Here is a 57,671-nt window from a genome sequence, read left to right on the forward strand (position 1 = left end):
CTAGCTTGTGGGGTTGGTTGCCTTGTGTTGATTGGGTTGTGGGGGTGTTGGGGACACACTTTTCTGCCTATAACCCGTTACTTCTTAGGCTCTACCGTGGGGATAGATGAAGTAGCAACCTTCTCCATGAGGTCAGCATCGGCGTCACGAACCCGCTGATAGTTTTTCTGGGTGGTAAACGCCGCGGCAAGGAACGAGAGAACCGCGCACCCGATGAAAAAGTACATGGGCGAGGTTATATCGCCGGTGGCATTCACTAGGTAAGTTGCGATAAAGGGCGCGGAGCCACCGAAGACTGCAACGGGAATGTTGTAGCCCATGGAAATACCGGTGGCGCGAATGGACGTGGGAATCAGGTCGCTCATCACCGCGTAGGGGGTTGAAGAGTAGAGACCAAAGAGCACGCAAATCACCATAAAGGGCAGGAAGATTTCGGACGGCGTTGAGCCGGGGGCCGTGGTGAAGTACCAGTAGAGCGCGGGTATGGTGAGCGCAGAGGTTGCCATGAGGAACCAGCGCCGGCCGAAAACGTCGGTAATCAGGCCACCCAGGGGCATGAGGGAAGCTGCCGTTAGACCGCCGATGGTGATGAACCAGAAACGGGTGTTAGCTGAGAATCCTAGGTCCTTGACGAAGTAGGTGGAGGAGTAGGTCAAAATAAGGTAGAACATGCTTGCCAGCAGGGCAATGGAGCCTGCGACCAGGGTGATGTTGAGTTTCCACTGGAAGGTGGCGCGGATGGGGCGCTTCTCTTGATGGCCTGATTCTGAAATTGCCTCAAACTGGGCGGTGTCTTCCAGGCGGGAGCGGATGAAAGCTGCGATGAGGCCGAGCGGGCCGGCAATGATAAAGGGAATACGCCAGCCGTATTCCTGCATGGCAGCGTCGCCCAGGATTGAGGCAAGGCCGTTGGCTACGATGGAGCCCAAGATAAGGCCTGAGACTGCGATGGTCATGAGTAGCGATGTGGCTAGGCCACGACGTTCGGGGCCGCCGTATTCGGCAACGTAGGAGGTGACGGTACCGATTTCACCGCCCGCGGAGAGCCCCTGAAGGCAGCGAGCCAGAATAAGTAGAGCGGGGGCTACAAAACCGATGGCTTCGTAGGTGGGGAGCAGGCCAATCACGAAGGTGGAGCCCGACATAAGGAACATGACCAGGGCCATGGTATTTTTGCGTCCGATGCGGTCACCGAGCGGGCCGAAGACGAAGCCACCGAGGGGCCTCATAAAGAAAGAAAGTGCAAAGGTGGCGAAGGATGCGAGCAGGGCTACTGCCGGTGTGTTAGCTGAGAAGAAGGCAGCACCTACATAAATGGCAACGAAGCCGTAGACACCGTAGTCATACCATTCGATGAGGTGCCCAGCGACGGCTCCGATGAAGGCTTTGCGCTTTTGCTTAGTGGTGCGTACCGGCTGCATCACCTTTTCTGCTTTGAAGATAGCTTCTGTCATTTTGGTTCCCTTGGTGGTATTTGTGCGGACGCCCCCGGCAGGTAGGCGTTGCACTAACAGTAATAATGTGATTTACATCATGGCAATGTAGGTTTTTTCATTACATGTTGCTCTGGTGTGTAATTTTCTACAATGGTGATATGCGTGAGATACCTTACATTAGCTTGGATGTTTTACTGCGAACTCTGGTTGTGGAAAAGGATGCCCTGGTGGTGAGTGCTGTAAGAGCTGTTGTTGATGAGCTCTCGGAGTACCGGTCAGTACCACGTGAAGAGCTGGTTGATAGCGTGGCAGGGGTTTTTGATGCGGCGATAACGTGCCTAGAAAGTTCTGCTCCTGTAGATGAAGTCTTGGGTGGTGGGCATGAAGGGGTCTATGAAGTGGCTCCTCGCCGAAAGGTGCAGGGGGTTTCTCTGGCCTCTGTGTTGAGGGCGCACCGCCTTGCTCTATCTGCTACCCAGCGAAGATTTGTGCAGATGGCTGAGCGTTCTGGCTTGCCTTTTGAAAAACGCCTGGAGGCCATGGGGATTATGTGGGAGGTGGGTGAGTGGTTCATGGTTCAGGCGGCGCGCGACTATGAACCTGCCCTGTTGAGCGACACCGAGCGGAGAAAGGTTGAAAAACGCGACTTTCTAACTCGTCTTGTGCAGGGGGTTTTGGAGGCGGCGGACGAAGAGCGCCTGGCTAGTCGCCTGGGGCTGCCCGGGGAGCTGGAATATCAGGTAGTTCTGGGTTGGGAGGTCTCCCCGATTACATGGGCTGCTGAGGTTGAGAGTGCTTTTTCGGGTGCACTTGCCCCGGCTTTAGCCGATGCGGTTGAGGGGTGCCTGGTGGGGGTGCTTCCAGCCCTTGAGGGGGCGGACGCTGCTGCCTCCCGAGTGAGTAGCTGGCAGGAGCTTCGCGGTGGAGTTTTAGCTCTTGGACGTCCTGTTCATATGGGTAATCTGGCGGCATCGCTGGAAGAAGCGCGAATCGTCTTAGCTTCGTTAGAACCGGGCAGCGTAGGGTGCTTTGATGTGCGCAGTCGGGGCTGGCGCCTAGCGGTTGCCTGTACCCCCTGGCTGGGGGGTGTTGTAGAACAGGGGTTATTGGCGCCTCTGCGGGAGAATCGCGGCGGCGGTGAAGCCCTGCTGATGTATGTGTGGGCGTTTTTGGAGCATGGCCGTAGTTATCGTGATGCTGCCCAGGCTCTCTATATCCACGAGAATACTTTGCGGAATAAGGTCGCGAAATTTGAGCAGATCACCGGCCGTAGTCTGAACGAAATTGATACCTGTATCGAACTAATGTGGCTGCGGCACGATATGGCCCTAAAGGGCACTCTCAGTGTAGGTGATTCAGTCTAAATCACCTTATCAATAAGGTTATGTGGACTATTTTAAGTGAATATTAAGAGGTTTTATGTGAAGTGGAATAAGGGGGTGGTGGACGATAAAATAATACATAGTTATAAAACATTGCTGAAGATTCAGCAGTGGACAATATTCACCCACTACCTCTTGAGAGGCCTATCATGTCACGCCTTGCCGGGCTTGTATCGATTCTTGCCGCCATCGTCATGCTGATTGGAGGTGCCACCGTGTGGGTTACAGTTAGCAGCCAGCTCGCAGAAGAGCGCATTAGCGTACCTGCCGATTCTGAATTTATGGGCGGCGCCTTTGCCGGTAAGGATGTTAAAGGCCCCCTGACTGCTTACGCTCAGGCAGAAACCATTCGCCAGCATGCCACCGCAGGTGCTGAAGGTACCGTTTACGAAGGGAAAACCTATGCCGAGCTGGGTGCCATGGTGCGCGAAGCTCAAGAGACTGGCGATGAAGCACTGGCAGAAGAACTTCAGACCCGCCGCAACCTGGTGATGGACGCTTCTTTCTTGCGCGCTTCTCTCTTCACCTCGGTTGTTTCCTTTGGTGTATCAGCCCTGGTCATGGGACTGGGAGTTGTGCTTGGTTTTATCGGTGCCGCTCTGCTCAAAATTGCTCCGAAAAAGGTAGCTGTTACCGCCTAGTTCTCTGAGTAGCAGCAAGTCCCAGCCCCGTTTCTTCGCCTCTATGCGGTGAGTAGAAGCGGGGCTGTTGCCTAGATTACGAGGTGACGGTACTGGTAAGCTGACCATAGGATAAGGCCCGGTAGCGGGCCAATGGTTTTAGGAAGAAAGAGGACGCCGTGAGCACCCAGCCCCCGCTTACCCCCCAGTCGCAAGCACCCGCGGGCACGGACGTCCTTCTACCTCCTGTTCTGGACTACGAAACCCCGGGGGAGCCTGCCCAGTACCGGGTGCCAGGCACCCACCGCCGCCCCTACGGAGAAATAGCGCGGGATAAGCGAGGCCGTGGCTACTACCAGGCGGTCATGGCTCTATCGGTGGGCGTGGCGAGCTGGCTTGTAGTGCTCATGGCGGGCGTTTTTGCCCTGCTAGCTCTCATTCCTGCGGTGGCAGCTATCGTGCTGGGTATCAAAGCCTTACACGCTCGCAAGCGTAACCCGCGCACCCGCTTTCATGGGCAGACAGCCGGTATGGCCTGGGGCGGTATTGCCCTGGGCATTCTCTGCATCCCGGTGGCGGTCTTCTTCTACTTCATGGCGAGCTGGTTCCTGAACGGGGCCGAAACCGCAAACTGCGAAATCACCCACGCCGGGGACGAAGAGGCTATCACCCGCTGTATCGAGAGCAACACCAGCTACTAAAAATGAGTGGGAGCCTGCAGCGACTCTTATTCTTCCACTAAACATCGAGAGGGCCCATCGTAACCATAGGGCTGTGAGCTCCACCTCAATCACGTTATGATGGGGGAAAGCGCCCCCAGCATGCCCAGGAGCACCCCGTGACTGAATCAGAAGCACCCGCAGGCCGCTACGAGCAGGACGGCCAGGCCCCGCGTTTCACCCCGGCTGACCCAGCCCACCCCACAACCGACGAAATCCCCTTCATCTACCCGGCCCACTGGGAGGCGGACGTCGTTTTGCGCGACGGAGCCACCGCCAACCTGCGCCCCGTCGTCCCCACCGACCGGGCAGCCCTCGAAAAAATGTACGCGGGCCAGTCTGAACGCACTATCTACCTGCGTTTCTTCACCCACAAACCCACCCTGAGCGACAAAGAACTAACCCGGTTCACCACGGTGGATCACAATAACCGGGTCGCCTTCGTCATCATGCTGGGTGATGAAATGATCGGCATCGGCCGCTACGACCGCACCCACAACCCCACCGAGGCCGAAGTGGCCTTTATGATTTCCGATGCCCACCAGGGGCGCGGCATCGGGTCAATCCTGCTAGAACACCTCGCAGCAGCAGCTAACGAACGCGGTATCGACAGGTTCAGCGCCGAAGTCCTGCCCCAGAACCGCAAAATGCTCAACGTCTTTACCGACGCGGGCTACGAGATTTCCCGCGAATTTGAAGACGGTATGGTGATGGTCTACTTCAACATCGACCCCACCGACCGCTCCCGCGGCGTGATGGAAGCCCGCGAGCACCGTGCTGAAGCCAAATCTATCGCCGAGCTCCTTGCCCCCGACACCGTTGCCGTGATCGGTACAGCACCCCGCTGGGAAGCCAACGGTCACAAGGTTATTAAAACCCTGGTGGAAGGCGGATTCACCGGCACCCTCTACGGCGTTAACGAGGACCAGCTACCTGCCGGTGAGGTGCCCGTTTACCCCAGCATCGGTGAAGTGCCGGCCCGTGTAGATTTAGCTATTATCGCCGTCCCCATCGCCGAGGTAGCCGCAGCCGTAGAAGCCTGCGGCGAGGCGGGCGTCCGTGGCGTCCTCATCTATACCTCCGGCTACGCGGACGACGGGGCCCGCGGCCGCGCCCGCCAAAAAGCCCTGGTGAAATCAGCACGTAGTCACGGTATGCGCGTGATCGGCCCTGCCTCCTTTGGCCTGCTGAACAATAACCCGGGCGTCCGCCTTGACGCCACCATCAGCGCCCAGGATCCCAAGCCCGGCGCCCTGGGTCTTTTTAGCCAGTCCTCAGCTATTGGCGCCATGTTCTCTAACACCGCCGTCAAGCGCAATATCGGTGTATCGTCCCTGGTTTCAGCGGGCAACCGCGCCGATGTGTCGGGTAACGACATCATGCAGTACTGGGAAGACGACGAAGCAACCCGCGTCTGCGCCCTCTACCTTGAATCTATCGGCAACCCCCGAAAGTTCTCCCGTATCGCCCGCAGGCTTTCCCGCGTCAAGCCCGTGCTCGTGGCCAAGAACGCTGTGACCGGCCAGCAGCTCCCTCCCGGGCATTCGGGGCGAACCTCCATCGCCCCCACCGAAGCCCTGGACGCCATGTTCAAGCAGGCCGGAGTTATCAGCGCCGAAACCTTCGACCAGGTGCTCGACGTTGCCCAGGTGCTGGTCTCCCAGCCCCTTCCCGCTGGGCGGCGTGTGGCTATCCTCTCCAACGCCTCAGCCCTGGGGCAGATTATCGCCGACAAGTCCGAGGCCCTGAACATCGATGTGCGGGTGACCGAGTCCATGCTGAGGCTCACCGATGACGGTATCGACGGGCTAGAGGTGCTTGAAGACGTGGCAACCAGCGCCCTCGAAGCATCAGACATTGATGCGGCCATTGGCGTCTTCCTTACCGGCGACTCTATCGACCCCAAGGACGTTGCCCGCGTCCTTTACCGCGCAGGCAAGCGCACCGGAAAACCCGTGGTTGCTGCCTTCCCCGGCACGCTCAGCTTTGATGCCGCCCTTCGCGGAATCTGGGAAGACCCGGATGAGCGGACGCCCGCCCCGGCAGAGAACGACACGGAGGGGGAGAGCGCCCCCGTCCTGCAAGAAGGGCTGCCCTGCTTTGAGTCCCCGGGGGCTTCTATACTGGCTTTGGCAAGCGTCATGGACTATGTGGAGTGGCGGGAGAAAGAAACCGGGGTACTGGCTACTCCCGAGAATGTCAGCCCCAAGGCTGCGGCCGCTGATATCGCCCAGCACCTGACCCAGGTGAGCGGTGAGAACCTGCTCGATGTATCGGCCTCTGCCACCGAAGAACTTCTTGCCCACTACGGCATTAGCCTGCTACCCGAATATGGCTTTGACACCGCAGAAGAAGCCGTTGAGGCCGCTGCCCGGGCGGGCGGCTACCCGGTTGTTTTGAAAACCACAGACGACTTCCTGCGCCACCGCATAGACCTGGGCGGTGTGCGCCTGGGCATCGAAAGCGATGCCGAACTCATCAGCGAAATAGCCCAAATGCACCGCGTGCTCGAACCCTACGGCAGGTTCGACCTCACCGTGCAGAAACAGGCCCCGGCCGGTCAAACAGCGGTACTCACCGGTATCGAAGACCCCCTGATCGGTCCCGTGGTCTCTTTCGGTATGGCCGGGGATGCCACCAGTCTGCTGGAAGACTGGGCCCACCGCATCCCGCCGCTAACCGAACGGGATGTCTACAAGATGGTGCGCTCGCCCAAGGCAGCAGCCAAGCTCTTTGCCGACGGCGACCTGCCCCAGGTGCGGGTTGACCTGCTCGAAGATCTCTGCGCCCGGGTAGCCCTGATGAAAGACAACCACCCCGAGATCGCCTACCTTGAACTCAACCCCGTTCTGCTCTCACAAGAGACCCTCACCGTGGTGGGTGCCAAGATACGCCTGGGCAACCCCCAGCAGCGCACCGATTCTGCCCGCCGAACCATGAGCAGCTAAGTGTAACCTAGTCATGACCTAAGATGGAGGGTAGACCTACCGACCATATCTACCCTAGAAAGAGACGAGACGATGAACCTCAGCGCAGCCGAAGCCCTTACAAGGGATATTCAGCAGGCAGGCTTTTACCCCGAGCTCGTCCTCGATACGGTCGATGAAGCCCTGGCGGGGCTGGTACCTACCTCGCACCTGGTTCAGGTAGAGACCCACTTTGACCAGAACGAGGTGCACCGCCACATTACGGTGCTGGTGCTGGCCGGTCAGATGCTCCTGGTCGCCCACCTGGATGACCAGAACCTCGACGAAAGCGGCCAGCAGGTGCTCGCCCACGTGTCGGTTGAGACCCTGCACGTGAGCCGTATTCGAACCCTGACTATCAGTTACACCTACCCGCAGCCCCAACACTACCGGGCCGGTAGCCCCGTTTCAGAGGTCTCGATGCTGATTGCCTGGACGGGCTCCCAGCGCCTTGACGTACAACCGGCAGACTGCCCCGACCCCGCTTGCGACGCCGACCACGGCTACACCGGTATGGGCCCGAGGGAAGACATGCTCCTGCGCGTGAGCGCCCCTGCCGACGGGGAAGAGGCTACCACCCAGGCTAGGAGCTTCGCCCGCGCACTGCGCTCTGCCCACATGGCAGCAATGAACCAGGTAGCCACCCCGGCAGGCGGCTTAGCTCAGGCAGGGGCCTAACATGAGCGTCCTGACCGACTACTGCGGTAACGCCCTACCCACCGAACCCGGCTATGGCGGCAACAATCTAGCCGATCTCTTCGAATCCTGCGGCACCCTGGTCGCCCAGGGGTCTATCACCCCCGACCCGCACCCCCTGCACGGGGCAGGGCGTCACGACCTGCTCGGCCTGGCAGACCGCCTGCGCGCCGCCGGGGTTGACCCTACCCGCTACCGTAGCGTTTGTCTGGTCATGGTCGATGGTCTGGGGCAGAGCCTACTGAGTACCTATGGCTCCTACGCCCCCTTCCTGAAGAAGGCCACCCAGCTTGGCCCGATTCACTCGGCCGTCCCCTCAACCACGGTAGCTTCACTCAGCAGCCTGGGAACAGCGACCCCGCCGGGCTACCACGGCATGGCGGGGTACGAGGTGAAAAATCCGGCTACCGGGGCCGTCATGAACCAGCTCTCGGGCTGGGACAAAGCCGTCGACCCCCACCAGTGGCAGCCCCACCCCACGGTCTTTGAGCGCTACCAGAACCACCTGGATGTAGCGACAGTATCGCTGAGCAAGTATGCGGGCACCGGCCTGAGCGAGGCTGGCCTGCGGGGCGGACGCTTCGTGCACGCAGCCGGGTATGCTGCCCGCACCACCCTGGCCGCTAGCCTGCTAAATTCCCGTAAGCCGTCCCTGGTCTACCTCTACTGGGGGGAAATCGATCAGGCCGGGCATAAGTTTGGTACCCGGTCCGACCAGTGGCTAGAGCAGCTTGAAGAGCTCAACCTCGCGCTGAAATCGCTGGCCCGCAGGCTGCCCCCGCACGTGCTACTGCTGGTGACGGCAGACCACGGCATGGTCGATATCGCCCCTGAGAACCGCATCGACTACTCGGGCGATACGGCTCTGCTGGATAACATTGAGCTGACGGCGGGCGAACCCCGCATGGTGCAGCTCTACTTGAAAGACCCCAGCGCTTCTGCCCGCCAGGATGCCCTGGGCCGGTGGGCTGAGGCTTGGGGAGAACAGGCCTGGGTCTTTGACTCAGAAGAACTCTTTGAAGCCGGCTATTTTGGCCAGCCGATAACCGACGAGGCCCGCAGCCGTATCGGCGATATGATCGTGGCTGCCCGCGAACCTATCGCCCTCTACGACATGCGGCACTACAAGCCCCACGCCCTGCAGATGGTGGGCCAGCACGGGTCTCTCACACTTGAGGAAACTCAGGTGCCCCTGCTGATGCTACCCACCGGCTAGAACCGGTGCGGACGTTTTCCCCACCGCGTGGGGCTAGGAGCCAGTGGCTGCCGCTGCGGTAGGAGCCACGGCGTTTCCCTCATCTGCGGGAGTTAAGGGGACACTCGCTGCGCTACCTTCGTCCGTAGCTGAAGTTTCGACGGAGCGATCAGGTTCGTCAGCAGGAGTAGCGTCACCGGGAGCTACAACTTCACCCGGGTCATTAGCTATCTGGGTTGGCTCAAGAACTAGGGTTTCCTCTGCCACCGGAGTCTCATCTTCGGTACTGTCGAGAGTTGGTTCCAGCGCTGAAGGCTCGGGGATCTGCTCAACTGCAGGAACTTCTTCAGTCGGCGCATATAGAACGCTACCGGGAGCTACCGGCTCTTCGGTGCCGCCGTCTTGTTCTGTGACAGTCGGTGCCTTGGTGTTAAAACTAGGAACGGGTGCCGCCGTTGAACTTTCTGCAGCCGCTGAGCTGGTCTCTGCTACCGTGGGTGCCGGGGTCGCCTCTACCGTGGTTTGTTGAGAGCTTTCGTCGTTGAGGGGTAGTAAGAAAGCGGCGACTAGGGCGATAGCGGCTGCCGTGAGCACCGCGGAACCTACAAAAAAGACCTTTGACCCGGTCTTGCGTTCTTCCTGCTCATCTTCCGCATGACGGGGGTTCAGCTGATCACGTTCAGCTGCTGCGGCCGCCGCTGCGGCAAGAGCCGCCTGCCTGCGGGCCTCTTCTGCCCGTTCAGCTTCTTTAGCTGCGGCCTTTTCGGCAGCCCTGTCTGCCCGTCGTTCTTCTCGGGTGAGTTTCTCAACGACGTCGCCGTTGCGCATGAGGCCAAAGGCCAGAGAGTCGTCGTCCGTATCCACAACAGTACGGGTGCTCCCGCTATCTTCAGTCACGTACTCGTAACCGTTAGCTAGCGGCATAGCTTCGGTTGCATCATCGGTAGCGCCCTCGGCAGCGGGGGAAGGGAAAGCTTCTGTGGCGTCGTCGGCGGTGGTGGGCTTCTGGTCTTTAGAATGTGGTGACTGGTGGGAACGGGGCGTGGTCACGGTTTCCTTATCAAGTATTTATAAGCCCTTTACCCGTCTGCGAAAGGGGCGCGACATGGGCTGGTGCGGTGAAAATAAGAGAGATTACTGTATCTAGTGTACGCGCTGAAAGCTTGCCGGTGCTGTGGTGCCTCTAACGAAAATGCTGGCGGTGCGGGGCAACCCCCTTCCGCTTCTCGTCAGACGGTAAGGCCCCGCGTTCTGCCTAGACAGGCGGACGCGGGGCCATAACCTACACCGGATAACGGTGGCTCTATCGGCGCTGGTTGCCGAAGATGATGTCATCCCAGCTCGGTACGCTCGTGCGCTTGGCCCGGCTCGACTTGGGCTGCTGGGTCTTAGGCTCTTCGACCTGCTCGGCCTGAGCCTCAGGGGCATCTTCTGCAGTCTCGGCGAGGGGGGCCTCAGCCTCCTGAGTGTCGTCTTCACTCTTAGACTCCACAGCGACGGGCGAGCCATCGGTGCCCTGGCTCTGCTCATCAGGCAGGGCGCCCTGAGCACTTGAAGTCTCGGCGGGCAGGGGAGCTTCCTCAAGAGCTGCCGGAGACTCAGCGCTATTCTCGGTAGCCTCATCAGGCGCCTGCTGCCCTACGGTATTTTCACTAGCGGTATTTTCGCTAGCGGCAGTCTGATGCTGGGCTGTTTCGTCGACTACCGACGCAGCAGGTTCTTCGGCTTCAGGGGCAGGTTCGGCCTGCACCTCGGCCGCAGGGGCAGGGCGGGAGCTGCGGCGGGCACGTTCGAGCAGGTCGGCTAGTTTGCGCTCGCTGGCGGGGTCAAAGGAGCGGACGCCGCGGCGAGCGGTGAGCTCGTCGAGCAGCTCGTTCTGTTCCTTCTGCTCGGGAACGCTCACGCGGGTCAAACGGGGTTCAGCGACCTGGACACCAACGGGGGCGGGGGCTGCCTGTTCAGAGGCTTCCTCCGCAGAGTCCTCCTGAGGAGCTGCAGCCTGTTTAGTCGGGCCCGGAATGGGAGCATCGTGGGAGTGATCGCGGCCCATGAGGAAGTAGGCAGCTTCATTGGAAGCGTAGATGCTCTGGTTGGCAGGGTTGAAGTTCCACCGGGCGGGGAACATGACGCCGCGCGGTAGGTTGGCCTGGGCGTCCTCGCCTAGCTCTACATCGACAGACACGGTCCACTGGCCTGACTCCTGCTGCCAGGTGCTCCATTCCATGGGGGCTTGGGCGAAGTCGAAGCGTTCAGATACGGCTTCGATGTGCTGGTTGAGGCTTTGTGCTGCTCCACCCTGGCCGGGGGCGGGGGAGATGACCACGGTGCGGGCTGTCTGGATGATGTTGGCGCGTTCAGCGACGATGGGCCACTCGTAGCGGCGCACGCGCTCCGGCTCCCAACCTGACTCTGCGGCAATCTCTTCAACCGTTGCGCCCTGTCGGAAACGGGTCTGGATGTCGCGGGGGCCAAAGGTGCCGCTAGCGCTGCCCCCGCGCAGGGGGCTGATGCGGCGGGCGCGGGCAATGCTCTGCCGTAGGTTCTGGTCGATGGGCAAGAGGTAGGTTGTGCCGTCAGATGATTCGAGAACGAGGTTTTCACCGTCGTCGTGGATGCCAGCAAGTCGCAGTTCTCGCACTGCTCGGTCTCCTTAGATGGGGCCGGGCACCGCCTCAGCAGAGAGGGGTGCTCACTTCAATCTTTACACTTACTTGAAAGACTACCGGCTCAAGCTGTGCTTGAAAGCTAAAGTAGCTGGGGGTGGGAGAGAAGTTTTGGAAAAACCCGGTTTTTCAAGGATTTTTCGCTCAAGTTCAGCAAGAGCTTGAAATATTTTTCTGGTTCCTAACCAGCCCTATCCAAGTCATTGTGACTCGCTGAGAGAGAACATGAAGTTTCCACTTGCATTATCGGGGGCAATGGTGAACAATTCTACCCGTCACCTCAACACAGTCGTAGACCCTGACGAGCGCAGAGTTGGTCGACACCAAGACCGAGGTGCAGGTACCCCAGACCAGACAGAGGGGGTATCTACCCTTCGCACACTTAATACGGAGAAAACCATGGCAACCGATTACGATGCACCTCGCAAGCAGGATGAAGAGAGCAAGGACCAGTCCTTTGAGGAGCTGCGTTCACGCCCCTCAGAAATGCAGTCAGGTGCAGTGGATGAGGACGAAAACGCAGCGGCCGAAAGTTTTGAGCTGCCCGGTGCTGACCTCTCCAATGAAGAGCTGAACGTTGTGGTGCTCCCTGCACAGGACGACGAGTTCACCTGTGCTTCTTGCTTCCTAGTGCGTCATCGTTCCCAGATTGCCCGCGAAGAGGGCGATCTCAAGTTCTGCATCGAGTGCGAGAGCTAAGACTAAGAAACTTCAAAAGTAAGAGGGCGGGCCCGCGTTGCACAACGCGGGCCCGCCCTCGTATCGCCTAGAGACTTAGGTCTGCCAGGTGCTAACAGTCTTTGGGCGTCTTAGTCTTCTTCGGGCAGCCCCTCATTCAGGATGGCGGCAATTTTTTCGGGGTGGCGGGAGGACGCAATCCAGTAGGGGGTGGGGTCTGCCGGGTCAGTGATCTGAACACGAATGACTGAGGTAATCCACCCGCGGAAACACATGTAGGCGCGGCCATCGAGGGCCGGGCCGGTAGCGAGGCGGGCATCTTCACCTCGGAAGGCGTAGGCTCGACCAACATAGTCACGTTCGATACGGGCCCTACCGAAGCGTACGGTGGTCTCGGTAATTTCGATGGTGGGGGAGCTGCCGTAGAGTATTCCGCCGACCAGAAGGAACATCACGATACCGGCAATAATGCCAGCGGTGATATTAATCGGTGCGCCGACCAGGAAGGAGGCTAGGCCAACACCCAGGCAGCCTATCCACAGGCCGATTCCGGGGGCCAGACGTTCACGGTACAGCACGGTGGGGGCGGTAGCAGGCATAGCTTCCTTCGACGAGGGACAAACTGTGAAGTATGAGCCGGGGCAAACCCGGCGCACAGGTTCTAGTCTAAGGGGTTTTGGCGCCCGATGTGGGCGGCACCGGAGAGCTTAAGCCGGTACAGTAAAGAGGTGATGAACCAGCTTAAGATTGATATCAAGATGCTCGATGAGGGAATTGAGCCCCCCGCCTACGCCCAGCCCGGGGATGCCGGTGCTGATTTGCGCTCTCGCGTGGACCTCACCCTGCAACCGGGTGAGCGGGCCTTAGTGCCGACCGGCGTAGCCATCGCCTTGCCTGATGGGTATGTGGGTCTGGTACACCCCCGTTCGGGTCTGGCAGCTAAGCACGGCATTACGATTGTGAACGCACCGGGCACCGTTGATTCCGGGTATCGGGGTGAGCTTATGGTCTGCCTGCTCAACACCGACCGGGAGCAGGCTTTTGAGATTCAGCGCGGTGACCGCATTGCCCAGCTGGTTATTCAGCGGTTTGAGTCGGCTACTTTTAATGTGGTGCAGAGTTTGAGCGAAACTGAGCGTGGAACTGCCGGGTTCGGTTCAACGGGCGTACAGTAAGAGCAGTAGATAGGCGAGGGCCGAAGGAGGCACTATGTTTGGTTTTGGTAAGAAAAAGAATGGCGCGGACGCCGCGACTGAGCGTGAGCAGGGTGTGGCAGCTGCCGCTGTAGAGAGCGACGAGAAGGAAATCGCCGCTGAAGAGGCGCCTGCTGAGGCTGCCCAGGGCGGCACCCAGCAGCCTGCCGCGCAGCAGGAGCCTGCGGCGTCCTTCGTGGAATTTACCCGTGATAACGGCCCCTTTGACATTACCGAGCAGCGCACCGGCTCTAGCTACATCGACCTGGGCGGCCTGCTGGTCAAGAGCAACCCCGGGCTGAACCTGCGCCTTGAGGCGGATCAGAAGACCCAGCAGGTTATCGCGGTGACCCTGCAGCTGGGCGAAGGCACCCTGCAGGTGCAGGCTTTTGCGGCTCCTAAGAGTCGCGGTATCTGGGATGAAATTCGTAAGGAACTGTCTGAGAGCGTGCGCCGCCAGGGTGGCCAGGTTGATATCAACGACGGCCCCTTCGGGCGTCAGCTGATCTCCCGCGTACCCGCTGAACTTCCCGACGGACGCAAGGGCTTCCGGATTGCCCGTTTCGTGGGCGTGGACGGCCCCCGCTGGTTCGTCCGCGGTGTCTTCTCGGGCAAGGCTGTGCTACCCGGTGAGAGCGCTACCGCTCTTGAAGAGGTCTTCCGCACCATCGTGGTCAACCGTGGCTCTGACCCCATGCCCCCGCGCGACCTGCTGCCCATGCGCGTACCCCAGAACATTCAGGACGCCGCAGCCGCCCAGGCCGCTGCCGCAGCGGCTGCCCAGGCTGAGAAGAAGCCCACCGTTGAGGTGCCCCGCCGCGGCCCCGAAATCACTGAAATCGGCTAGTGCCCATGCCTGAGACTGAGTCTCCCTTTACCCAGCAGCGGGCTGCCGGGCCGGTGACCCGCCTGGAAGAGTACCCCGAGCGGTTTCGCGCCAGGGCCGCCGGGCGGGTGACCCGTGTGCACATGTCGCATGTGGGGGCTAACCCCCGGTTCGAGGTGACCCTGCTGGTCGATAAGTCTAAGCCCCTGCCTCCGGCGAAGACCCACCCCATGACGGGTATGCCCATTGCAGAGACCGGTGAAGATCTTGATGACACCACTGATGTGAGCACCACCGAAGACACCTCAACCGGCCAGATTTCTGTGCTGGATGAGGAGACCGGCTTCACCACCCGGTTTAGTGTCAACCGGGCGGCTCCCCGGGTGCTCTACCCGGAGTTCCCGCCGCTGAGCCCAGGTACGGTGCTGACCCTGATTTGGCAGGGCCAGCGTCAGGTGCCGGGAATAGAGGCAGGCGGCTATCTTCGGGTCTCGGGCATGCTGAGCACCCGCGAGAAGCCCCTCATGTACAACCCGCGCTACGAGATTGTTCCGGCCCTCTAGTAGCAGGCACAAGGACGCCGGCCCCACCTTCTTCGCCGAAGGTGGGGCCGGCGTCCTTTTTACTGATAAGCACGAAGAGGGCTAGCTGAAGAGGGCGCGGATGTCGTCCTCACCGGTGGGGGTGGTGATGAAGAAGAGCTCGTCGCCGCCCTCAATCACGTCGTCGCCGCTGGGGGTAATCGGTACCCCGTCACGCAGGATAGCGGTAAGGGTGGTCTCGTAGGGCCACTGAACGTTATCGACGGTATGACCAATAATCGGGTGGTCGGTGGGTACGGTGTACTCGACCAGGGTAGCGCTGCCGGTCTTGAGGGTCAGCAGGCGCACGACGTCGCCCACCTCAACGGCCTCTTCCACCAGTGCGGTCATGAGGCGCGGGGTAGAAACCGCAACGTCCACGCCCCAGGAGTCGTCGAAGAGCCACTCGTTTTTGGGGTTGTTCACGCGGGCCACGGTGCGGGGCACCCCGAACTCGCTGCGGGCCAGCAGCGATACCACCAGGTTGGTTTTATCGTCGCCTGAGGCTGCCACGATGACGTCCGCGTTCTCGGGCTTGGCCTGGCGCAGGACGGATAGCTCGCAGGCGTCCCCAATCACCCAGTGGGCGTGCTGAATGTCGCTGCGGGAAATCGCCTCGGGCTTGATATCGATAATGGTGACCGTGTGGCCGTGGGAGAGTAGTTCGCGGGCGCTTGATGAGCCCACCGAGCCAGCGCCGATAACGATTACTTCCATTCCAGATCCCCCTCAGCGTTGCGTGCCGGGGGAGCACTCAGCACCCTGGCAATGTCGTTGATGTCTTCGGTGCGCATCATGGCGTGCACCGTATCGCCCTGCTGGTAGGAGGTTTCCTTGGTGGGGAGCATACCCTCCCCAAACCGGGTCAGGTAGGCCACGCGCACACCGGCAGCCTGCTCAATCTCGGTCAGGGCGTGCCCAGCCCAGTCCTCGTGCAGCTGCAGCTCACCGAGCATCAGGCGGCCCGAAGCCTCACGGAAATCACCGGCCATAGCCTGCTCCGGCAAAATGCGGCGCAGCACCTGGTCGGTCGACCAGCGCACCGCAGCCACCGTGGGAATACCCAGACGCTGGTAGAACTCAGCCCGGTTGGGGTCGTAGATACGGGCCACCACGTGCTGCACCCCAAAGGTCTCACGGGCTACACGAGAGGCAATAATGTTGGAGTTATCGCCAGAAGACACCGCGGCAAAAGCGTAGGCGTGCTCAATACCGGCCCGCTTGAGGGTCTCGCGGTCAAAGCCCACACCGGTCACCTTCTTACCCGCAAAATCCTTGCGCAACCTGCGGAAAGACCGGTCATCCTGATCGATTACAGCAACCGAATGACCTGCATCTTCTAGGGTATGGGCCAGCATAACGCCCACACGACCAGCACCCATAATCACAAAATGGGGCACTTAGCACCTCACGAAACCACGACGGAAACAAACATAAACCCCGCACAGCAGGGTTGCCTCTAGTCTACGCCCGGCGGCCCCACCACCCAACCGGCGCGCCATAGCCGCGCGGGGGCGTCCTGACCCACGAGCAAAATGTGCTGTGTATAGCTGTGTTTTCCCCGCTCTACCGACTACGGTTAGAGCCTGTGAGAAATATTAGGAGCGCGGCCACCCGCCTGATTTTTGGTGCCCCCGTCACCAGCAGGCACGCCAAGAAGGGCAACCTGCCCAAACGCCGTGCCCTACCCCTCTTCGGGGCGGACGGGTTCTCGTCGGTTGCCTATGCCCCCGACGAAATTCTGCTGACCCTGCTCCTGGCCGGCCACGGGGCCCTAGCCTACTCGCCCCTGGTGGGGTTGGGCATTGCCCTGATTTTGCTGGTCGTGGTGGGTGCCTACCGCTATAACATCCAGCATGTGGGGGAGCATGGCGACTTCGCCCTGGTGCACCAGCACCTGGGGATAACTGCCGCTATCGTGCTGGGCGCTGCCCTGATGGTTGACTTTATGCTCACGGTTGCGGTGTCCCTGTCTTCTGCTGCCCAGTACCTTGAGTCGATTACCCCGGTACTGCTGGGGCATCAGCGGCTGATTGCCTGCTCCCTTATTGCTCTGGTGACCTTTATCTGCCTGCGCGGCCTCAAGGTGATGCTGCGGGTGTCGCACCTTCCCTCTTATGTCTTTTTGGTTCTGCTTGCGGTAACCGTGGCCTGCGGTCTCATTGCGGACGCCACCGGGCAGCTCGGGCGCGCGGTATCGGCTGAGTATACGGTGGTGGTACCTGACGGTGCTGCCGAGGTGCTGACCACCCAGCTCGGTGTTGGCCTGCTGTTGGTGAGGGCTTTTGCCTCTGGTTCTGTAGCGCTGACCGGGGTAAACACCGTCAGTAACGCCGTGAAGGCCTTTGCGCCGCCGCGTCAGCGCAACGCGGCCACCAGTCTGATGGTGATTGGCGGTCTGTCTGCCCTCTCCCTGCTGGGGGTGCTCTACCTGGCCCGGCAAACCGGGGTGGTCAGCGTCCTTGACCCGGCTCAGGGGCTGCTGATCAACAGGCAGCCCGCGGGCGAAGACTTCCACCAGGTACCCGCTCTACTTCAAATCACCGACGCTATCTTCGGCATCCCCCTGGCCAGCGTCCTGCTGGGCGCAGCCACCATTGGCGTGCTCATCGTGGCGGCCATGACGGCCTTCACCGGCTTCCCCATGCTAGCGACCACCATCGCCGCGAAACAGTACCTGCCGGTGCACCTCTCAGCGCGCAGCTCCACCGCGCTCTACGCCAACGGTGTGCTGGCCCTGGGGTTCAGCTCTATGCTGCTGGTCGCTATCGTCGGCCCCAACGTGCACGCCCTGGTGCAGATGTACATCGTAGGTGTCTTTACCGCCATGACCCTCACCCAGTACGCGGTGCTCCGCAACCGCTGGCGGGCCCAGCGCATCACCCTCGACACCAAAAAACGCCGCACTCTCTGGCGCGATATCGGTATCAGCGCCATCGGTACCGGCGCCTCGGTCACGGTGCTCGTCGTTATCATCCTTACCAAGTTCACCCACGGTGCCTGGTTCACCGTACTCCTCATACTTCTTCTGACCTGGCTCATGATAAAAACCAACACACACTACAGCGCCATCGACCGGCAGCTGGCTCTCTCAGCCGATCCCGACCAACTGGCCGCAGACCGGGCCCTGCCCTCCCGCGTCCACGCCCTCATCTATGTTGAGCGGGTGCGCAAACCTGTGCTCCGGGCCCTGGCCTACGCGCGAGCTTCCCGCCCTTCCTCTATCGAAGCTCTGGTGGTGAATGTCGATGAAGCCCGCACCCGCGAAAACATCGACACCTGGGAAACCCTCGAACTGCCCGTCGACCTGACCGTACTGGACTCGCCCTACCGCAACCCCGCCGCCAGCGTGCTCGAATACGTGCAACAGATGCGCCAAAAATCCCCCCGCGACGTACTTGTGGTCTACCTACCCGAATACGTGGTCTCCTACTGGTGGCAGGGCATCTTCCACCGCCGCACCGTGCACAAACTCAAAGCCCGCCTGCGCCACGAACCGGGCGTCGTTGTAGCCTCCGTGCCCTGGCAAATCGAACGATAAACTAAAACCCACCGAGCCACCCTCAAAGCGAGAAACACATGTCTACCACCCCCACCACACCCGAACCCGCTATCGGTGACCTCCTAGAACTCACCCCCGAGCGTCCGGCCCACGGCGGCGCCCTCGTCGCTAGAGCGGGTGACCGCGTCATCTTCGTCCGCCACGGAGTCGTGGGGGAGACCGCCACCGCCCGCATCACCGGTCGCGGCCCCAAAGGCCGCTTCTTCTTCGCAGACGTCGTCTCCGTAGAGACCCCCGCACCAGAGCGCCGCCCCCACCCCTGGGCACCGGCGGACGCGCTCGCATCCGCTCACCCCCTCGGCGGCATGGAATACGGCCACTTGGACCTAGCGACCCAGCGGGCCTACAAGCAGCAGATTGTGAAGGAACAGCTGGTGCGCCTGGGTGGGGTACCTGAACATCACCCGCTGCTGGCTTCACTGCCCGTTCACGCCCTGCCCGGTGATGACCGGGGGCTGCACTGGCGCACCCGAGTACATTTTGCGGTGGAGCGCGAGAGCCAGCAGATTGCCATGTTCCCGCACTCTAGCTCGGTGCCTGTGCCTGTCACGGGTTTTCCCCTGGCCGATGAGCGCATCGAGGCCCTAGATCTGCACCGGCTCAAACTAGCCGGTATTACCCGGGTTGATGTGGCGGTTTCCGCCACCGATATGGTGGCCGTGGTCTTTACCGTATCTGCCCGCACCACGCCTGCCGAGGTTGCCGCGGATATTGAGGCCCAGACCCGCGCCCTCTGGGGGCCGCTGGAAGAACGCATGATCACCCTGGTCTTTGCCCCCGAGAAAAAGGGCGGCCGCCGCCGCGGCACCAAACCCGCCGACATCATCGCCGGGGCCGCCACCCCCAACCTGCTGGAGTCAGCCACCGTCTACGCCCAGGACTTCTACTGGAACGTGGGCGCCACCGGCTTCTGGCAGATTCACCGGGCTGCTCCCGAGGTGCTGGGTAACGCCGTGCTTGAGGCCGCCCGCCTGAAAAAGGGGATGACGGTCTACGACCTCTACGCAGGTGCTGGCTTCTTCACCGCCCTGGCCGCTGACGCGGTGGGGGACAGGGGCACGGTGCTGTCGGTTGAGGGGTCCCCTGTGACCAGCAGCAACGCGTCCGAGAACTTTGGCGACGAAGGCCCATCACGTACCCACAGGTCTGAACGGACGCGCGTGCGCGTCGAACGCGGAGACGTGGGGCAGGTGCTTGAGCAGGTTTCTACAGAAGTCTCTGCTGGGCGCTTTGCCGCCCCGGATGTCGTCATTTGCGACCCTTCGCGTGAGGGTGCTGGCCGGGCAGTGATGGAACAGGTTTCTGCCCTGGCCCCCCAGCGGATTATCTATGTGGCCTGCGACCCGGCTGCCCTGGGCCGCGATACCGGCTACCTGCGGGCAGCAGGCTGGCGGCTGGAGTCGGTTGAAGCGTTTGATATGTACCCCAACACCCACCACGTCGAAGCGGTGGCAGTCTTTAGCCGGTACGGGGCCTAGGCAATATGCTGCGAAAGTAGCAGAATCTCTGAGGCTTATTCAGAAGAGGTTACGCAGGCTCACGCTCGCTGCCGACCCTCTCGCTGGTTCGCTAGCGCTCACAAGCGATTCACGCCAGCCCCGAGCCAGCAGCTTCGCTGTGAGCCTGCTTCACCTAATCCTTATGAATAAGCCTTCTAGATGGTTCCGTCTGAGTCTTCTTGCAGAGTTATTCCTCGTCGTAGGGCTCCCTCAATAAAGAACAGGGTGGCAATAAAGAGAACTGTTATTAGACCCTGGTCGGACATAAAAGTTGGTTCCCACTCAAGTTTGCTAAGCCCAGCAGATTTTTCTATTCCGCGGGCGGTTAAAACGGTGAGTAGGGAGTACCCAATCATTCCGACCAGCAATACAATGGGGGCGACCCGAAGGCGGTTCAGCGCCCTGAGCGTGAAATCTGCCTTGCGGTAAAAAGACTTCGCGACCTGATGAAGAAGTACAGCTACACAAAGGTACATGAGGAACTTCCAAGCAAAAGCTGACCAAGCCAGAATCTGGGTGCCTGTGCTCAGCCCCTCCGAGCTGACCCAGTAGGTACCACCCTCTAGCTCAGGGTTGTAGCGGTGAAGAGAGCTGGGAATTCCATGCTCTGGCCACTGCACAAAGGCAACATAAAGAATAAGAACTACAGCAAAAGCTGTATAAATCGTCGCAACTGAGAACTGGTGTTCAGCAGGTTGGGGCCTGGTACGGCCGCCTGTAAGACCAAAATAGTTTGATAGAGCTTTCATGAGTCTTTTCCTTCGTCCTTGTAGGTAAAGATGTCCCCGGGGGTGCAGTCGAGCACCCAGCAGAGGGCGGTGAGGGTGGTAAACCGGACGGCACGGGCGCGGTTATTTTTCAGTATGGAAAGATTTGCAACAGAGACCCCTACTTGATTTGAGAGCTCCACCAGGCTCATGTTGCGCTCTGTAAGGAGGTCATCTAAGTGGCAGGTGATGCTGTGTTCTTCTTCTGATGGCATGCGGTCCTTTGCTATATGAATAGCATATTGATTATCAATATGCCCCCATCGTTTCATATTGAAAATCGATATGCAAGACCTCTTTGAATCTTTCACACATCAGAAAAGACCATTTAAATCAGAAAAACCCACCTAGTTGGTGGGTTTTTCTGATTTAGGTGGTACCTACCCGGTGGGGCGGGCAGGGGAGCAGACGTTAGCTCAGGCGGTCAGTCTGGTCGTCCCACTCGGCCGCTACAGCGCGCAGGGCCTCTTCCTTGGCACGAGCATGGTGGCCACAGAAGAGCAGGTCGAGACCTGACTCCATCACCACACGCACATAGGCCTGGGCGCCGCAGGCATCGCAACGGTCAGCAGCGGTCAGTTCGCGGCGGGTCTCAAGAGTTGCACTCACGATAGGCTCCTTTCAAAAGCTTTCTTCCTCACCCTCCATACAACCACCGACCGGGCTGCCCCGCACGTCCTTTCGCCCACAGCGCTAAACCCGCCCTCCCCGCCTGCCGGCCGCGGGCGTCCGCGCCGCCAAAGACCCACCAAACCGAACACGTGTACTACACTAGATAGGCACCCCGTCCATACCTGCAGGAGAGTTTCGTGGCAGCAAACAACTACACCGCCCGCAACCTATCGGTGCTCGAAGGCCTCGAAGCCGTGCGCAAGCGCCCCGGCATGTACATCGGCTCCACCGACTCGCGCGGCCTCATGCACTGCCTCTGGGAAATCATCGACAACTCGGTCGATGAGGCCCTGGCCGGGTATGGGCAGTCCATCCAGGTTATCCTCTACAAGGACGGCTCCGTTGAGGTTCAGGACGACGGCCGCGGCGTGCCCACCGACATCGAACCCCGCACCGGCCTCTCCGGTGTAGAGGTGGTCTACACCAAGCTGCACGCCGGCGGTAAGTTCGGCGGCGGCTCCTACAACGCCTCGGGCGGTCTGCACGGTGTGGGTGCCTCGGTCGTCAACGCGCTCTCTTCCCGCCTGGACGTACAGGTGGACCGCGGCGGTAAGACCTACCAGATGAGCTTCCGCCACGGAGTGCCCGGCATCTTCGAGGACTCCCGCACTCCCAAGCCCGATGCCCCCTTCACAGCCTCATCCGACGCCCTGCAGGTGGTGGGCAAGGCCAAGCGCGGGGTTGCCGGCACCCGCGTGCGCTACTGGGCCGATCCCATGATTTTCACTCCGGACGCCCGGTTCAGCTACGAGAACCTGGCGGCTCGTGCGCGCCAGACCGCCTTCCTGATTCCCGGCCTGCGGATTGCCGTGCGCGATGAGCGCCGTCTGCCCGGCACACCCGGCGAGTTCGAGACCCACGAAGAGGTCTTCCAGCACGATGGCGGTATTTCTGAGTTCGTGGACTACCTTGCCCATGACCAGGCCGTGACCGACATCTGGCGCTTCACCGGCACCGATACCTTCACCGAGACCGTCCCCGTGCTCGATGCTGAGGGGCACTCCCAGTTGACCGAAGTGGAACGCGAGTGTGAGGTTGATGTTGCCCTGCGCTGGGGTACCGGCTACGAAACCAAGCTGCGCACCTTCGTCAACATCATCGCCACCCCCAAGGGCGGCACCCACCAGACCGGCTTTGAGCAGGGTCTGCTCAAGACCTTCCGCAAGCACATTGCCGATAATGCGCGAAAGTTCAAGGCGGGCACAGACAAGATTGAAAAGGACGACGTGCTGGCAGGGCTCACTGCCGTGCTCACCGTTCGTCTGGCTGAGCCCCAATTCGAGGGCCAGACCAAGGAGATTCTGGGCACCCCGGCGGTGCGGCAGATTGTCTCTAAGGTGGTGGCCCAGCAGCTTGCTGCCAAGCTGGCTTCGACTGCCCGGGGCGAAAAGGCGCAAGCTGCGGCTGTGTCTGAGAAGGTTGTTGCTGAGATGAAGGCCCGTATTTCTGCGCGGGTTCACAAGCAGGCCCAGCGGCGAAAGAACGCCTTGGAGTCTTCATCTATGCCGACTAAGCTGGTGGACTGCCGGTCTACTGATGTTGAGAAGTCTGAGCTTTTTATTGTTGAGGGCGATTCAGCTTTGGGCACCGCCCGCCTGGCTCGTTCTTCTACCTATCAGGCCCTGCTGCCGATTCGGGGTAAGATCTTGAATGTTCAGAAGGCTTCACTTTCTGACATGCTGGCTAATGCTGAGTGCGCCGCTATTATTCAGGTGATTGGTGCCGGATCTGGTAGAACCTTTGATCTGGAGCAGAAGCGCTACAACAAGATCATTATGATGACTGATGCTGATGTGGATGGCGCCCATATTCGCACCCTGCTTCTGACTCTTTTTTACCGTTATATGCGTCCCCTGGTGGAGCAGGGCCATGTTTATGCAGCTGTGCCGCCCCTGCACCGGGTTGAGGTGGTTAATAGGGGTAAGGCTAATGAGATGGTCTATACCTATTCTGAGCGGGAACTGCATGAGCTTCTTGACCGCCTAGAGGCTGAAGGTAAGACCTATAAGGAGCCGATTCAGCGCTATAAGGGCTTGGGCGAGATGGACGCTGACCAGCTGGCTGAGACCACCATGGACCCGCGCCACCGGATGCTACGCCGGGTGCGAGTTGAGGACGCTGAGGCCGCTGAGCGGGCCTTTACCCTGCTGATGGGCTCTGAAGTTGCCCCCCGCAAGGACTTCATTATTCGTGGAGCCAACAAGCTAGACCACACCAGCATCGACGCTTAAGGGCAGGGAAGAGCTGGGGAGGAAGTACTTTCTCTGATAGACAGGAACTAGCTCTAAAACCTGAAATTAATAATTTTCCCTTGTGAAAGCCCAGTTGAATGGAACTGTTGCTATTTTTTAAGCAAGTCACTGTTAGGGAATTTGTACAGGTGTGTTTAAAGGTACTTAATGAATACTAGTTTAGTGTTAGGTGGAGAGCGCTCGCTGGGGTAGTCTTTGTAAAGGCTAATTGCTTTCGATGAAAGTGTCGCAGATTAGCCGAATCCCCCAGTTGGGCAGAGCCTTAAAGCTTGCCTGACATTTACTAGTTGAAGGAATTAAATAAATAATGTCAAGCGAAATCACTCGCCGTAGCATTGCTAAGGGAGCTGCCTGGGCTGCTCCTGTTGTTGTAGTGTCAGCTGCTGTACCCGCCTATGCGGCATCCACCTGTGCATCCCGGGTTACTGCTGGTGGTGGTCGTGCAATTGACTTCGGTATTGTGAAGACTGGTACTACCTATAACTCTGTTGGTTACGGTTACAAGGTTGATGTTCAGAACCTGCCTGATAACGTAACTGTTCAGACCGTAACCGTTCGTGTTATGCAGCAGGGTCGTGTTGAAGGCACCCCTGGCCCTGGTTTCTTCCACCCCCGCCACATCACTTCTAACATGCGCACCCGTCCTGCCCAGATGCCTTACACCCCGACCGCTGGTTCAGGCTGGACTGGTACCGTTGCGAATAACCAAACCGCGGTAAACCACACCTACGTTAATGGAACCACCCTGAGTTCCTGGGACATGGTCTACACCTGGCAGGCTTCCCGCGATAGACTGTCAACCACCTACACCGATGATCCCAACACTGCTTGCCGAACCTTTACTACCGGTAGCTCAGGTATGTTTACCATCCGCTGGGACGGTGTTATGCCTATGACATCAACCACTGATACTCGTAAGACGTCCACTTCAGAATTTCTTGCAACCGTAACCCTATCTGACGGTCGGGTTCTCACCTATCAGTCTGGAGTTGCTGTCTACAAGGGATAATAGTCAATAACCTGAAAAATAAATAAGAATGCGTAAATGTTCCCTGGCTGATTTTTGGCCAGGGAACATTTGTATCTGCTATTCCCCACCCCTCTAGGGTCTGGCGGGCTGGGGGAGTTGGGGCCGCGTTGTGCCGGGTTTTCTGGGCCAGACTTGGTATAATGTAGCCTATGACACATGCAATGAAGCACCCTGTAACTATCACCGTCACTGGAGCCGCCGGGCAGATTGGCTACGCCAGCCTCTTCCGAATTGCCGCCGGAGAGCTCCTTGGCCCAGAAACCCCCGTCAATCTGCGACTGCTTGAAATCCCAGCCGCCCTGACCGCAGCTGAAGGCACCGCCATGGAGCTGACAGACTGCGCCTTCCCCCTGCTTGAATCTGTCGATATCACCGACGACTCCTCCGTTGGCTTCGACGGCACCAATATCGCCCTGCTCATTGGCTCCCGCCCCCGCACAAAGGGCATGGAGCGTGCCGACCTGCTTGAAGCTAACGGCGGTATTTTCTCGGTGCAGGGGAGGGCCATTAACGACCGGGCCGCTGACGATGTGAAAGTAGCTGTGGTGGGCAACCCGGCTAATACCAACGCCCTCATTGCCGCCTCCCACGCACCGGACGTCCCCCTGGAGCGCTTCACCGCCCTCACCCGCCTTGACCACCACCGGGCGGTTGCCCAGCTGGCTGCCGCCACCGGTGCTACCGTGCCCGAAATTGACGGCATCACCATCTGGGGTAACCACTCTGCCAGCCAGTACCCCGACCTCTTTCACGCCACAGTCGGCGGCCGCCCCGCTATCGACGCCCTTGCCGACAAGAACCTTGGCCAGACCTGGATCGAAGAAACCTTCATCCCCACCGTCGCCCAGCGCGGAGCCGAAATTATCGCGGTGCGCGGTGGGTCCTCCGTCGCCTCCGCTGCCCACGCCGCCCTAGCCCATGTGCGCGACTGGGTCCTGGGTACGGGGGAGCAGACCACCTCAATGGCAGTGCCATCCGATGGATCCTACGGTGTGCCCGAGGGGCTCATCAGCTCCTTCCCGGTCAGGTGTTCATCAGGTGGATATGAGATTGTTCACGGTTTACGGCACTCAGATTTTGCCAGCCAGCGCATCGCGGCCTCTGTGGCTGAGCTGGTTGAAGAGAAGGACGCCGTCGCCCAGCTTGGCCTGCTCGGCCCCCGCTGAGGCGCCCGCCCCGGTGTGACTAGACAAAGTGTCACTAACTGGGTGCCCGGTGTAAAAAACCTATCGAGACTCCCGCTGAGCCCTCTAGGGCAGCGGGAGTCTTAGCGTTTAAGTGACCTTTAGTGAAGCGTCAAATCACCTGGTGAAGAGGTCAAAACTACCCTAAGGGCACGCTCATGCTAGCCCGCTATCCTAGAGCAAAACACACCCGCACCGTTGCGCCGGGCCCACGGCAGGTTGCCAGCCCGCAGGCGGTGCATCACTTTAACTCTCAAGGATGTCAATGGATCCCCTCGAACTAGCGCGGTGGCAATTCGGTATCACCACCGTCTACCACTTCATGATGGTTCCGCTGACCCTGGGCCTGGGCGCCGTCGTATCTGGCTTCTACATCGCCTACGTGCGAACTAAGAAGCACGAATACAAGCGCATGACCAAGTTCTGGGGCAAGCTCTACCTCATCAACTTCATCATGGGCGTTGCAACCGGCCTTGTGCAGGAATTCCAGTTCGGTATGGCCTGGAGCGAGTACTCCCGCTTTGTGGGCGACGTCTTCGGTGCCCCTCTGGCGATGGAAGGCCTGCTGGCCTTCTTCGTTGAGTCCACCTTCTTGGGCCTCTTCATCTTCGGCTGGGACAAGCTGGCACCCAAGGTGCACGCAGCCTGCCTGGTGATTGCTGTAGCGGCCTCCTGGCTCTCTGCCTACTTCATCATCGTGGCTAACTCCTGGATGCAGCACCCTGTTGGCGTTGAAATGATTGACGGCCGCCCCGTCATGACCGACGTCTTAGCTGTGCTGACCAACAACACCGCCCTGGTTGCCTACCCCCACGCTATCTTCGGTGCCCTGCAGGTCGCCGGTGGCTTCCTGGTCGGTATCGCCTGGTACAAGCTCTGGAAGCGCCGCCGCGACGGCATTGATACCATCGGGGAAGATGGCAAGGTTATCGTCGGCGAAACTACCGAAGGCGCCCGCGACAAGACCGACTTCAACGTCTGGTTCAAGTCCCTGCGTATCGGCGCTATCGTTGGCTTTGCAGCCTTCATCGGCACTGCCTTTACCGGTCACCACCAGGCCCAGCTCATGATTGAGCAGCAGCCCATGAAGATGGCAGCGGCCGAGGCAGCCTGCCACGACGGCACCGGCTTCTCTGTCCTTTCTCTCTCATCACCTGGTGCCCAGAACTGTGACGAGGTTCATGCAGTGATTGAAATTCCCGGCCTGCTCTCCTTCCTGGCCTACAACAACTTCACCACCGACGTCCCCGGCATCACCACCCTGCTGCCCCAGTACGAAGAAACCTACGGCAGCACCATCCCCGATAACCCCGAGCTCTACGGGGAACGCGCCGGTACTGAGGTCGAGTACCTGCCCCTGATGGAAGTGACCTACTACGGCTTCCGCGGCATGATCACCTTCGGCGGCATCAGCGCCCTCTCCTTCCTCTACGTTCTGTGGGTAACCCGCAAGAAGGGCGAAGGTACCGTACCCGAAGCCAAGTGGATTTCCTACCTGGCAATCGCTGGCATCCTGGCCCCCTTCGGTGCCAACGCCACCGGCTGGATCTTCACCGAAATGGGCCGTCAGCCCTTTGTGGTTGCCCCCAACCCCGATGGCAACCCCGCCATCATGATGTTTACCGCGGCAGCTGTCTCACCCGGTGTTTCGGGCTACGAGATTCTCTTCTCGCTCATCTCCCTGGGCCTGGTATACGGCGTCCTGATGGTTGTCGAGGTCTACCTGCTGGCTAAATACGTCAAAGCAGGTGTCGCAGCGGCCATGCCCGAGCTAGTTGAAGACCCGCACGATAACGACGAGAAGAACGACCGCGACGTGCTCGCGTTCGCCTACTAAGAAAGGGGCTTACACACATGTTTGAGCTTTTTGCTGACCAGCCTCTTCTGCCGACTCTCTGGTTCGCCGTCATCGGCTTCTTCTGGGTGGGTTACATCATTCTGGACGGCTTCGACCTGGGCGTAGGTATGCTCATGAGCCGAATCTTCGCCAAGAACGAGAAGGAACGCCGCCTGCTGCTGAACACCATCGGCCCCGTCTGGGACGGTAACGAGGTCTGGGTTGTTACCGCTGGCGCCGCCACCTTCGCGGCCTTCCCGCTGTGGTACGCCTCCCTCTTCTCGGCCCTCTACATCCCGCTGACTCTGGCCCTGCTGGCCCTGATTTTCCGCGCTGTTGCTATCGAGTACCGCGGTAAGAAGGACTCAGAGCGCTGGATCGCCGGCTGGACCCTGGCTATCTCCCTGGGCTCCTTCTTCATCGCCTTCCTGGTCGGTGCCCTGCTGGCTTTGACCTCCACCGGCCTGCCCATCAACGCAAACGGTGACCGTGTAGGCGGTGCCTTCGCCTGGCTAACTCCCGCTGTCTTTATGGGCGGCCTGTCCATGGTCGGTGTTTCCCTGGTTATGGGTCTTGCCTTCATCGCGCTGAAGACCGACGGCGAGGTGCGCCACCGTGCCGGTGCTGCCCTGGTCAAGTTCTCACCCCTGCTGGTGCTCCCGGTTGTCGTCTGGGTCGTTTACATGCAGGTGACCACTGGTAACGGCATCTCCTACGCCCTGACCGTCCTTGCTGTACTGGCTCTTGCCGCTGCCTGGTTCTTCGCCAGCCGCAGGAGCGAAGGCAAAGCCTTCTCCGGCTTTGCGGTATTTGTGGGCTTCGGCGTGCTGGCTATCTTCCTAGCTCTGTACCCCAACGTCCTGCCCTCAACCCTCGATGAGGCCTACAACCTCACCATCGCTAACGCCTCAAGCTCCGAATACACCCTGAGTGTGATGAGCTGGGTTGGTCTCTTCGGTATTCCGATCCTGCTGGTCTACCAGAGCTGGACCTACTGGGTCTTCCGCAAGCGCCTGCGCGTTGAGAGCATCCCCGATGCTCACGATGCCACCGAGCTGGCCACCCGCACCACTCGTGCAAGCGCCCACAACGCCTAGCAGCTAGCTCACGGCGTAGAGACGAAAGGACGTCGGGAGCAGCCCCCGGCGTCCTTTCGCCTACCCGGGCGGGTAGGTGTGCTCATACCCACGGCCCAGCCACAGACCTCGCGTCTGCCCGGCTGGAAAGTTCCCACTAGAATAGTGAACAAACTGTTCGCGGCACCAAGGACACTATCGAGAATGACCGCTCCCACAACGAGCAAGCGGCCCCCGTTGGGGCCCCACGCCAAGAGAAACCTCACCGTTTTTGCCGTGCTCACCGCGCTCAAAACGCTGGCGCTCATTGTCTTTGCCGCGGTGCTGGGCACCGCCATCACCCTGCTGGCCCGCATGACCTACGCGGTGCTGTACGAGGGCAAAACCTACGAGTCAGCCCATGCCGAGCAGCTGGCTATCTTCGCCGGCAACGGCCAGGCCCAGCTGACCGGTATCTTCTTTGCCACCCCCTTCATGCAGCCGGGCCTGCTCTCACTGGCCGTCACCGGAGTCATTGCGCTTCTGGTGCGCGCCGCCGCCGACTGGTCCCTGAGCTTCTACGCCCAACAGGCAGCGGTAGGGGCCAAAACCACTATCCGCCGCAAACTCATCCGCCGCGTCCTTGCCACCGGCGGTATCGACACCCCCGACGGCACCGGTGCCACCGCCGTCCTGCTTTCCCGAGGCCTCAATGCCCTGGATGACTACTACACCAAGACTCTTACCGCCTTTGTCTCCACGGCCGTAGTGCCCACCCTGCTGCTCATCTTCATCGCCTTCTACGACTGGGTCTCAGCCCTGGTGATCATCTGCACCCTACCGCTGATCCCCCTCTTCATGGTGCTCATCGGCCGAACCACAGCAGAAGACACCGCCCGCGCCCAGCGCGACCTGCTGCGCCTCTCTGACCACATCGTCGAACTGGTCAAAGGTCTGCCCGTGCTGGTGGGCCTGGGGCGTTCGCGTGCCCAGTCGAAGGCACTGGGGGACTTGGGGGAGCGCTACCGCAAGGCCACCATGTACACCCTGCGGTCGGCCTTCCTTTCCTCCTTGGCCCTGGAGCTGATTACCACTATCTCAGTTGCCCTGGTCGCTGTACTGATCGGCCTGCGCCTAGTTGAAGGTAACCTGGGCCTTGATGTTGCCCTCTTCGCCCTGCTGCTAGCACCAGAGTGCTACCAGCCCCTGCGCGATGTGGGAACTGCCTATCACCAGTCTGAGGACGGGGTTGCGGCTCTACGCCGTGCTGAGGACATCATCAACCAGCCTATTCCCCACGCCACCGTCGCTCCTGGCGGTGACCGCATCTCGGTTCGCCAGCTCTCCGTTGCCTACCCGAACCGCGACCGCACCCTCACCGGTGTGAGCTTCACCCTGCGCCACGGAACAACCACAGCCATTACGGGACCTTCCGGGTGCGGCAAAACCACCCTGCTGTCGGTCCTGGGTGGGGTCCTGCGCAATGATTTGGTGCCCACCGGAACCACCGAACCGGTACACGTCTCTGGTCTGGTGTCCGGTACCGGATCCACCGTCTGGATCAGCCAGTCGCCCACCTTCATTGCCCCCACCGCCCTGGCTGAGGTTGCTCTTTACGCCACCGTTACCCGTGGCGAAGGTGCTCTAGAGGGCATCAACTACGCTTCAACCTTGCTCGATGACTCCGTTGCTTTCACCGACGAAGATCGCGACTACTTCACCTCCTTCCTGCACTCGGTAGGGCTGGCTGACCTCGCCGACCTGCCGCCGGAAGCCCTTTCAGCCGGCCAGATGCGCCGTCTTGCTATTGCCCGCGCCCTGGCTCGCGTGGCAACCCTCCAGGCCCAGAACGAGCGCGTCACCGTACTCATTGACGAGCCCACCGCCCACCTTGACCCGGTTTCAGCTGCCAAGGTCAACGTAGCCCTGGCTGCCCTGCAAGAGACGGGCGCAACCCTGATTATCGTCACGCACGATACCGCCTTGGCTGCCGCCACCAATAACCTGCTCCAGGCGACCTCAAAGCCCCACGGCGTTACCTGGGAGCTCACCGCCCAGAACACCGACGGGCTGGGCGGCTACGCACTTGCGACCCTGGCGGACGCCGTCGCCACCGGCGAGCTCGAAGACTCTGCCCCCGTGCAGGCTGCTGCAAGCTCAACCGAACAGGCAGCAGAGCCAGCCACGGCGGGCGTCCTAAAAACCCTGCGCCACCTGGGGGAGCTCACCGGCATCCGCAAGCGCGATATGGCCCTGCCGATTCTGCTGTCAGTCCTTACCGTAGTCTTTGCCGTTAGCCTCACCGCCCTCTCAGGCTGGCTGATTGTGCGTGCCGCCGAGCAACCTGCCATGATGTACCTGCTGGTCGCTGTGACTGGCGTCCGCTTCTTTGGCCTGGGCCGGGCGACCTCCCGCTACGCCGAGCGCCTGCGCACCCACAATCTGGTGCTGGGGGCGGCTAACACCCTGCGCGTGCGCGCCTGGGATGCCGCCGGCCGTACCGTCCTGTCGGTGCGCTCCCTGCTGCGAGGCGACAAGATCCTTGACCGCCTGGTCGGCGACATCGACGAGCTGCGCGACGCTATCCCGCGCGTCATCCTGCCGGTTGCTGCCCACCTGATCGTGATGCTGCTGGTGCTGGGCGTGACCGCCTGGGCCACCCCGCAGGCCCTGCTACCGGTCATCATCGCTATTCTTATCTCTACCTTCGTGATTCCGGCAGTGGTGTTGCGTGCGGACGAGCGCGCGGACGCCGTTGCCCGCCGGGAAACCTCGGCCATGCTCCGCCTGGGCGTCTCGGCCCTGGATGCTGCTACCGACCTGCACAATAACGGCCTTGATCAGACCGTTGCCCTGGCTGTCTCCCGCCAGGACGGCTATGCCCAGGCCTCCCGCCTCAAGAGCTCCCGCGCTATCGGCGTGGGTCAGGGCCTGATGGTCGTCACCTGGTGGGGTGCGGTTCTGGCTGTGATTGCTAGCGTTTGGCCTGCCGTTGAAGCTGGGGAGGTTACCGCACCGACCGCAGCTATCGTCATTTTGATGATGACCGGCCTGTTTGAGACCACCGCAGCCCATCTGGACGCCGTTCGCGGCTGGCCCGCCTTCGCTGCCCTGGTTGCCCGCACCCGCGCTAATTTTGAGACCGTGGACGCTGCCACCGCGGTTGAGGGGCAGGACGCCGGTAAGGGCGAGATCCGAGATATTCTTGGGGACCCCGGTATTGGGGCTAAGAACCGCGCCGCCCACAAGTCCATCACCCTGGAGCTGGATTCGCTGGCTACCCGCTGGCCCGATATGGAGCAGCCTATCTTTACCGGCCTGTCAGCGTCTGTATCGTCAGGGCAGTGGCTGGGTATCACCGGCCCTTCGGGCTCTGGCAAGACAACTGCTCTGGCTACCCTGCTGGGCTTCTTGCCTGTTGAGCAGGGGCAGATTCGGGTGAACGGTCGTGCCTTTGATGCCCAGTCTTTGCGCGGGTACGCGGCCTGGTGCCCCCAGTCTGCCTATATCTTTGAGTCCACTATCGCCAATAACTTGGCGATTGCCCGTTCGGCGGACGAGCGCCCCACCGATGAAGAGATGTACGAGGTGCTTGACCGGGTAGGGCTGGGCGATTTTGTGCGCTCCCTGCCTGCTGGCCTGCAGACTCTGGTGGGGGCTGGCGGTTCTTATGTGTCGGGCGGCCAGCGTCAGCGTATTGCGATTGCCCGCACCCTGCTGGTGGATTCACCCCTGCTGCTGATGGATGAGCCGACCGCCCACCTTGACGCCCCTGCCGCTGTTGCCCTGATCAATGAGGTAGCCCGCGGTACCAAGCGTGCTCCAGGCCAGAAGGTCAAGGGCAAGACCAAGCTGCCTGCGGTCGTCCTGGTCTCCCATCGCGCCGAGGACATCGCCGCCTGCGATACCGTGGTGAAGCTTCGATAGGCTTCATGAAAAAGACCCGCCCAGTGCGCTTCTGAAAGGAAGGCACTGGGCGGGTTCTTTGTCTCGTGCAAAACGGTCTAGGTTAGGGGCTTTGCTCCATGAGTGGCTTTTCGGTCTTGGTCAAGGGTAAAACCGTGGCGGTCAATTTCTTGCTGATCAAGGTCATCACGGAGTTTTTGGCCGTGAACTGAGCCCAGAGTGACACAGACCCCACCCACCAGGGCTGCTCCCAAGTGCCAAAGTTCTAGCGTGGCCCATTCGAAGAAGAGAGAAAGCACAGCTGAAACCCCCAAAAGGGCGAGAGCAGTAAGGAGCGAATAGATAATAAACTCAGCCCTGTTCTCAGGGGTCAGCTTGCGTTCGGTGCGGGCCCAGGCTTTATGACGCTCCGCTTTATGGCTGGCTTTCTCAGCAGGGGACGAAAATTCTTGCTTCGGCATAGAAGACCTCCTCATCTTGTCTGGAATTTTACCACGGAGGGGGGGTAAAGTGTGTTCTAGGTAATAAATTTCTAGAGCTCGAGCTACAGATAGTGAGTGAATCCCATGCCTATTCTTCAAGAGCACAGCTATGTTGCGCCCCTGACTAAGAAGTTCAAACTATTCCTCTGCGGAGCAGTAGCTTTTGTACTGGTGAGTGTCACCCTGCCGATTCTGATTTTTGGCCCCGTCGACAAGGACGGCACCAACCAGGGGCTCCTCATTTCAGCGCTTGTAGGAGCTGCCGTAGCGCTGATCCTTATTCCGATGATTTTCAGCAGTACCCGCATTGACCTGCTCGATACTTCCGTCAAGATCACCACCATGAAGTTCTTCTCGAAAGAGCTACCCTACAGCGAGATTGAGAAAGTGGAGGTAGGCCCAGTAACCGGTCTGGTGCAGGGCGCCGGTCTCAGAATCATGGGTGGAGGTAACACCGGCTACCTGACCGGCGGCCCCTCCGTCACCTTTACCCTGACCAACGGTAGCCGGGTGACGGCGTCCGCTAGCAACCCCGAGCAGGTTGTTGCTGAGGTGAACTCCCGGCTGAACTAGACGCTGAGCTAAGAGGTTTAATGTGAAAAAAGGAGCGGGCGCGCCCATAACCGACTGGCTGGGGCTGGCATGAATTGCGCGTGAGCGCTAGCGAACCCGCAAGAAGGTTAGTCGGTGAGGGTGCGCCCGCTACTTTGGTTATTTAGAAGAGGGCATCCTCTTCGGTCTCTACCGGCCCGTCGACCGCTACCTGAGCTTCAGGCTGGTCGGCGGGTTCTTCTGATAGCTCTGATACAGATGCGGGGGAGGTCAGTGCCTGGTAGTTGGGGCCGATTGCGTCGATGCTCTGGGCTAGGAGCACGCCGGATCCGTCGCGCGGGCCGAATTCGGTGGGTAGGGTGCGGGCAACACCGGCGGATGAGACTGCCTTGGCAGGGCCGATGCCCACCCAGGCGAGGGTGAGGGCGGTTTCTCCCTTGAGGAAGCGGTGGGCTCGCATGCCGCCGGTTGCGCGTCCTTTTTGGGGGAATTCGGTGAGTTCGGTGACTTTGGCGGTGGCTCCGTCTTCGCCGCCGTCGGTGATGGTGACGACTTGGGCGTCCGCGCCGGGGTTGGTGACGCCGAAGGCGATGAGTTTGTCGTCGTCGGCTATCTTCATGCCGGCCATGCCGCCGCCGGTGCGTCCTTGGGGGCGAACCTTGGAAGCATCAAAGGTCAGAAGCTTAGCCTGCTCGGTAATAAAGGTGAGTACCGCGTCGTTAGAATCGCAGACAGCTACGCCCACTATGGCGTCCTTGGGCTTGAGCTTCATGATCTCAAACTCGGTGGCGTTGAGCGGGTAGTCGGGGTTGACTCGTTTGACGACGCCGCGTTCGGTAGCCAGGGCCAGGATGGCATTGAGCGGTGCCAGGCCGACGAGTTTTTCGCCGCGGGCTAGGGTGATGGCGTCTGCGGCTTTGACGCCGCTGGTGGGCTGGGGGGTGCCGCCGGTCTCTTCGAGGACGGGTAGGTCAATGACGGGCACACGAATCAGGCGGCCGCTTGAAGTTACCGCACCGATTTCGCCGCGGGCGCTGGTGGGCACGATGGAGAGGTAGGCGTCGTGTTTGATGCGTTTGCCCGGGTCGAGCAGGGTGGGGCGTTGGCCCTTGACGCCGCTGGTGCGCCCCAGTTGGCCCGAGGTGGAGAGCAGGACCCAGCAGGGGTCGTCCGCGATTTCGAGGGAGAGGCCGGCTTCTTTTTTGGCCTTGGAGGCGGACGCCGACAGGGCGGCCACCGCGTCGGCCAGCTCGTCCTTGGTGACGATTTTGGTGCGGCGGTCGGTGCCGTATTCGTCGGCGACCTGCTGTAGTTCTTCGGAGACCAAGGCGCGGAGTTTTACGTCGGAGCCGAGGATTTCTTCGAGGGAGGCGATCTCTGCCAAGAGTTCGTCACGTTCGGCTTCAAGCTCGATGCGGGAGTACTTGGTGAGCTGGCGCAGGCGCAGTTCGAGAATGTGGTTGGCCTGTACCTCGCTCAGGTCGTAAATCTGCATGAGGCGTTCGCGGGCCTGGGCAGTTTCGTCTGAAGAACGAATAATCTGGATGACCTCGTCAATATCGACAATGGCCACCAGCAGACCCTCGACCAGGTGCAGGCGGTCGCGGCGCTTGCCCAGGCGGTGGTTGGTGCGGCGGCGCACGACGTCCAGGCGGTGGTTGACGTAGACGTGCAACAGGTCGAGCAGGCCCAGGGTCTGGGGCTGGCCGTCTACCAGGGCGACGTTATTGATACCGAAGGAATCTTCCAGCGGGGTGTGCTTGTAGAGGGCAGCCAGCACGGCCTTGGGGTTGAAGCCGTTCTTGATTTCAATGACCATGCGCAGGCCGTTTTTGCGGTCGGTCAGATCAACGACGTCAGAAATGCCCTGGAGCTTCTTGGAGTTGACGCCGTCCTTGATTTTTTCGATGACCTTTTCGGGGCCAACCAGGTAGGGCAGTTCGGTGACCACAATGCCCTGTTTGCGGGCGGTGACCTGTTCGATGGAGACCTTGGCGCGGGTCTTGAAGATGCCGCGCCCCTTTTCGTAGGCGTCCTTAATGCCGGTGGTGCCCACGATGGTGCCGCCGGAGGGCAGGTCAGGGCCGGGCACGAACTTCATGATGTCTTTGAGGGTGGCCTCGGGGTTATCGAGCAGGTGGCGGGCAGCGGCTATGACCTCGCGCAGGTTGTGGGGGGCCATGTTGGTGGCCATGCCGACGGCGATGCCGGCTGAGCCGTTGACCAGTAGGTTGGGGTAGGCGGCGGGTAGGACGGCCGGCTGCATGAACTGGTTGTCGTAGTTGGGTACGAAGTCCACGACGTCTTCGTCGAGGTTGGCGGTCATGGCGAGGGCCGCCGGGGCCATGCGGACCTCGGTGTAGCGGGAGGCCGCCGGGCCGTCGTCCAGGGAGCCGAAGTTGCCGTGGCCGTCGACCACGGGCAGGCGCATAGAGAAGGGCTGGGCTAGGCGCACCATGGCGTCGTAGATGGCGCCGTCGCCGTGGGGGTGCAGCTTACCCATGACTTCACCGATCACGCGGGCGCTCTTGACGTGGCCCTTCTCGGGGCGTAGCCCCATCTGCTGCATCATGTAGAGGATGCGGCGCTGCACGGGCTTGAGGCCGTCGCGGGCGTCGGGTAGGGCGCGGGAGTAGATGACCGAGTAGGAGTATTCCAGGAAGCTGGTTTCCATCTCGCTGGTCACGTCGATATCGACGATATTTTCGACGACGTCGGTGGGGTAGTCATCGTGCGCGGTGGTGCGGCGAGCCATCGAGACCTCTTCCTGGGAATTCGAACATAGGTTCGTTTATTCTACCGCGAAAGGGGCCCGCTGGCAGGTTGGCTACTGGTGCTAACGGGCGCGGGCGGGTGCAAAGAGCCCGTAGATACCCAGCGCCCCGAGAGCTAGGACGGCCACACCGAATGGAACAGCTGTGGAGGAGTGGTCAGCACCGCTGGTCATAAAGGTATCAGCCAGCCCCATACCCATATGCCAGCCCCAGCCCAGAGAGAGTAGAAAGCAGGCGGCACCTACTGCAAGAGAGCAGAAGCCGATAGCTCGCGTGGTGCTGTAAGAGGCCATGCCCCGTAACCACTCGTGCACGTTCGGTAGAGCTGCTAAAAGAAGCGCAACGATAAAGCCCCACACAATCACGACAAGGAGGCTAAACTGGTTAGCCTCGCTCAAGATGCTGTAAATCTCGCTGAGGGTGTAGCCTGGGGCTGTTGATAGGGGGTTCCACCAAAAGACATGCAAACCGTAGTAGATAGCTAACACCAGCCCCAACCCACAAAAGGAAAAAGGCAGGCGGACGCCCGGGGTCGGCTTAACATACTCCCTGCTGGTTTTCGTTTCAGCGGATGTACTGTGAAAAATCTCGGTGATACCCACTCCCAATAGGGAAGCGGCACCTGCAAGGAAAGAAAGCACTGCCGCCCAGTTGATGAGGGAAGCGAACTGAAGTGAGACTGGGTGGGGGAGAGCTATCGCTGCTGAGGTGGCCAGCGCAAACACCGCAGCGCTACCGATAAGGAGCCAGCGAAAGACTGCATTGAGTGTGTTTGCCACGGGCCTAGGCTGTGCCCGATGCAAGTGCTCAGGAGAAACCGTCATGCCCCTATTCTGGCACGAGAACGCAATATATTAACGGCACATTTTCCTTGCCAAAGCCGAAAAATCGCGCCCGAGGTGGGGCGCGCGTCCGCTCCCTGAAAGATGCAGACGAAACATTTGCTTACGAACCGTCTTCAAAATATGTGAACAACGTGATACGCGGTACACTAAAAAGCAGTGGCCTCGTGCCCACCGGCTCAACAGCGAGCATCACACACCCGTCGCGCAGACGCGACGGTGCCCACAGGCGCACGAGCCAATCGCAAGACAGTGTCGAGAGGAGTCCCACATATGAGCACTGTGGATAGCTTCGGTTCAAAGGGCGTACTTTCCGTCAACGGAACCGACTATGAAATTTTCCGTCTAAAGGCAGTAGAAGGCTCACAGAAGCTGCCTTACTCCCTGAAGGTTCTACTCGAAAACCTTCTGCGCACCGAAGACGGTGCCAACATCACCGAAGGCCACATCAAGGCACTCGCCAACTGGGATCCCTCAGCGGAACCCGACACCGAAATCCAGTTCACCCCCGCCCGCGTCATCATGCAGGACTTCACCGGTGTACCCTGTGTCGTTGACCTTGCCACCATGCGCGAGGCCGTGAAGGAACTGGGCGGCGACCCCTCCAAGATCAACCCCCTGGCACCTGCCGAACTGGTCATCGACCACTCCGTGCAGATCGATACCTTCGGCACCGCCGACGCTATCACCCGCAACATGGACATCGAATACCAGCGCAACGGCGAACGCTACAAGTTCCTGCGCTGGGGCCAGACCGCCTTCGACGACTTCAAGGTCGTCCCCCCGGGCATGGGCATCGTGCACCAGGTCAACATCGAATACCTGGCCCGCACCATCATGGCCCGCGAAGTCGGCGGCGTACTGCGCGCCTACCCCGACACCGTCGTAGGTACCGACTCCCACACCACCATGGTCAACGGCCTGGGCGTACTCGGCTGGGGCGTTGGCGGTATCGAAGCTGAAGCAGCAATGCTCGGCCAGCCCGTCTCCATGCTGATCCCCCGCGTCGTCGGCTTCAAGCTCACCGGCTCCATCCCCTCCGGCGCCACCGCAACCGACGTCGTCCTTACCATCACCGAAATGCTGCGCGAACACGGCGTCGTCGGCAAGTTCGTTGAATTCTACGGTGAAGGCGTAGGCCAGGTGCCTCTGGCAAACCGTGCAACCATCGGTAACATGAGCCCCGAATTCGGCTCCACCGCCGCCATGTTCCCCATCGACGAGAAGACCCTCGAGTACCTGCGCCTGACCGGCCGCAGCGAAGAGCAGGTCGCCCTGGTCGAGGCCTACACCAAGGAACAGGGCCTCTGGCACGACCCCTCCGTCGATGTCGAATACTCCGAGTACCTGGAACTGGACCTCTCCACCGTGGTCCCCTCCATTGCAGGCCCCAAGCGCCCCCAAGACCGCATCCTGCTCTCAGAGTCCAAGAGCCAGTTCGAATCAGACATCAAGAACTACGCCAAGGACGGCGAAACCGACAAGTCAGCCCAGGTCTCCATGGCAGACGGTCGCGAGTTCGAGCTCAAGAACGGTGCAGTGTCAATCGCCTCGATTACCTCCTGCACCAACACCTCAAATCCCTCGGTCATGATGGCAGCAGGTGTGCTCGCCCGCAATGCCGCCGCCAAGGGCCTGACCGCCAAGCCCTGGGTCAAGACCTCCATCGCCCCCGGCTCAAAGGTCGTCACCGACTACTACGAGAAGGCAGGTCTGCTGCCTGACCTCGAGAAGCTCGGCTTCTACGTCGTCGGCTACGGTTGCGCCACCTGTATCGGTAACTCCGGCCCCCTGGAGCCCGAAATCTCAGAGGCAATCCAGAGCGAAGACCTCTCCGTCACCGCGGTTCTCTCGGGTAACCGTAACTTCGAAGGCCGTATCTCGCCGGACGTCAAGATGAACTACCTGGCCTCCCCGCCGCTGGTCATCGCCTACGCCCTGGCCGGTACCATGGACTTCGACTTCGAGAAGGACGCCCTGGGCACCGACGCCGACGGCAACGAGGTCTACCTCAAGGACATCTGGCCCGATCCCGAAGAAGTACAGAAGATCATCGACGAATCAGTCGATACCGACATGTACACCAAGGAATACGGCACCATCTTCGACGGTGACGAGCGCTGGCAGGCACTGGAGACCCCCACCGGCTCCACCTTCGAGTGGGATGACAAGTCCACCTACGTGCGCAAGCCCCCGTACTTCGAGGGTATGACCATGGAAACCACCCCCGTTGAGGACATCAAGGGCGCCCGCGTGCTGCTCAAGCTGGGCGACTCGGTCACCACCGACCACATCTCACCGGCCGGTTCCTTCAAGTCAGATACCCCCGCAGGTAAGTACCTGATTGAAAACGGTGTTGAGCGCAAGGACTTCAACTCCTACGGCTCCCGCCGCGGTAACCACGAAGTTATGATTCGCGGTACCTTCGCCAACATCCGCATCAAGAACCAGCTTCTGGACGGCGTTGAAGGCGGCTTCACCCGCGACTTCACTAAGAACGGCGAACAGTCCACCGTCTACGACGCATCCATGAACTACCAGGCTGCCGGTATCCCGCTGGTTGTTCTGGGCGGAAAGGAATACGGCACCGGTTCATCCCGTGACTGGGCTGCTAAGGGCACCACCCTGCTGGGCGTCAAGGCAGTTATCGCTGAATCCTTCGAGCGTATCCACCGTTCAAACCTGATCGGTATGGGCGTTGTACCCCTGCAGTTCCCCGCCGGTGAATCCCACGAATCACTCGGCCTGACCGGTACCGAAACTTTCGATATCACCGGCCTGACCGAACTGAACGAGGGCACCACCCCCAAGACCCTCAAGGTCACCGCCACCGCTGAAGACGGCAAGGTCACCGAGTTCGACGCTGTAGTTCGCATCGACACCCCCGGTGAAGCCGACTACTACCGCAACGGCGGCATCCTGCAGTACGTTCTGCGCAACCTGGTCCGCGGCTCCTAAGTTCTAGAGCGCTAACAGGTTCACGGTCTGTGGCCCCCACTTTCGAGTGGGGGCCACAGGCCTTTTTGTCTGTTTTCTATAGAGTTGGGACCAGATAACTGTTCGAAGTATCGGTAGGCATTGAGGATTTGGGGAGGAAGCTGGTCCCTTATGCGCGGCGGCGGGGACGGGGGCAGGGACGGGCGTGGCTAGGTGAGCGGCTGTGTGGAGTCCCAGACCTGCCGCCACTTATCCGCTAGGGAATCAATATTTTCGTGGGCGTTCAAACCGCTAGGCTGAGGCACGACCCAGAGCTGGCTCACCGGGTTCCACCCCTTAATCTGGGAGGTTTCCTGCTGCCCCAACCGTGCCTTCCTGTCACCAAAGGTCGTGCGGAAGGCTGTTATGCCAGCAATGGCTACAGCCTGGGGGCTATAGGTGTGGGTGAGTTCAATCAGCCGGGGGAGGGCGTCCTTCAGCTCCTGGGCTGTGAGCTCGTCAGCCCGCGCAGTTGCCCGGTCAACCAGGTTAGTTATGCCGATACCCAGGCGGGCTAACTGTTCCTCAACCTCGTCGCTCAAGCCGCGTGAAGCGTCCACCCTGGGAGTAACGATGCCTGCCCTATCAAGCGACGGCCAGAAGCGGTTACCGGGAAAAGCGAAGGGGGCATTGACGGCGGACGTCCACAGCCCGGGATTGATGCCCACGATCAGCAGGCGGAGGGGAGTGCCAGCCGCAGGCAGCCGGTCGTCAAGGGTGCCGTTGACGAAGTCTTGAAGCTGCTCCCGAGTGGGGCGCTGGTCGCCCAGCGGGGAGGGGCGAAGAGTGCTCATGACCCTACCCTACACGCAGAAGTGCCCCGCACAGCCTTAGGCGGTGCGGGGCACTTGACGCTAGAGCGTAGAGACGGTTACTTGGCGTCTTGAACCGGGATAGCGCCGGTCTTCACGTCGTAGTAGGTCTCCCAGAAATCAGCGTTCTTAATGCCGAGGGGGCGGGGGTCGAACATGGGGTCAAGACCCTGCTTCTTCTGCTGCTCGTAGTCCTTGAGTACCTGCAGGGCGGGCTTCTGGATCACCAGAATACCGACGATGTTCAGCCAGGCCATCAGACCCACACCGATGTCGCCCAGGGCCCAGGCGGCACCTGCGGTGCTGACGCAGCCAATAACGGTTGCGGTCAGAATCAGCAGCTGGAGCAGACGCAGCAGGGCGTTGCCCAGGGTCTTGTTCTGCAGGTTGCGGGTCAGGTAGCGCAGGTTGGTCTCTGCCATGTAGTAGTAGGCCACGATGGTGGTGAAAGCAAAGAAACCGAGGGAAACCGCAATGAAGATGGGGCCTGCGCCGGGGATGAAGGTGTCAAACGCAGCCTGGGCGAAAGCCGGGCCAACGGTGACGCCTTCGGCCAGGTTGCCCGAGCCCTCTGCCAGCACGGGGGTGTCGGCTGAGCCGCCCTCGTAGACGCGGTACATGCCGGTTGAAAGAATCAGGAAGGCGGTAGCGGAGCAGACGAAGAGAGTGTCAATGTAAACGGCCATCGCCTGCACGAAGCCCTGGGCGGCGGGGTGCTTGACCTCAGCAGCTGCAGCGGCGTGGGGGCCGGTGCCCTGGCCAGCTTCATTGGAGTAGATGCCGCGCTTGACGCCCCACTCAACGGCGGTACCGATGATGGCACCGAAGGTCGCGTGCAGACCAAACGCTGACGAGAAGATCAGGTTGATAACGTCGCCCAGCATATTGATGTTGATGAAGGCTACGATCATGGCCAGCACGATGTAGATGATAGCCATGAAGGGAACCACAACAGAGGCGAAGGTTGCAATACGCTTGACGCCACCAACGACAATGAAGGCCAGCAGGATGGTGATACCGGTGGCAGTCATCCAGGGGTGAACCTCGGGGAAGGCTCCCTGCATGGAGGTTGCAATACCGTTAGCCTGAACGCCCGGCAGGAAGAAACCGCAGGCAAGGACGGTAGCAAAAGCAAAGATGGAGGCGTAGACCTTGAAGAGCCCGGAGTACTTGGTGTGGCGGTAGGCCTTTTCAAAGTAGTAGGCAGGGCCGCCGCGGTACTCGCCGGTGACCTTATCGCGTTCCTTATAAATCTGTCCCAGGGTGGACTCGATGAAGGAGGTTGATGAGCCCAGGAAGGCTACGGTCCACATCCAGAAGACGGCGCCGGGGCCGCCGAAGGCGATGGCGGTGGCAACGCCGGCGATGTTACCGGTGCCTACGCGGCCAGCAAGTGACATGGCAAGGGCCTGGAAGGACGAGACGCCGTCCTTCGATGACTCGCCCTTGAAGGTCGCGCGAACCATGGTGGGAATCTGGCGAATCTGGAGTAGGCGGGTGCGGATGGTGAAGTACACGCCAACAGCCAGGCAAAGATATACCAGCACGGGTGACCAGATAATACTGTTCGCCCAGTCGATTGCTGCGGTCATAGAAGAGATCCATTCGTGCGGGGCTAGTGAGGGAACTAGCCTGGTAATGATTCAGTCCCACTGTGACCTATATTTGTGTGCCAGTGCACAGTGTGAGCTGTTGAACACTGATATTAGCGGCTCGTATATACATTTGAAAAGCGCCACGCGTGATGAAACCTAACTGAAACACAAGCGCTACACTGCTTCCCACACTGTGAATCGCTAAACCAGCACTGAGCGGGTAAAGTTACTTAATTGCAACACACTAGACTTTTGACCGGTGACCGCCGCCCGCAGCTACAAGGACGTTGGGGCGCAGCTAGCCGGTGAACGGGGGAGTAATCGTGGGACTACTAGAAACTATTGGTGAGCCGAGCGACCTGAACGCTCTGAGCTCCGAGCAGCTTACCGAGCTTGCCCAAGAGATTCGTGAGTTCCTCGTTAACAATGTCTCGCGAACCGGTGGGCACCTGGGCCCCAACCTGGGCGTTGTCGAACTGACCCTGGGCATCCACCGGGTCTTCAATTCCCCCCAAGATTCCATCGTCTTTGATACCGGCCACCAGTCCTACGTTCATAAGCTGGTGACCGGCCGCCAGAATTTTGAAACCCTGCGCCAGAAGGGCGGTATTGCAGGCTACCCTGAGCGCGCAGAATCTGACCACGACATCGTTGAGTCCTCGCACGCGTCCTCGTCTCTTTCCTGGGCAGACGGCATCTCCCGCGCCTACCAGCTCACCGGGCAGGACGACCGCTACACCGTAGCCGTCATCGGCGACGGTGCGCTTACCGGCGGTATGGCCTGGGAAGCGGTCAACAACATCGCAGCGGATAAAAACCGCAAGGTCGTCATCGTCGTCAACGACAACGGCCGTTCCTACGCCCCCACCGTCGGCGGTTTTGCCAACCAGCTGGCTGCCCTGCAGCACGAACTGCAGAACCGTCTCGATAAGGTGCGCCTGGATTCCCGTTACGAGCGTACCCTGGCCGCTGCCCGCACAAAACTCCAAAAGGGAGGGTCGGTAGGCCAGATGATTTATCGCGGTCTGCACGGCATGAAGGCCGGTATTAAGGACGTCATGGTGCCCGGCGGCATCTTTGAAGACCTCGGCATGAAGTATGTGGGCCCTATCGACGGGCACGACCTCGAAGCCGTAGAAACGGCTCTGGAATCCGCTAAAAACTTTGGCGGGCCGGTTATCGTGCACGCCATCACCGAAAAGGGCCACGGCTACGCGCCGGCCGTCAGCGACAAGGACGACATGTTCCACGCCGTCGGCGTCATCGACCCCGACACCGGCGAGGCCCTGGCGAAGTCGTCCGGAAAATCCTGGACCAGCGTCTTTGCCCAAGAAATCAAAGACATCGCTGACGAGCGTGACGATATCGTCGGTGTCACCGGCGCTATGCTCATTCCTGTTGGCCTCAAGCCTATGGCCGCTGCACACCCCGACCGCGTCATCGACGTGGGCATCGCCGAACAGCACGCTATCGCTATGAGCGCGGGCCTGGCCTACGGCGGCCAGCACCCCGTGATCGCCCTCTACGCGACCTTCCTCAACCGCGGCTTCGACCAGCTGCTCATGGACGTTGCCCTGCACAAGGCCGGCGTAACCATCGTGCTGGATCGATCCGGCGTCACCGGCCCCGATGGAGCCTCCCACCACGGCATGTGGGACCTTGCCCTGCTGCAGTTCATCCCCGGCCTGCACCTAGCTGCCCCCCGCGACGCTGTAACCTTGCGCGAAGAACTCCGCGAAGCCGTCGCCATCGAGGACGCCCCCACCGTGGTGCGCTACCCCAAGGGCTCAGTCGGCGCCGACATCCCCGCACTTGAGCGTCTTGCAGACGGCACGGACGTCCTCGCCCGCCACGGCGAACCCAACCCCGAAAGCGGCCAGCGCGACGTGCTCCTCATCGGAGTCGGTGCCTTTGCCCGTCTCGCCCTCGACACCGCAGACCTGCTCGCCGAGCAGGGCGTGAGCGTAACCGTCATCGACCCCCGCTGGGTTATGCCCGTGCCCGCAAGCGTGGTAGCCCTCGCTGGTGAGCACCGCATTGTGGTGTCAATGGAGGACGGCGTACGCGCAGGTGGTGTGGGATCCCGCATCCGCCAGGAGATGCGAGCTGCCGGTATTGACACCGCCCTCAACGAACTGGGCCTGCCCGCTGAGTTCATCAAGCATGCAGAACGCGGCGAAATCCTTGAAGAAGTGGGCCTTACACCCCAGAAAATTAGCGCCGATATTCTCGCGCAGCTCGCCGGGAACATGGTGCCCTTCGCCCGCACCGAAGGTGAGAAGCCTAAGCACACTAGCTAAGTGATGGTTAAGAGGTGGGTGCTCTCTTTAAAAGGGGGTGAAGTAGACTCGTAGCGAAGCTGCTGGCTCGGCGGCTGGCGTGAATCGCTTGTGAGCGTCAGCGAACCAGCGAGAGGGTCGGCAGCGAGCGCGAGTCTACTTCACCCCCCAAAAAACTCTTAGCTTAAGAGACCCAGATACGGCCGTCCTTGACCTCCACCGTGAACTCGGGCAGGTCAGTTTCTGCGGGGCCGCCCTGCACGGAGCCGTCCTCTAGTGAGAAGACAGAGGCGTGGCAGGGGCAGGCCATGGTCTTTTCTTTCTGGGCGTTGAGCTGGCAGCCCTGGTGGGTGCAGACCGATGAGAAGGCGTGGAAGGTACCCTCAGTCGGCTGGGTGATCATGACGGTCACACCGTCGTTGTTGGCCTGGATGACGCCGCCTACGGGGACGTCCTCAACCGCAGCCATGTCGGTGGCCTGCGCCGGGCGGCCGTCGTTGGCGGTCAGGCTCTCAGACTCGCCAGAAGAACCGCAGGCAGTCAGCAGCGCGGCACCGGCGCCCAAACCCGCAGTTCCCGCTACCGCCTGGCGGCGGGTGAGCCCGCGCCCACCGGCCTCGACCTGCTCAGCGGGGGCGGGAGCGTCCTTGTTTTCCTTCTGACAACCACAGGTAGTGCACATAGTTGAACCTTACTTTGTAGATGAATGTCTAACCCGGGCAAAAACATCAGCCAGGTCAGGGGCTATAAGTTCAATCTGCCACTGGCGTGCCCCAAGTTCAAGCAGGGCTACCCTAAGTTCCTCAACGGACGACCCGGCAGGCGGGTCCCAGCACAGGCGGCGCAGCACATCGGGGGCAAGGACGTTCTCCTGCGGTATGTTTAGGCGCTCGCCCACAGCGAGCACCGCAGGTTTTGCCTCAGCAATGAGCAGGGCGGACTCGGGGCGCTTGACCTCCCACGCCTTCAGCGGCGGGGGACCGGACGCCGGGGTCGTGAAGGGGACGGGCTCCGCCTCCTTCTTTGCGTCCGCCAGGGCCTTCAGCCAGCGCGGCGCCTCCCGCTTGAGAGCGCGGGTTTGAAAGCCGGGAATCTGCAAAATAGCCGGGACGGTGCGCGGCATCAGCCAGGCGGCAGTAATCAAGGACGCGTCGGGTAGCAGGCGCTTGGGGGCAACGTCCTTCTTCTGTGCCAGGTGTTCACGCTCGTACCAGAGGTTGCGCAGGGCGGTGAGCTGGCGGCGGGTCTTCAAATCGCGAATGCCCTTGGTCTTGCGCCAGGGGTCGGGCTTCTCTTCACGCTCAGGGTGCTCACACACGTAGCGGAACTCCTCAAGCGCGTAGGCCAGCTTGCCCTGGGCCCGCAGCTCATCTTCCACCGCATCGCGCAGATCAAGCAGAATATCAACGTCCAAAGCGGCATAGTTCAGCCAGGCGGCGGGGAGCGGGCGGTGGGACCAGTCCACGGCAGAGTGCTCCTTGGCCAGCTTGTAGCCCAACAGGTTCTCTACCATGTACCCCAGCCCGACGCGCTCAAACCCAGCCAGGCGTCCGCCTAGCTCGGTATCAAAGAGGGCATCGGGGTACATGCCGATCTCCGCCAAACACGGCAAATCCTGGGTTGCGGCGTGCAAGACCCACTCAGCCCCGGCCAGGGCATCGTTAATCAGGGTGAGGTCGTCAAAACTCTCGGGGTCAATCAGAATCACCCCGGAATTACCGCGCTTGAGCTGCACCAAAAAAGCTCGCTGACCATAGCGAATGCCAGAAGCTCGCTCGGTATCAACAGCAACCGGGCCGCTCTCGGCCGCCAAGATATCGGCAACGCGGTGCAGGCCGCGTTCGGTGTTAATGACGCTCGGCGTGCCTCCCTCAGGCTCGTCGAGATACACCACCTCGGGGATACTAATCCCCTCAGGTAAATCAAACTGAGAACCTGTTCCCCCTACAGGTTGCGCCACCATAAAACTCCCTCCCGGTGGAAAACTACCTCCCTATTATGCCAGCTTTACCCCGCTGGCCGGGGCTAGTGCACCCTAACCTTCGACCGGCTTCTCGTGCAGTGTCAGGCTAATTGAGTTGATGCAGTAGCGCAGGTCGGTGGGGGTATCGTAGCCTTCACCCTCAAATACGTGGCCCAGGTGGGAGTCGCAGGCGGCACAGCGCACCTCAACGCGCACCATACCTAAAGAGCGGTCCTCGATGTAGCGCACCCGGTCAGCAGCGAGCGGCTCAAAGAAAGAGGGCCAGCCGCAGTGGCTCTCAAACTTCTCGGTCGACCGGAACAGCTCGGTGCCGCAGGCCCTACAGGCGTAGACGCCCTCGGTGGTGGTGTCCCAATACTCACCGGTAAAAGCCCGCTCCGTGCCACCTTGGCGCAGCACCGCGTACTCATCGGGGTTCAGAACTTCCTTCCAGTTCTTGGCAATGGCACCAAGGCCGGGCAGAGAATCACTCATGGCTTGCTCGCTTTCATCACGGCTGTATCTGTGCACCAGTATAAGCAGGCGCAGAGGGCTCTTATTCCCGTAAACTGGACATTATGGCTACTGAGCACGCACACCCCACACCCGCCCGCACCCTCACCCTAGCTACCGTAGCGGGGGTTGCCGGGGCCGCCGGAGCGACCCTGGCCTGCGCCGCTGCCCTGGGCACCGCAGGAATCGCTACCCACTTCGCCCGCAAAATCGTGGTTCCCCCCAAGGCGCCGGTTGAGGACGTCCGCGTGCACTCCCTGGGCTACAGCAGCGCCGACATCGCCGAGGGTCAGCAGCCTACCAGCATCCGTATAGACGCCACCGAGCGCACCCTGGCCCCGGGCCACTACGGCTTCTACTTCTCGGGCGGGGCGGGCTTTGCCCTGCTGGGGGAGCTGACCTCCTACCTGCCGGGGGATAGGACCGTGGTGCGGAGCATCGAAAAAATTTACCGGGGCGATATCGCAGGCATTAAGCGCGGACGCCTGACCGGCGTGGTTGCCACCGACCCGGCAATGGCTGGCTACCGGGCAGAAGATATTGAGCTGTCCCTGCCGGTAGGCCCCGCCCCTGCCTGGGTCGTATACCCCGGGGCGGCACTGGGCGAGCAAGCAACGGAAGGCCAAGCAACTGACGGCCCCGGTACCCCTGAACCGAGCGATACCTGGGCCATCATGGTGCACGGCATGGGCGCAACCCGCGCCGAAACCCTGCGCGCCCTCGATGCCACCCAGGCCCTGGGCCTCACCAGCCTGCACATGAGCTACCGCAACGACCGCGAAGCACCCGCCAGCGAAGACGGCCGCTACGGTCTGGGCTTCACCGAATGGCGGGACGTCGAAGTCGCCATCGACTACGCCCTGGCCCACGGCGCTCGCAGCGTGGTGCTCTTTGGGTGGTCTATGGGTGGGTCAATCTGCATGCAGACCGCCGACCTGGCCCGTAATCGCCGGGCTATTCAAGCCCTGGTGCTGGACGGCCCTGCCCTGGACTGGCTTGAGCTCATCCAGTACCACACGCACCTGAACAAGATCCCGCTGCGCATCGGTCAGCTGGGTGTACAGATGATCACCCACCCCGCCCTCAGCACCCTCACCGGGCTGAAAGAACCCATCAGCCTGCAACAGATTTCCTGGCCCCACCGGGCAGGCGACATTACCGTGCCTACCCTGATCATGCACTCGGTAGATGATACTTACGTGCCCTACCAGCCCTCACAGGCTCTGGCAGAGCTATCGCCCCTAGTGGACTTTGTACCCTTCGACAAGGCCCCCCACACCAGGGAGTGGAACGTAGACCCCCAGCTCTGGTTCGATACCGTCACCGACTGGCTAAGCAGCCGCGATATCGGCATACGCCCCCTGCGTCAGCGCAACCAGGTCGTCGGCAGCTAGCTCCACATCCAGGCCGCGCCGCCCACCCGACACCAAAATCGTGTCAAAAAGCTGGGCAGTTTCGTCCACCAGGGTAGGGTGAGCCGTCTTCTGCCCCAGGGGAGAAATACCGCCCACCACATACCCAGTGCGCTTCTCCGCCACATCAGGGGCAGCCATCTTCGCAGACTTCCAACCCAGCGCAGCCGCAGCAGCCTTCACATTCAGCTTGCCACCCACCGGCACCACACAGACCGCAAAATCCTTCTCGTGGGTAATCATCAGGGTCTTAAAAACCTGCTCGGGGGAGCGGCCCAGCTTTTCGGCAGCCTCCAGACCAAAGTTGGTTTCACCGTCCACATGCTCATACTCGCGCACCTCAAAAGCGGTACCGGTCTGCTGCAACAGAGCCAGAGCAGCCGTAGCCGCCCCCTTCTTCTTCGCCTTCGCCACCGTTTCTCTTCCCTTTCACTCACGTCAATAGGTATGCACCTACCAGCCTAAAACGAGAAGCCGCCCACCGGCGTCCGCCCAGAGCCTGACCACCAAATCTGTGAACAAGCCAACCGGCTTAGAGTCAGCCCCGCACTAACCCCACCGCAACATTGGGCAACCTGCCCACCAGCTACTAGACTGTGGGTGTACGAATCACCAGCGCACCGTCGCGCCCAAGGGAAAGACCACACGTGGCAACCTACACCCACCTCACCGACCGCACCCCCCACGTCTCAGCCGACGAACTCCTCTCAGGGTTCAGACCCTCAGAACGCTTCGGTGAAGTGTCTTTCAATACCTACCGCCCCGACCCCGCCCAGCCCTCCCAGCAGGCAGCAGTCGACGCCCTGCGCGCGTTCGGCGAAACCATCAACCGCGGCGGATCAACCAGCGGCGGCGGCTTCTTCGGCAAACTCTTCGGGGGCGGCAAAAAGAAGGACGACACCAAAGCCGGCCTCTACCTCGACGGCGGCTTCGGCGTGGGTAAAACCCACCTGCTCGCCTCCCTCTGGCACATGGTCGAAGGGCCCAAAGCCTTCGGCACCTTCGTCGAATACACCAACCTGGTCGGCGCCCTGACCTTCCGCAAAACCGTCGAAGCCCTTTCACACTACAAACTGGTCTGCATCGATGAGTTCGAACTCGACGACCCCGGCGACACCGTACTCATGTCCCGCCTCATGCGCGAACTCGCCGAAGCAGGCGTCAAACTCGTCGCCACCTCCAACACCCTGCCCGGCGCCCTCGGCGAAGGACGCTTCGCCGCAGCCGACTTCAAACGCGAAATCCAGGTACTCGCCGACCAGTTCGACGTGCTGCGCGTCGACGGCGAAGACTTCCGACACCGCGGCCTACCCGCCGCCCCCGCACCCGTTGCAGATGCTGATTTCGACTCCCTGGTCGATAGTCGTTTCGACGGGCTCGGCACCGTCGCCATCGACGACTTCGAAGCCCTCATCGACCACCTCTCCCGCGTCCACCCCTCCCGCTACCGCCAATTCATCGACGGCCTCGACGCCATCGCCTGGCGCAACGTCACCACCATCACCCAACAAGCAGTCGCCCTGCGCTTCGTCGTCCTCGCCGACCGCCTCTACGACAAAGACCTCCCCATCATCGCCTCCGGCGTACCCTTCGACCGGGTCTTCACAGAAGAAATGATGACCGGCGGATACCAGAAAAAGTACTTCCGTGCGGTTTCACGCCTTACCGCTCTGGCACGTGAGGGGATGCTGGACGATAAGACGGCGTGAAACCACTCCGTTCGCTCTTGTGTGCTCGCGCGCTCGCATCCGCTCACTCCGTCTCGCCTGACCGCCCTGGCGCGTGATGGTATGTTGGACGAAACGGAGGCGTGAAACCAGGACGCCGGGGCACACCAGCCTGCCAGCAGCAGGTAGGTGCGCCCCGGCGTCCTTGCGTATAAAAACCGCCCTAGCCGGGGAAGCCCAACTCGGCCCAGCGGTCGCGCGTCAGCTCAGCGGCGCGCATATCAAGCAGGGGAGTGGAGCCGTCCTCAAGCGGGCGGCCCGGCTCGCTTTTCACCAACGTACGGAAATCGGTAAACCCAACCCGGCGAGCCACCCGCTCAGAGGCATCGTTATCAGCAAGCGCCTTCCAGCTCAGCCTGTCGAGGCCCAGCCCCTGGGGGTCCAGGGCAAAGCCCACCATCATGCCTAGGGCCTCGGTCAGAAAGCCCTGACCACGGCTACCTGGTGCTAACCAGTAGCCGACCTCAGCCGAAGAACCCGTGACGTTAAACAGGCTCACCACACCGGCGAAAACCCCGCTCGCATCAATACCCCACACCAGCTCATGCCCGCTCTCGCTCGCCTGATGGGTGTAGGCAACGAAATCACGGGCAGTCTCTTCCGTATAGTTCAGGGGTACGGATAGGCAAAAACGAATAATGTCCGGGTCCTGGCAGGCCTGAGCCATCGCTGCTGCGTCAGCCTCGCGCAAGGGGCGCAAGGTAAAACGTTCGGTGAGAAGCTGGGGGTGCATGAAAACTCCACGATGAATAGAAATGTTTTTTACAGTGTACGCGCCCAAAGATGTGGTGCAGGGCATAGAAGAAAAATTTTGAGCTGAGCGGGGCTGTAGCGGTAAAAGCCGCGAAAACACGCGGTAAAAAAGGGTTTACATGAAGATGTGCTCCGATTTGGCAAGAGCTAGAAAAGAGTGTAAAGTATTTACTCGTTGGTTCGGTTTCCTAAGGAACTGGAACACAATGCGGTTGTAGCTCAGTTGGTAGAGCACCACCTTGCCAAGGTGGATGTCGCGAGTTCAAGTCTCGTCAACCGCTCGCAACACTCCTTGCGAGTGTAATGCGCGATTGGCGCAGCGGTAGCGCACTTCCTTGACATGGAAGGGGTCACTGGTTCGATCCCAGTATCGCGCACTGGATGAAAATCCATTGCAAATAATTGCATATGCGGTTGTAGCTCAGTTGGTAGAGCACCACCTTGCCAAGGTGGATGTCGCGAGTTCAAGTCTCGTCAACCGCTCCACGTAAGCCCCGGCTCAATGAGTCGGGGTTTTTTTATATCGTGTGCGCGTGGCGCACGATTTGAGGTTTTTCTGCCGAGCGTGCGTCATATCGCTGAGCGTGCATTTGTCTGCCGCACGCTCGGCGATATGGTGCACGCTCGCTTAACCTGTGGAAAACTGCCGGCTCAGTCGGTAAAAGCCGCTGAAAACCCCGAGTTATCCACAGTGTCGCTGAAATCTTCAGAAATAAACGGTTCCCGCTCTAAGGCATTTCACAATAGCGCTATGAAAGAACTCAGCGACCGGGTCAAAACCTCACGAGAACTTGCCGCGAGAGGGATCTCGCACACGCGCGTCCGCACCTACTGCGCACAAGGGGTCTATGCCAAAATTGCCCCTAACAGCTACTGCCTGGCACGTGAATGGAATGCCCTCACCCCAGAACAACAACTAAAAGTCAGGCACTACGCATTCGCTAAAAATCACCCGGGGTATGTTCTGAGCCATGCCTCGGCGGCACTGTTCTGGGGTGCCCCTTTTCTGAGCCTGCCTGGCCATATCTGGGCTAGCGTGCCCTCGGCGCATATTAGGGCGCGAACGCCACATCATAAGATTTTTTCTAATCGAGCAGTAGAGTGCGAGCAGGCGCTACTGCACGAAGGGGTCTACCTGACCGACCCGCTGCAGACCTCAGTTGATTGTGCCCGCACCCTTCCTCTGATTGATGCGCTGTGCATCGTGGACTACATGCTCAACAGTAAGCTCTGCTCGCCGGCTGCTTTGAAACCACTGCTGATGAACGTGAGTGGGCGAGGTGCTGCGCGAGCCCGCCAGATTGCGCAACGAATGAGTCGGCACGCGGCCTCTCCTGCCGAAACGATTGCCAGAAACCACATGATTAACTGGAAGTTTCCCCGGCCGCAAGAGCAGGCCAAACTGGTGGTTAAAGGCAAGGTTTATCGGCCAGATTTTCTGTGGGAAGAGCTGAAGCTCATCTTAGAAGTCGATGGGGCCATCAAATACGACGGCACCTACGGAGAGCCGACCGGGGTAATACAGCGGGAGCACCTGCGACAAAGAGAGCTTGAACAGCTCGGATACCTTGTGGTGCGTGTGAGGTGGGACGACATTACCGCGCATCCTGAGAACCTTAAAGACCTACTAGTGCGCCACGGGCTGAAGCCAGTTACCTAGTGCCGGGGCAGCTTTTTGGCGAGCGTGCGCCATATCGCTGAGCGTGCAGCAGACAGATGCACGCTCAGCGATATGGCGCACGCTCGTTGTGTAGGGGGCGCGGCCTAGTCGGCTCGGTTGAAACTCTGCCTGGCTTCGTGTAAAGTAATGCGAGTTGCGGTTGTAGCTCAGTTGGTAGAGCACCACCTTGCCAAGGTGGATGTCGCGAGTTCAAGTCTCGTCAACCGCTCTCTCGAAAACAACTCGTTTTCGCAACTCAGACCACGGTCTGAGCGTGTGGTGGGGTGGTCGAGTGGTTAGGCAACGGTCTGCAAAACCGTGTACGCGGGTTCGAATCCCGTCCTCACCTCCACGCGCGATTGGCGCAGCGGTAGCGCACTTCCTTGACATGGAAGGGGTCACTGGTTCGATCCCAGTATCGCGCACAAAGAAAGGCTCCCTAGCTAAAGCTAGGGAGCCTTTTGCTTGCCCCGCATCATCAGAACACACTGTGCAAGACTAGAACCATGCACCTCACCGTCACGCACTTCGGCTACAGCCCCCTCAAAGGCGCCCGCCATCAAGAGCGCACCACAGCCGAGATCACCGCGTCCGGCCCCCTCTACAACCGCCGCTGGGCCCTCGTCTCACCCACCGACCGCACCGTGCTACGCACCGTTGCCCACCCAACCCTGATGGGTATCACCACCGATCTGACCACCCGCGACGGAAAGACAGAGCTCACCCTGCACATACCCGGGGCAGGTAGCCACACTGTCCCGGCCCTGACCAAGGCTGCCACCAGCACTTTCACCTCCTGGGGCGCCGAGAAACAGCTTGCGGTCTACGACCACCCGGTCAACGAAGCCCTCAGTAACTACCTAGGAAAGCCTGTGGCCCTGGCCTTCGCACCCCGGCAGAACCTGGTATACGCCGGGGCTTTCTCACTCATCGGCACCGCTACACTGGCCGAGATTGCCCGCAAGCTTACCCCTGAACAGCCGCCGAACCCGGATGAAATAGCGGCCAGGCTACGCTGTAACCTGGTGGTAGAAACCTCAACGCCCTACATTGAAGATAGGTGGCAGGGGACAACGCTTACCCTCCAGACCGGACGCGGTGTGCCGGCTGAGCTGCACGGCCTGCAACTGGTTGCCGGGGAAGGTATCGGCAGGTGCGTCATCATTGACGTCCAGCCAGACACCGGTCAGCGTACAGCCCGGCTGCTCAAACTTCTGGCCTCTTATCGGCCCCGCAACCTGCGCGGTGAGCCAACGGCGGGTATATACGCGAGCCTCGCAGCCGCCGCGCCGGGTCTGCCGCTCGGCCCTGTCAAGGGTGATAATAAAGGGTAAAGACCCTCAACGAAGAAGGTGCCCCCGTGACTGTCTACCGTCCTTTCCCTGCCCTTGCCAGTTTGCTGGCTACCGGCGTCCTGCTTCTCACCGCCTGTAGCGCCCCCACGACTACCGCGACCGAGCAGAGAGGTAGGGCGAACATGGACGATTTGCTCGCCGTGCAGGCACCCACCGGCGCACCCGCCATCGAGCTGGAATGGGCGGACGGCCCCCACGCCCCTGCCGACCGCACGGTCGAGGAGCGCGTGTGGGCTGAGGACGACACCGTGAAACTCCACCAGGTAGATGTAGGGAACGTGACGGTAGGGGACTTCACCGCCCCAGCCCGCGGCACCTTCGCCGAATCCAGGAGCACTGCTGGCCCCAAGCCGCTAATCGTCATTAGCCACCTGCGCGGCCCCAACTGCACCGGGGAAAACTACACCTACCCCTGCCCGAGTGGGACCGAAGAGATCCGCTATGACCGGGGCATGAACTACCTGGCCCATGAACTGGCGGCTCAGGGATACGACGTGCTGATCCCCGACTTGGGGCCGGTCTTTATCGGGTCAGATGTGGAAGGTGCCTACGACCAACGAGAGCTCTGGAAAGCCGTGGTCACCGAGCTCATCTCAGCTGCCCAGAGCCCCAACGATGCTACCGGTATCACCCTGGATGACGCGGGGGATATCACTCAGGGCCAGGTCGGCCTGCTGGTTCATTCGCGCTCCGCCAGCATGATTGAAGCTGCTCACGAAATCTTCGGTGACGGGCTCAAGAGCGTCATAGCCTATGGCCCCTACTACGCGACCGAAACCCCCGAGACCTTCGCACCGGCTTTGCCTGACGTGCCCTACCTGTCGCTGACCGGGGAGCTGGATCAGGACGTCAAAACCGCTGGCAACCGCTTGCTGACCCGCTACCTGGCTACCCCGCGTACCGCCCCTGCCTACGAGGTGGGCATTGAGGGGCTGGGGCACCTGTCCATGAACCGGGCTTTATCTGCGGCGGGAATTGATGACCGCGTCGGCTGCGACCTGCTGGACTGCCCCGACACCGCCACCCACGAGAAGGTTCTCGCCGAATCAGCGACCAGCTGGTTTGAGTCAACCATGCCTGTTGAGGGCTACCTGGCGGGTGCAATCGGTGATATTGACCTGAATCCGGTTGTTCCGGCCTCGTCCGCCGCCCTGCCCACGTCCTTCCCCCAACAGCTTGCTGGCCTGCCCACCCGCTGGCTGGCAGCCACCCACCGCCCCGAGGCCACCAGGCTAACGGCTCTTGACCTTACCCACAGCGGGGACTCAACCCTCTGCACCCTGCCCGAGAACGTGGTAGCTGCCGCGGGCGCGTCCGCCTGCCACGAGCCCCAGGCTGGCGTAGCTGAATCCACCGTGCCGCTGCTGACCTTTACCCACACCACTCTGACGGGCTCCTGGCCCGCAGCCGATGCCCTGGCCCTGCACCTCATGCCCTTCGGGGTGCCCGCCGACCAGCAGGGCTTGCAGGTCACCATCACCACCGACCGCGGACGCCACGCCGCGGCCCTGCCCGCCAGCACCCCGGCCATTGCCGGTCGGGTAACGGACTATAGCGACGGCTACTACATGCCCTCGTCCGTCCGCCTGGCTCTGCCCAAGGAGCTACAGGGGGCTACGGTAACGTCCATCGAGCTGCAGGGTGGGGCCTCAACCTACGCCCTGGCAGGCGTTGACATCTGGTAACAATGTGTGCCCTGTGGCACTTTTAGGTAGGGTGGTGTTGGTAACAACCTGCTGAAAGGACCCCACCGTGCACCGTCGCCTCTTAGCCTTCCTCTGCCTGAGCGCCCTGACCCTGGCAGGTTGTAGCTCGCAGGAAACCAGCCCGCAGACCACGGAAAGTAGCGGGGCGGACGCCGCCGCTCAGCAGGACGGGCAAGGGCAGGTGGCACGCGCAGAGGCAGGGCAGACCAGCGAATCGGGGACCCTGACCGCTTCAGCCGCCGGCGGGGCCTGCGGCGAGGCGGATTGCGTCTCCCTGCTCTTTACCGGTGATTTTCTGATGCACAATATGCTCTGGGACCAGGCAGAGGCTGACGCGGCGGCAGCTGGGAACACAGGCCTGGACTTCACACCCCTCATCAGCGAACAGCGCCCCTACCTAGACCGGGCTGACCTGGCGGTCTGCCAGATGGAAACAGTGGTCGCCGATGCGGATGGCCCCTTTTCTGGCTACCCCAACTTCAACGTGCCGCCCCAGATTCTGACGGCGGCCGCTGAAACCGGGTGGGATGTCTGCATGACGGCATCTAACCACTCCTACGACCAGGGCACCGAGGGGCTGGAGCGAACCTACCGCGCGGTTGAAGCGGCGGGAATGGGTGTTACCGGCACTTCTCTCACCGAAGAAGAGGCAGCCCAGCCCGATATTTTCACCACCGCCAACGGCGCCCGGGTAGCAATTATCACCGGAACCTACGGGCTCAACGGTTACGTTCCTGAACACCCCTGGCAGGTCGATATGCTCGACTCAGAAGCCATGATTGCTAAGGCTGCCCGTGCCCGCGAAGAGGGCGCTGACCTGGTCATTGCCAACATGCACGCTGGCGATGAGTACGTGCACGAGCCCTCTGCCCAGCAGGTTGAGGTGGCACACGCTCTTGTTGATTCAGGGGAGTTCGACCTGATCGGTGGGCCAGCACGCCCACGCCGTACAGCCCATTGAACACTACAAGGGAACCTGGATTGTCTACGGCATGGGGAACAACCTCACCGAGCTTTCACCCTCCTACGTCGCCAACAACGAGGGAATTATGGTCAACCCTATTTTTGAGCGAGGGGAGGACGGCACCTGGCAGGTGCGCGATTTCCGCTGGGTTTCTAGCACCATGGTCGATGACCCTGCCTACCGTTACTGCATAACCTCACCCAGCCGTCCCGCCTCCGACTGTGTTGATGAAGACTACGCTCAGCAGTCCAATGCCCGCGTCCAGCAGGTTGTTGAGTCTATGGGGGCGGCTGAGGCCGGTGCCCGCCAGTGGAGCTAGGGTAAGCGGTCTAACCCGCTCGCCCTCTCGTGCCCGGGAAGAGAGGTGCGTATAATCGATAGAGCGCCAGATACGCTGTGAAGGCTGGGCGCTTTTCGATTTTTCTCCCGACGTCAGGACGGCCGCGTGACCACACCCATGCTAGCGTCAGCAACCGACCACGGTCGCATGTACGCGCGCACGGTCGGCGGGGAGCTACTGGTTCCCTCGATTACCACGGTGATTGGGCAGCAGGCTAACGACCTCTCGGGCTGGCACGGCTACATGG

General features: G+C 60.7%; 48 protein-coding genes and 6 tRNA genes (1 of these 54 running past the window's edge). 35 read left to right on the forward strand and 19 right to left on the reverse strand.

Translation table 11 applies throughout. The features are described 5' to 3' along the window. Window positions 1–77 precede the first annotated feature (77 nt). Window positions 78–1,454, reverse strand: a complete 1,377-nt coding sequence (locus ACED88_RS08555; RefSeq protein WP_377129599.1) for an MFS transporter — start codon at window positions 1,452–1,454, stop codon at window positions 78–80. A gap of 140 nt (window positions 1,455–1,594) precedes the next feature. Here ACED88_RS08555 and ACED88_RS08560 point away from each other — a divergent pair, with 140 nt between their 5' ends. The 6 genes from ACED88_RS08560 to ACED88_RS08585 all read left to right on the forward strand — a co-directional run bounded on the left by ACED88_RS08560 (window position 1,595) and on the right by ACED88_RS08585 (window position 9,035). Continuing rightward, complete coding sequence (locus ACED88_RS08560) at window positions 1,595–2,800, forward strand: PucR family transcriptional regulator (RefSeq protein ID WP_449109351.1); 1,206 nt, start codon at window positions 1,595–1,597, stop codon at window positions 2,798–2,800. A gap of 167 nt (window positions 2,801–2,967) precedes the next feature. Next, on the forward strand, window positions 2,968–3,459 hold the full coding sequence (locus tag ACED88_RS08565) for an aromatic ring-opening dioxygenase LigA (RefSeq protein WP_449107361.1): 492 nt from the start codon (window positions 2,968–2,970) through the stop codon (window positions 3,457–3,459). Between the two features lie 158 nt (window positions 3,460–3,617). Continuing rightward, window positions 3,618–4,139, forward strand: coding sequence for a DUF4190 domain-containing protein (locus ACED88_RS08570; protein WP_449107362.1), 522 nt, complete (start codon window positions 3,618–3,620; stop codon window positions 4,137–4,139). 137 nt (window positions 4,140–4,276) lie between these two features. Then, on the forward strand, window positions 4,277–7,105 hold the full coding sequence (locus tag ACED88_RS08575; RefSeq protein WP_449109352.1) for a bifunctional acetate--CoA ligase family protein/GNAT family N-acetyltransferase: 2,829 nt from the start codon (window positions 4,277–4,279) through the stop codon (window positions 7,103–7,105). A 72-nt stretch (window positions 7,106–7,177) separates the two neighbouring features. After that, the gene (locus tag ACED88_RS08580) at window positions 7,178–7,801 is read left to right on the forward strand and encodes a DUF5998 family protein (RefSeq protein ID WP_449109353.1); all 624 of its coding nucleotides are present in this window, start codon (window positions 7,178–7,180) and stop codon (window positions 7,799–7,801) included. A 1-nt stretch (window position 7,802) separates the two neighbouring features. Further along, complete coding sequence (locus ACED88_RS08585) at window positions 7,803–9,035, forward strand: alkaline phosphatase family protein (RefSeq protein ID WP_449109354.1); 1,233 nt, start codon at window positions 7,803–7,805, stop codon at window positions 9,033–9,035. A 33-nt stretch (window positions 9,036–9,068) separates the two neighbouring features. Here the strand turns inward: ACED88_RS08585 and ACED88_RS08590 are convergent, their stop codons facing one another. After that, window positions 9,069–10,064, reverse strand: coding sequence for a hypothetical protein (locus ACED88_RS08590; RefSeq protein WP_449109355.1), 996 nt, complete (start codon window positions 10,062–10,064; stop codon window positions 9,069–9,071). A gap of 253 nt (window positions 10,065–10,317) precedes the next feature. Next, on the reverse strand, window positions 10,318–11,652 hold the full coding sequence (sepH, locus tag ACED88_RS08595; protein WP_449109356.1) for a septation protein SepH: 1,335 nt from the start codon (window positions 11,650–11,652) through the stop codon (window positions 10,318–10,320). 424 nt (window positions 11,653–12,076) lie between these two features. Here sepH and ACED88_RS08600 point away from each other — a divergent pair, with 424 nt between their 5' ends. Continuing rightward, window positions 12,077–12,376: a DUF4193 domain-containing protein gene (locus tag ACED88_RS08600; protein WP_083091691.1), complete on the forward strand. Its 300-nt coding sequence runs from the start codon at window positions 12,077–12,079 to the stop codon at window positions 12,374–12,376. A gap of 110 nt (window positions 12,377–12,486) precedes the next feature. Here the strand turns inward: ACED88_RS08600 and ACED88_RS08605 are convergent, their stop codons facing one another. Further along, the gene (locus tag ACED88_RS08605; RefSeq protein ID WP_237199542.1) at window positions 12,487–12,954 is read right to left on the reverse strand and encodes a DUF3093 domain-containing protein; all 468 of its coding nucleotides are present in this window, start codon (window positions 12,952–12,954) and stop codon (window positions 12,487–12,489) included. Window positions 12,955–13,086: 132 nt separating this feature from the next. Between ACED88_RS08605 and dut the strand changes: the two genes are divergently transcribed. From dut to ACED88_RS08620, 3 genes are read left to right on the forward strand one after another with little or no spacing between them, the layout of a single operon-like run. Continuing rightward, the gene (dut, locus tag ACED88_RS08610) at window positions 13,087–13,530 is read left to right on the forward strand and encodes a dUTP diphosphatase (protein WP_449109357.1); all 444 of its coding nucleotides are present in this window, start codon (window positions 13,087–13,089) and stop codon (window positions 13,528–13,530) included. A gap of 34 nt (window positions 13,531–13,564) precedes the next feature. After that, on the forward strand, window positions 13,565–14,395 hold the full coding sequence (locus tag ACED88_RS08615; RefSeq protein WP_449107368.1) for a DUF3710 domain-containing protein: 831 nt from the start codon (window positions 13,565–13,567) through the stop codon (window positions 14,393–14,395). A 5-nt stretch (window positions 14,396–14,400) separates the two neighbouring features. Continuing rightward, entirely contained in the window at window positions 14,401–14,937 is a 537-nt protein-coding gene (locus ACED88_RS08620) for an asparaginase (protein ID WP_237211986.1), read from the forward strand. 81 nt (window positions 14,938–15,018) lie between these two features. On the opposite strand, the gene ACED88_RS08625 is transcribed toward ACED88_RS08620, so the two are convergent. Next, window positions 15,019–15,672, reverse strand: coding sequence for a potassium channel family protein (locus ACED88_RS08625; RefSeq protein ID WP_135011890.1), 654 nt, complete (start codon window positions 15,670–15,672; stop codon window positions 15,019–15,021). Beyond that, window positions 15,663–16,355 (reverse strand): potassium channel family protein, encoded by a 693-nt coding sequence (locus tag ACED88_RS08630; RefSeq protein WP_237195506.1) that lies wholly within the window; start codon window positions 16,353–16,355, stop codon window positions 15,663–15,665. The genes ACED88_RS08625 and ACED88_RS08630 overlap by 10 nt, the downstream gene beginning before the upstream one ends. Window positions 16,356–16,543: 188 nt before the next feature. Between ACED88_RS08630 and ACED88_RS08635 the strand changes: the two genes are divergently transcribed. Next, entirely contained in the window at window positions 16,544–18,496 is a 1,953-nt protein-coding gene (locus ACED88_RS08635; protein ID WP_449109358.1) for an APC family permease, read from the forward strand. Window positions 18,497–18,534: 38 nt separating this feature from the next. Beyond that, window positions 18,535–19,995 (forward strand): class I SAM-dependent RNA methyltransferase, encoded by a 1,461-nt coding sequence (locus tag ACED88_RS08640; RefSeq protein ID WP_449109359.1) that lies wholly within the window; start codon window positions 18,535–18,537, stop codon window positions 19,993–19,995. A gap of 176 nt (window positions 19,996–20,171) precedes the next feature. On the opposite strand, the gene ACED88_RS08645 is transcribed toward ACED88_RS08640, so the two are convergent. From ACED88_RS08645 to ACED88_RS08655, 3 genes are all read right to left on the reverse strand, one after another. Continuing rightward, on the reverse strand, window positions 20,172–20,765 hold the full coding sequence (locus ACED88_RS08645) for a hypothetical protein (protein WP_449109360.1): 594 nt from the start codon (window positions 20,763–20,765) through the stop codon (window positions 20,172–20,174). Further along, window positions 20,762–20,998 (reverse strand): helix-turn-helix domain-containing protein, encoded by a 237-nt coding sequence (locus tag ACED88_RS08650; RefSeq protein ID WP_449109361.1) that lies wholly within the window; start codon window positions 20,996–20,998, stop codon window positions 20,762–20,764. Before ACED88_RS08650 ends, ACED88_RS08645 begins: the two co-directional genes overlap by 4 nt. Before the next feature lie 196 nt (window positions 20,999–21,194). Continuing rightward, a complete protein-coding gene (locus ACED88_RS08655; RefSeq protein ID WP_135011882.1) occupies window positions 21,195–21,392 on the reverse strand; it encodes a DUF7455 domain-containing protein in 198 nt (65 codons plus the stop codon). Window positions 21,393–21,592: 200 nt separating this feature from the next. Between ACED88_RS08655 and ACED88_RS08660 the strand changes: the two genes are divergently transcribed. The 6 genes from ACED88_RS08660 (at window position 21,593) to cydC (ending at window position 32,740) form a co-directional block, all read left to right on the forward strand. Further along, on the forward strand, window positions 21,593–23,686 hold the full coding sequence (locus ACED88_RS08660; protein WP_449109362.1) for a DNA gyrase/topoisomerase IV subunit B: 2,094 nt from the start codon (window positions 21,593–21,595) through the stop codon (window positions 23,684–23,686). Window positions 23,687–24,014: 328 nt separating this feature from the next. Further along, on the forward strand, window positions 24,015–24,716 hold the full coding sequence (locus tag ACED88_RS08665; protein ID WP_449109363.1) for a hypothetical protein: 702 nt from the start codon (window positions 24,015–24,017) through the stop codon (window positions 24,714–24,716). Between the two features lie 170 nt (window positions 24,717–24,886). Continuing rightward, window positions 24,887–25,903, forward strand: coding sequence for a malate dehydrogenase (locus ACED88_RS08670; RefSeq protein WP_449109364.1), 1,017 nt, complete (start codon window positions 24,887–24,889; stop codon window positions 25,901–25,903). A gap of 283 nt (window positions 25,904–26,186) precedes the next feature. Next, the gene (locus ACED88_RS08675; RefSeq protein ID WP_449109365.1) at window positions 26,187–27,758 is read left to right on the forward strand and encodes a cytochrome ubiquinol oxidase subunit I; all 1,572 of its coding nucleotides are present in this window, start codon (window positions 26,187–26,189) and stop codon (window positions 27,756–27,758) included. A 17-nt stretch (window positions 27,759–27,775) separates the two neighbouring features. Continuing rightward, window positions 27,776–28,855 carry a cytochrome d ubiquinol oxidase subunit II gene (cydB, locus tag ACED88_RS08680; protein ID WP_449109366.1) on the forward strand — a complete coding sequence of 360 codons (1,080 nt, stop codon included), beginning with the start codon at window positions 27,776–27,778 and terminating at the stop codon, window positions 28,853–28,855. Window positions 28,856–29,038: 183 nt separating this feature from the next. Further along, a complete protein-coding gene (gene cydC / locus ACED88_RS08685) occupies window positions 29,039–32,740 on the forward strand; it encodes a thiol reductant ABC exporter subunit CydC (RefSeq protein WP_449109367.1) in 3,702 nt (1,233 codons plus the stop codon). Window positions 32,741–32,817: 77 nt separating this feature from the next. On the opposite strand, the gene ACED88_RS08690 is transcribed toward cydC, so the two are convergent. Continuing rightward, window positions 32,818–33,180, reverse strand: a complete 363-nt coding sequence (locus ACED88_RS08690; protein ID WP_449109368.1) for a hypothetical protein — start codon at window positions 33,178–33,180, stop codon at window positions 32,818–32,820. A gap of 105 nt (window positions 33,181–33,285) precedes the next feature. Here ACED88_RS08690 and ACED88_RS08695 point away from each other — a divergent pair, with 105 nt between their 5' ends. After that, window positions 33,286–33,774 carry a hypothetical protein gene (locus tag ACED88_RS08695; protein WP_449109369.1) on the forward strand — a complete coding sequence of 163 codons (489 nt, stop codon included), beginning with the start codon at window positions 33,286–33,288 and terminating at the stop codon, window positions 33,772–33,774. A gap of 142 nt (window positions 33,775–33,916) precedes the next feature. Here the strand turns inward: ACED88_RS08695 and ACED88_RS08700 are convergent, their stop codons facing one another. Further along, window positions 33,917–36,508, reverse strand: a complete 2,592-nt coding sequence (locus tag ACED88_RS08700) for a DNA gyrase/topoisomerase IV subunit A (RefSeq protein ID WP_449109370.1) — start codon at window positions 36,506–36,508, stop codon at window positions 33,917–33,919. A gap of 81 nt (window positions 36,509–36,589) precedes the next feature. Then, entirely contained in the window at window positions 36,590–37,306 is a 717-nt protein-coding gene (locus ACED88_RS08705; RefSeq protein WP_449109371.1) for a hypothetical protein, read from the reverse strand. 336 nt (window positions 37,307–37,642) lie between these two features. On the opposite strand from ACED88_RS08705, the gene acnA reads away from it, so the two are divergent. Further along, window positions 37,643–40,327, forward strand: a complete 2,685-nt coding sequence (gene acnA, locus ACED88_RS08710; protein ID WP_185173067.1) for an aconitate hydratase AcnA — start codon at window positions 37,643–37,645, stop codon at window positions 40,325–40,327. Between the two features lie 188 nt (window positions 40,328–40,515). Here the strand turns inward: acnA and ACED88_RS08715 are convergent, their stop codons facing one another. Together ACED88_RS08715 and ACED88_RS08720 are read right to left on the reverse strand one after the other, a co-directional pair. Beyond that, a complete protein-coding gene (locus tag ACED88_RS08715; protein ID WP_449109372.1) occupies window positions 40,516–41,139 on the reverse strand; it encodes a mismatch-specific DNA-glycosylase in 624 nt (207 codons plus the stop codon). Window positions 41,140–41,216: 77 nt separating this feature from the next. Next, on the reverse strand, window positions 41,217–42,749 hold the full coding sequence (locus tag ACED88_RS08720) for an alanine/glycine:cation symporter family protein (RefSeq protein ID WP_449109373.1): 1,533 nt from the start codon (window positions 42,747–42,749) through the stop codon (window positions 41,217–41,219). Window positions 42,750–43,075: 326 nt separating this feature from the next. On the opposite strand from ACED88_RS08720, the gene dxs reads away from it, so the two are divergent. Then, entirely contained in the window at window positions 43,076–45,052 is a 1,977-nt protein-coding gene (gene dxs / locus ACED88_RS08725) for a 1-deoxy-D-xylulose-5-phosphate synthase (protein ID WP_449109374.1), read from the forward strand. A 163-nt stretch (window positions 45,053–45,215) separates the two neighbouring features. Here dxs and ACED88_RS08730 read toward each other — a convergent pair whose 3' ends face one another. From ACED88_RS08730 to msrB, 3 genes are all read right to left on the reverse strand, one after another. Next, window positions 45,216–45,713, reverse strand: coding sequence for a Rieske (2Fe-2S) protein (locus ACED88_RS08730; RefSeq protein ID WP_449109375.1), 498 nt, complete (start codon window positions 45,711–45,713; stop codon window positions 45,216–45,218). 9 nt (window positions 45,714–45,722) lie between these two features. After that, complete coding sequence (locus tag ACED88_RS08735) at window positions 45,723–46,994, reverse strand: HRDC domain-containing protein (protein WP_449109376.1); 1,272 nt, start codon at window positions 46,992–46,994, stop codon at window positions 45,723–45,725. A gap of 72 nt (window positions 46,995–47,066) precedes the next feature. After that, the gene (msrB, locus tag ACED88_RS08740; RefSeq protein ID WP_185173061.1) at window positions 47,067–47,489 is read right to left on the reverse strand and encodes a peptide-methionine (R)-S-oxide reductase MsrB; all 423 of its coding nucleotides are present in this window, start codon (window positions 47,487–47,489) and stop codon (window positions 47,067–47,069) included. An 83-nt stretch (window positions 47,490–47,572) separates the two neighbouring features. Between msrB and ACED88_RS08745 the strand changes: the two genes are divergently transcribed. Then, window positions 47,573–48,901: an alpha/beta hydrolase family protein gene (locus ACED88_RS08745; RefSeq protein ID WP_449109377.1), complete on the forward strand. Its 1,329-nt coding sequence runs from the start codon at window positions 47,573–47,575 to the stop codon at window positions 48,899–48,901. Here ACED88_RS08745 and ybaK read toward each other — a convergent pair. Further along, entirely contained in the window at window positions 48,839–49,333 is a 495-nt protein-coding gene (gene ybaK, locus ACED88_RS08750) for a Cys-tRNA(Pro) deacylase (RefSeq protein ID WP_185173059.1), read from the reverse strand. The genes ACED88_RS08745 and ybaK overlap by 63 nt on opposite strands. 233 nt (window positions 49,334–49,566) lie before the next feature. On the opposite strand from ybaK, the gene zapE reads away from it, so the two are divergent. Then, window positions 49,567–50,628 carry a cell division protein ZapE gene (zapE, locus tag ACED88_RS08755; protein WP_377126240.1) on the forward strand — a complete coding sequence of 354 codons (1,062 nt, stop codon included), beginning with the start codon at window positions 49,567–49,569 and terminating at the stop codon, window positions 50,626–50,628. Window positions 50,629–50,809: 181 nt separating this feature from the next. Here the strand turns inward: zapE and ACED88_RS08760 are convergent, their stop codons facing one another. Further along, window positions 50,810–51,379, reverse strand: coding sequence for a GNAT family N-acetyltransferase (locus ACED88_RS08760; RefSeq protein ID WP_449109378.1), 570 nt, complete (start codon window positions 51,377–51,379; stop codon window positions 50,810–50,812). Between the two features lie 228 nt (window positions 51,380–51,607). Here ACED88_RS08760 and ACED88_RS08765 point away from each other — a divergent pair. The 12 genes from ACED88_RS08765 to ACED88_RS08820 form a co-directional block, all read left to right on the forward strand. After that, window positions 51,608–51,680 (forward strand) — tRNA-Gly (locus ACED88_RS08765). 24 nt (window positions 51,681–51,704) lie between these two features. Continuing rightward, a tRNA-Val gene (locus tag ACED88_RS08770) sits at window positions 51,705–51,776 on the forward strand. A 33-nt stretch (window positions 51,777–51,809) separates the two neighbouring features. Beyond that, a tRNA-Gly gene (locus ACED88_RS08775) sits at window positions 51,810–51,885 on the forward strand. Window positions 51,886–51,964: 79 nt separating this feature from the next. Further along, entirely contained in the window at window positions 51,965–53,059 is a 1,095-nt protein-coding gene (locus tag ACED88_RS08780) for a DUF559 domain-containing protein (protein ID WP_449109379.1), read from the forward strand. Between the two features lie 156 nt (window positions 53,060–53,215). Beyond that, a tRNA-Gly gene (locus tag ACED88_RS08785) sits at window positions 53,216–53,288 on the forward strand. 49 nt (window positions 53,289–53,337) lie between these two features. Then, window positions 53,338–53,411, forward strand: a tRNA-Cys gene (locus ACED88_RS08790). Between the two features lies 1 nt (window position 53,412). Further along, window positions 53,413–53,484: transfer RNA gene (locus ACED88_RS08795), tRNA-Val, on the forward strand. An 81-nt stretch (window positions 53,485–53,565) separates the two neighbouring features. Next, on the forward strand, window positions 53,566–54,393 hold the full coding sequence (locus tag ACED88_RS08800; protein ID WP_449109380.1) for an MOSC N-terminal beta barrel domain-containing protein: 828 nt from the start codon (window positions 53,566–53,568) through the stop codon (window positions 54,391–54,393). Window positions 54,394–54,419: 26 nt separating this feature from the next. Then, window positions 54,420–56,099 (forward strand): hypothetical protein, encoded by a 1,680-nt coding sequence (locus ACED88_RS08805; RefSeq protein WP_449109381.1) that lies wholly within the window; start codon window positions 54,420–54,422, stop codon window positions 56,097–56,099. A 67-nt stretch (window positions 56,100–56,166) separates the two neighbouring features. Next, on the forward strand, window positions 56,167–57,081 hold the full coding sequence (locus ACED88_RS08810) for a CapA family protein (protein ID WP_449109382.1): 915 nt from the start codon (window positions 56,167–56,169) through the stop codon (window positions 57,079–57,081). After that, window positions 57,047–57,403: a CapA family protein gene (locus tag ACED88_RS08815; RefSeq protein WP_449109383.1), complete on the forward strand. Its 357-nt coding sequence runs from the start codon at window positions 57,047–57,049 to the stop codon at window positions 57,401–57,403. Before ACED88_RS08810 ends, ACED88_RS08815 begins: the two co-directional genes overlap by 35 nt. A 126-nt stretch (window positions 57,404–57,529) precedes the next feature. After that, on the forward strand, window positions 57,530–57,671 hold the start of the coding sequence (locus tag ACED88_RS08820; RefSeq protein WP_449109384.1) for a cytochrome. The gene runs 740 nt beyond the window's last position; 142 of the gene's 882 nt are visible here — the first part of the coding sequence; it begins with the start codon at window positions 57,530–57,532; its stop codon lies off the right edge, out of view.

This window comes from Rothia sp. 11273D007AR, from assembly GCF_053547255.1.

Coding starts and splice junctions, on each gene's coding strand:
- ACED88_RS08555 (WP_377129599.1), bottom strand. CDS start 1,454: ATGACAGAAGCTATCTTCAAAGCAGAAAAGGTGATGCAGCCGGTACGC.
- cydB (WP_449109366.1), top strand. CDS start 27,776: ATGTTTGAGCTTTTTGCTGACCAGCCTCTTCTGCCGACTCTCTGGTTC.
- ACED88_RS08675 (WP_449109365.1), top strand. CDS start 26,187: ATGGATCCCCTCGAACTAGCGCGGTGGCAATTCGGTATCACCACCGTC.
- ACED88_RS08615 (WP_449107368.1), top strand. CDS start 13,565: ATGTTTGGTTTTGGTAAGAAAAAGAATGGCGCGGACGCCGCGACTGAG.
- ACED88_RS08665 (WP_449109363.1), top strand. CDS start 24,015: ATGTCAAGCGAAATCACTCGCCGTAGCATTGCTAAGGGAGCTGCCTGG.
- ACED88_RS08625 (WP_135011890.1), bottom strand. CDS start 15,672: ATGGAAGTAATCGTTATCGGCGCTGGCTCGGTGGGCTCATCAAGCGCC.
- ACED88_RS08620 (WP_237211986.1), top strand. CDS start 14,401: ATGCCTGAGACTGAGTCTCCCTTTACCCAGCAGCGGGCTGCCGGGCCG.
- ACED88_RS08695 (WP_449109369.1), top strand. CDS start 33,286: ATGCCTATTCTTCAAGAGCACAGCTATGTTGCGCCCCTGACTAAGAAG.
- ACED88_RS08715 (WP_449109372.1), bottom strand. CDS start 41,139: ATGAGCACTCTTCGCCCCTCCCCGCTGGGCGACCAGCGCCCCACTCGG.
- ACED88_RS08560 (WP_449109351.1), top strand. CDS start 1,595: ATGCGTGAGATACCTTACATTAGCTTGGATGTTTTACTGCGAACTCTG.
- ACED88_RS08585 (WP_449109354.1), top strand. CDS start 7,803: ATGAGCGTCCTGACCGACTACTGCGGTAACGCCCTACCCACCGAACCC.
- dut (WP_449109357.1), top strand. CDS start 13,087: ATGAACCAGCTTAAGATTGATATCAAGATGCTCGATGAGGGAATTGAG.
- ACED88_RS08760 (WP_449109378.1), bottom strand. CDS start 51,379: ATGCACCCCCAGCTTCTCACCGAACGTTTTACCTTGCGCCCCTTGCGC.
- cydC (WP_449109367.1), top strand. CDS start 29,039: ATGACCGCTCCCACAACGAGCAAGCGGCCCCCGTTGGGGCCCCACGCC.
- ACED88_RS08600 (WP_083091691.1), top strand. CDS start 12,077: ATGGCAACCGATTACGATGCACCTCGCAAGCAGGATGAAGAGAGCAAG.
- msrB (WP_185173061.1), bottom strand. CDS start 47,489: ATGAGTGATTCTCTGCCCGGCCTTGGTGCCATTGCCAAGAACTGGAAG.
- ACED88_RS08640 (WP_449109359.1), top strand. CDS start 18,535: ATGTCTACCACCCCCACCACACCCGAACCCGCTATCGGTGACCTCCTA.
- ACED88_RS08800 (WP_449109380.1), top strand. CDS start 53,566: ATGCACCTCACCGTCACGCACTTCGGCTACAGCCCCCTCAAAGGCGCC.
- ACED88_RS08700 (WP_449109370.1), bottom strand. CDS start 36,508: ATGGCTCGCCGCACCACCGCGCACGATGACTACCCCACCGACGTCGTC.
- ACED88_RS08580 (WP_449109353.1), top strand. CDS start 7,178: ATGAACCTCAGCGCAGCCGAAGCCCTTACAAGGGATATTCAGCAGGCA.
- ACED88_RS08670 (WP_449109364.1), top strand. CDS start 24,887: ATGACACATGCAATGAAGCACCCTGTAACTATCACCGTCACTGGAGCC.
- ACED88_RS08645 (WP_449109360.1), bottom strand. CDS start 20,765: ATGAAAGCTCTATCAAACTATTTTGGTCTTACAGGCGGCCGTACCAGG.
- ACED88_RS08720 (WP_449109373.1), bottom strand. CDS start 42,749: ATGACCGCAGCAATCGACTGGGCGAACAGTATTATCTGGTCACCCGTG.
- ACED88_RS08565 (WP_449107361.1), top strand. CDS start 2,968: ATGTCACGCCTTGCCGGGCTTGTATCGATTCTTGCCGCCATCGTCATG.
- ACED88_RS08605 (WP_237199542.1), bottom strand. CDS start 12,954: ATGCCTGCTACCGCCCCCACCGTGCTGTACCGTGAACGTCTGGCCCCC.
- ACED88_RS08745 (WP_449109377.1), top strand. CDS start 47,573: ATGGCTACTGAGCACGCACACCCCACACCCGCCCGCACCCTCACCCTA.
- ACED88_RS08690 (WP_449109368.1), bottom strand. CDS start 33,180: ATGCCGAAGCAAGAATTTTCGTCCCCTGCTGAGAAAGCCAGCCATAAA.
- ACED88_RS08735 (WP_449109376.1), bottom strand. CDS start 46,994: ATGGTGGCGCAACCTGTAGGGGGAACAGGTTCTCAGTTTGATTTACCT.
- acnA (WP_185173067.1), top strand. CDS start 37,643: ATGAGCACTGTGGATAGCTTCGGTTCAAAGGGCGTACTTTCCGTCAAC.
- ACED88_RS08650 (WP_449109361.1), bottom strand. CDS start 20,998: ATGCCATCAGAAGAAGAACACAGCATCACCTGCCACTTAGATGACCTC.
- ACED88_RS08730 (WP_449109375.1), bottom strand. CDS start 45,713: ATGTGCACTACCTGTGGTTGTCAGAAGGAAAACAAGGACGCTCCCGCC.